At 31.0% G+C, this 57,671-nt stretch carries 48 protein-coding genes (1 of these 48 running past the window's edge); 29 read left to right on the forward strand and 19 right to left on the reverse strand.

Annotated elements, in window-relative coordinates; genetic code table 11:
- The 4 genes from Q0352_RS14140 to Q0352_RS14155 all read right to left on the reverse strand — a co-directional run.
- On the reverse strand, nucleotides 1-844 hold an 844-nt coding region (locus tag Q0352_RS14140), incomplete at its 3' end, for a magnesium chelatase domain-containing protein (protein WP_299528635.1).
- Between the two features lie 15 nt (nucleotides 845-859).
- Nucleotides 860-1,894: a LacI family DNA-binding transcriptional regulator gene (locus Q0352_RS14145; protein WP_299528639.1), complete on the reverse strand. Its 1,035-nt coding sequence runs from the start codon at nucleotides 1,892-1,894 to the stop codon at nucleotides 860-862.
- Entirely contained in the window at nucleotides 1,887-4,277 is a 2,391-nt protein-coding gene (locus tag Q0352_RS14150; protein WP_299528642.1) for a penicillin acylase family protein, read from the reverse strand. Before Q0352_RS14150 ends, Q0352_RS14145 begins: the two co-directional genes overlap by 8 nt.
- A gap of 138 nt (nucleotides 4,278-4,415) precedes the next feature.
- Nucleotides 4,416-5,087: an N-acetylmuramoyl-L-alanine amidase gene (locus Q0352_RS14155; RefSeq protein ID WP_299528645.1), complete on the reverse strand. Its 672-nt coding sequence runs from the start codon at nucleotides 5,085-5,087 to the stop codon at nucleotides 4,416-4,418.
- A 584-nt stretch (nucleotides 5,088-5,671) separates the two neighbouring features.
- On the opposite strand from Q0352_RS14155, the gene leuC reads away from it, so the two are divergent.
- The 4 genes from leuC (at nucleotide 5,672) to leuB (ending at nucleotide 10,599) form a co-directional block, all read left to right on the forward strand.
- Entirely contained in the window at nucleotides 5,672-7,066 is a 1,395-nt protein-coding gene (gene leuC / locus Q0352_RS14160) for a 3-isopropylmalate dehydratase large subunit (RefSeq protein WP_299528648.1), read from the forward strand.
- A 112-nt stretch (nucleotides 7,067-7,178) separates the two neighbouring features.
- Nucleotides 7,179-7,775, forward strand: coding sequence for a 3-isopropylmalate dehydratase small subunit (gene leuD, locus Q0352_RS14165; RefSeq protein WP_299528651.1), 597 nt, complete (start codon nucleotides 7,179-7,181; stop codon nucleotides 7,773-7,775).
- A 101-nt stretch (nucleotides 7,776-7,876) separates the two neighbouring features.
- Nucleotides 7,877-9,394 (forward strand): alpha-isopropylmalate synthase regulatory domain-containing protein, encoded by a 1,518-nt coding sequence (locus Q0352_RS14170; RefSeq protein WP_299528654.1) that lies wholly within the window; start codon nucleotides 7,877-7,879, stop codon nucleotides 9,392-9,394.
- A gap of 146 nt (nucleotides 9,395-9,540) precedes the next feature.
- Entirely contained in the window at nucleotides 9,541-10,599 is a 1,059-nt protein-coding gene (leuB, locus tag Q0352_RS14175; protein ID WP_299528657.1) for a 3-isopropylmalate dehydrogenase, read from the forward strand.
- Nucleotides 10,600-10,668: 69 nt separating this feature from the next.
- On the opposite strand, the gene Q0352_RS14180 is transcribed toward leuB, so the two are convergent.
- The 9 genes from Q0352_RS14180 to Q0352_RS14220 all read right to left on the reverse strand — a co-directional run bounded on the left by Q0352_RS14180 (nucleotide 10,669) and on the right by Q0352_RS14220 (nucleotide 23,036).
- The gene (locus tag Q0352_RS14180; protein WP_299528660.1) at nucleotides 10,669-11,187 is read right to left on the reverse strand and encodes a heavy metal-binding domain-containing protein; all 519 of its coding nucleotides are present in this window, start codon (nucleotides 11,185-11,187) and stop codon (nucleotides 10,669-10,671) included.
- 303 nt (nucleotides 11,188-11,490) lie between these two features.
- Nucleotides 11,491-12,003: a hypothetical protein gene (locus tag Q0352_RS14185; RefSeq protein WP_299528663.1), complete on the reverse strand. Its 513-nt coding sequence runs from the start codon at nucleotides 12,001-12,003 to the stop codon at nucleotides 11,491-11,493.
- A gap of 12 nt (nucleotides 12,004-12,015) precedes the next feature.
- Complete coding sequence (locus Q0352_RS14190) at nucleotides 12,016-14,505, reverse strand: heavy metal translocating P-type ATPase (protein ID WP_299528666.1); 2,490 nt, start codon at nucleotides 14,503-14,505, stop codon at nucleotides 12,016-12,018.
- 174 nt (nucleotides 14,506-14,679) lie between these two features.
- On the reverse strand, nucleotides 14,680-15,084 hold the full coding sequence (locus Q0352_RS14195) for a heavy metal-binding domain-containing protein (protein ID WP_299528669.1): 405 nt from the start codon (nucleotides 15,082-15,084) through the stop codon (nucleotides 14,680-14,682).
- A gap of 79 nt (nucleotides 15,085-15,163) precedes the next feature.
- Complete coding sequence (locus Q0352_RS14200; RefSeq protein ID WP_299528671.1) at nucleotides 15,164-15,736, reverse strand: AraC family transcriptional regulator; 573 nt, start codon at nucleotides 15,734-15,736, stop codon at nucleotides 15,164-15,166.
- Nucleotides 15,737-15,806: 70 nt separating this feature from the next.
- Nucleotides 15,807-17,603: an efflux RND transporter periplasmic adaptor subunit gene (locus Q0352_RS14205; protein WP_299528673.1), complete on the reverse strand. Its 1,797-nt coding sequence runs from the start codon at nucleotides 17,601-17,603 to the stop codon at nucleotides 15,807-15,809.
- 7 nt (nucleotides 17,604-17,610) lie between these two features.
- Nucleotides 17,611-18,834, reverse strand: a complete 1,224-nt coding sequence (locus tag Q0352_RS14210; protein WP_299528675.1) for a TolC family protein — start codon at nucleotides 18,832-18,834, stop codon at nucleotides 17,611-17,613.
- Nucleotides 18,824-22,513 carry an efflux RND transporter permease subunit gene (locus tag Q0352_RS14215; protein WP_299528677.1) on the reverse strand — a complete coding sequence of 1,230 codons (3,690 nt, stop codon included), beginning with the start codon at nucleotides 22,511-22,513 and terminating at the stop codon, nucleotides 18,824-18,826. The genes Q0352_RS14210 and Q0352_RS14215 overlap by 11 nt, the downstream gene beginning before the upstream one ends.
- A gap of 142 nt (nucleotides 22,514-22,655) precedes the next feature.
- Complete coding sequence (locus tag Q0352_RS14220) at nucleotides 22,656-23,036, reverse strand: hypothetical protein (protein ID WP_299528679.1); 381 nt, start codon at nucleotides 23,034-23,036, stop codon at nucleotides 22,656-22,658.
- Nucleotides 23,037-23,215: 179 nt separating this feature from the next.
- Here Q0352_RS14220 and Q0352_RS14225 point away from each other — a divergent pair, with 179 nt between their 5' ends.
- From Q0352_RS14225 to Q0352_RS14235, 3 genes are all read left to right on the forward strand, one after another.
- On the forward strand, nucleotides 23,216-23,485 hold the full coding sequence (locus tag Q0352_RS14225) for a hypothetical protein (protein WP_299528681.1): 270 nt from the start codon (nucleotides 23,216-23,218) through the stop codon (nucleotides 23,483-23,485).
- Between the two features lie 72 nt (nucleotides 23,486-23,557).
- Nucleotides 23,558-24,547 (forward strand): type IX secretion system membrane protein PorP/SprF, encoded by a 990-nt coding sequence (locus tag Q0352_RS14230; protein ID WP_299528683.1) that lies wholly within the window; start codon nucleotides 23,558-23,560, stop codon nucleotides 24,545-24,547.
- A gap of 15 nt (nucleotides 24,548-24,562) precedes the next feature.
- On the forward strand, nucleotides 24,563-25,072 hold the full coding sequence (locus Q0352_RS14235) for a gamma carbonic anhydrase family protein (protein WP_299528685.1): 510 nt from the start codon (nucleotides 24,563-24,565) through the stop codon (nucleotides 25,070-25,072).
- A 75-nt stretch (nucleotides 25,073-25,147) separates the two neighbouring features.
- On the opposite strand, the gene Q0352_RS14240 is transcribed toward Q0352_RS14235, so the two are convergent.
- Nucleotides 25,148-28,255, reverse strand: a complete 3,108-nt coding sequence (locus Q0352_RS14240; protein ID WP_299528687.1) for a glycosyl hydrolase — start codon at nucleotides 28,253-28,255, stop codon at nucleotides 25,148-25,150.
- Between the two features lie 88 nt (nucleotides 28,256-28,343).
- On the opposite strand from Q0352_RS14240, the gene Q0352_RS14245 reads away from it, so the two are divergent.
- Both Q0352_RS14245 and queA read left to right on the forward strand, forming a co-directional pair.
- Entirely contained in the window at nucleotides 28,344-29,555 is a 1,212-nt protein-coding gene (locus tag Q0352_RS14245) for a 3-phosphoshikimate 1-carboxyvinyltransferase (RefSeq protein ID WP_299528689.1), read from the forward strand.
- Between the two features lie 176 nt (nucleotides 29,556-29,731).
- Nucleotides 29,732-30,781, forward strand: a complete 1,050-nt coding sequence (gene queA / locus Q0352_RS14250) for a tRNA preQ1(34) S-adenosylmethionine ribosyltransferase-isomerase QueA (protein WP_299528691.1) — start codon at nucleotides 29,732-29,734, stop codon at nucleotides 30,779-30,781.
- A gap of 129 nt (nucleotides 30,782-30,910) precedes the next feature.
- Here the strand turns inward: queA and Q0352_RS14255 are convergent, their stop codons facing one another.
- Both Q0352_RS14255 and Q0352_RS14260 read right to left on the reverse strand, forming a co-directional pair.
- Entirely contained in the window at nucleotides 30,911-31,741 is an 831-nt protein-coding gene (locus tag Q0352_RS14255; RefSeq protein ID WP_299528693.1) for a TlpA disulfide reductase family protein, read from the reverse strand.
- 1 nt (nucleotide 31,742) lies between these two features.
- Complete coding sequence (locus tag Q0352_RS14260) at nucleotides 31,743-32,276, reverse strand: bacteriocin fulvocin C-related protein (RefSeq protein WP_299528696.1); 534 nt, start codon at nucleotides 32,274-32,276, stop codon at nucleotides 31,743-31,745.
- A 240-nt stretch (nucleotides 32,277-32,516) separates the two neighbouring features.
- Between Q0352_RS14260 and rlmN the strand changes: the two genes are divergently transcribed.
- On the forward strand, nucleotides 32,517-33,554 hold the full coding sequence (gene rlmN, locus Q0352_RS14265; protein WP_299528698.1) for a 23S rRNA (adenine(2503)-C(2))-methyltransferase RlmN: 1,038 nt from the start codon (nucleotides 32,517-32,519) through the stop codon (nucleotides 33,552-33,554).
- Between the two features lie 27 nt (nucleotides 33,555-33,581).
- Nucleotides 33,582-34,559: a polyprenyl synthetase family protein gene (locus Q0352_RS14270; RefSeq protein ID WP_299528700.1), complete on the forward strand. Its 978-nt coding sequence runs from the start codon at nucleotides 33,582-33,584 to the stop codon at nucleotides 34,557-34,559.
- Between the two features lie 11 nt (nucleotides 34,560-34,570).
- Here Q0352_RS14270 and Q0352_RS14275 read toward each other — a convergent pair whose 3' ends face one another.
- On the reverse strand, nucleotides 34,571-36,091 hold the full coding sequence (locus tag Q0352_RS14275) for a GH3 auxin-responsive promoter family protein (protein ID WP_299528702.1): 1,521 nt from the start codon (nucleotides 36,089-36,091) through the stop codon (nucleotides 34,571-34,573).
- 46 nt (nucleotides 36,092-36,137) lie between these two features.
- Here Q0352_RS14275 and Q0352_RS14280 point away from each other — a divergent pair, with 46 nt between their 5' ends.
- The gene (locus Q0352_RS14280) at nucleotides 36,138-36,935 is read left to right on the forward strand and encodes a DUF2797 domain-containing protein (protein ID WP_299528705.1); all 798 of its coding nucleotides are present in this window, start codon (nucleotides 36,138-36,140) and stop codon (nucleotides 36,933-36,935) included.
- Here Q0352_RS14280 and Q0352_RS14285 read toward each other — a convergent pair.
- The gene (locus tag Q0352_RS14285) at nucleotides 36,922-37,611 is read right to left on the reverse strand and encodes a queuosine precursor transporter (RefSeq protein WP_299528707.1); all 690 of its coding nucleotides are present in this window, start codon (nucleotides 37,609-37,611) and stop codon (nucleotides 36,922-36,924) included. The two genes, Q0352_RS14280 and Q0352_RS14285, sit on opposite strands and share 14 nt — an antisense overlap.
- Before the next feature lie 75 nt (nucleotides 37,612-37,686).
- Here Q0352_RS14285 and fabD point away from each other — a divergent pair, with 75 nt between their 5' ends.
- From fabD to argH, 17 genes are all read left to right on the forward strand, one after another.
- Nucleotides 37,687-38,565, forward strand: a complete 879-nt coding sequence (gene fabD / locus Q0352_RS14290) for an ACP S-malonyltransferase (RefSeq protein ID WP_299528709.1) — start codon at nucleotides 37,687-37,689, stop codon at nucleotides 38,563-38,565.
- 525 nt (nucleotides 38,566-39,090) lie between these two features.
- Nucleotides 39,091-40,773 carry a dihydroxy-acid dehydratase gene (gene ilvD, locus Q0352_RS14295; protein ID WP_299528711.1) on the forward strand — a complete coding sequence of 561 codons (1,683 nt, stop codon included), beginning with the start codon at nucleotides 39,091-39,093 and terminating at the stop codon, nucleotides 40,771-40,773.
- A gap of 4 nt (nucleotides 40,774-40,777) precedes the next feature.
- Nucleotides 40,778-42,511 (forward strand): biosynthetic-type acetolactate synthase large subunit, encoded by a 1,734-nt coding sequence (gene ilvB / locus Q0352_RS14300; protein WP_299528713.1) that lies wholly within the window; start codon nucleotides 40,778-40,780, stop codon nucleotides 42,509-42,511.
- Nucleotides 42,512-42,513: 2 nt separating this feature from the next.
- Nucleotides 42,514-43,035 (forward strand): acetolactate synthase small subunit, encoded by a 522-nt coding sequence (ilvN, locus tag Q0352_RS14305; RefSeq protein ID WP_299528715.1) that lies wholly within the window; start codon nucleotides 42,514-42,516, stop codon nucleotides 43,033-43,035.
- A 19-nt stretch (nucleotides 43,036-43,054) separates the two neighbouring features.
- Nucleotides 43,055-44,527 carry a ketol-acid reductoisomerase gene (gene ilvC, locus Q0352_RS14310; protein WP_299528717.1) on the forward strand — a complete coding sequence of 491 codons (1,473 nt, stop codon included), beginning with the start codon at nucleotides 43,055-43,057 and terminating at the stop codon, nucleotides 44,525-44,527.
- Nucleotides 44,528-44,551: 24 nt separating this feature from the next.
- Nucleotides 44,552-45,814 (forward strand): threonine ammonia-lyase, encoded by a 1,263-nt coding sequence (ilvA, locus tag Q0352_RS14315; RefSeq protein ID WP_299528719.1) that lies wholly within the window; start codon nucleotides 44,552-44,554, stop codon nucleotides 45,812-45,814.
- 384 nt (nucleotides 45,815-46,198) lie between these two features.
- On the forward strand, nucleotides 46,199-46,816 hold the full coding sequence (locus tag Q0352_RS14320; protein ID WP_299528721.1) for a GNAT family N-acetyltransferase: 618 nt from the start codon (nucleotides 46,199-46,201) through the stop codon (nucleotides 46,814-46,816).
- A 1-nt stretch (nucleotide 46,817) separates the two neighbouring features.
- A complete protein-coding gene (argG, locus tag Q0352_RS14325; RefSeq protein ID WP_299528724.1) occupies nucleotides 46,818-48,005 on the forward strand; it encodes an argininosuccinate synthase in 1,188 nt (395 codons plus the stop codon).
- Nucleotides 48,002-48,979: an N-acetyl-gamma-glutamyl-phosphate reductase gene (gene argC / locus Q0352_RS14330; RefSeq protein WP_299528726.1), complete on the forward strand. Its 978-nt coding sequence runs from the start codon at nucleotides 48,002-48,004 to the stop codon at nucleotides 48,977-48,979. Before argG ends, argC begins: the two co-directional genes overlap by 4 nt.
- A 10-nt stretch (nucleotides 48,980-48,989) precedes the next feature.
- The gene (proC, locus tag Q0352_RS14335) at nucleotides 48,990-49,784 is read left to right on the forward strand and encodes a pyrroline-5-carboxylate reductase (protein ID WP_299528728.1); all 795 of its coding nucleotides are present in this window, start codon (nucleotides 48,990-48,992) and stop codon (nucleotides 49,782-49,784) included.
- A 10-nt stretch (nucleotides 49,785-49,794) separates the two neighbouring features.
- Nucleotides 49,795-50,925 carry an aminotransferase class III-fold pyridoxal phosphate-dependent enzyme gene (locus tag Q0352_RS14340; protein ID WP_299528730.1) on the forward strand — a complete coding sequence of 377 codons (1,131 nt, stop codon included), beginning with the start codon at nucleotides 49,795-49,797 and terminating at the stop codon, nucleotides 50,923-50,925.
- The gene (locus Q0352_RS14345; RefSeq protein ID WP_299528732.1) at nucleotides 50,922-52,115 is read left to right on the forward strand and encodes a glutamate-5-semialdehyde dehydrogenase; all 1,194 of its coding nucleotides are present in this window, start codon (nucleotides 50,922-50,924) and stop codon (nucleotides 52,113-52,115) included. The genes Q0352_RS14340 and Q0352_RS14345 overlap by 4 nt, the downstream gene beginning before the upstream one ends.
- Nucleotides 52,099-52,875 (forward strand): glutamate 5-kinase, encoded by a 777-nt coding sequence (gene proB / locus Q0352_RS14350; protein ID WP_299528734.1) that lies wholly within the window; start codon nucleotides 52,099-52,101, stop codon nucleotides 52,873-52,875. The genes Q0352_RS14345 and proB overlap by 17 nt, the downstream gene beginning before the upstream one ends.
- 1 nt (nucleotide 52,876) lies before the next feature.
- Nucleotides 52,877-53,824, forward strand: a complete 948-nt coding sequence (locus Q0352_RS14355) for an N-acetylornithine carbamoyltransferase (protein ID WP_299528736.1) — start codon at nucleotides 52,877-52,879, stop codon at nucleotides 53,822-53,824.
- A 56-nt stretch (nucleotides 53,825-53,880) separates the two neighbouring features.
- Complete coding sequence (gene argB / locus Q0352_RS14360) at nucleotides 53,881-54,666, forward strand: acetylglutamate kinase (protein ID WP_299528738.1); 786 nt, start codon at nucleotides 53,881-53,883, stop codon at nucleotides 54,664-54,666.
- Complete coding sequence (locus Q0352_RS14365) at nucleotides 54,666-55,724, forward strand: M20 family metallo-hydrolase (RefSeq protein ID WP_299528740.1); 1,059 nt, start codon at nucleotides 54,666-54,668, stop codon at nucleotides 55,722-55,724. Before argB ends, Q0352_RS14365 begins: the two co-directional genes overlap by 1 nt.
- 12 nt (nucleotides 55,725-55,736) lie before the next feature.
- On the forward strand, nucleotides 55,737-57,017 hold the full coding sequence (argH, locus tag Q0352_RS14370; RefSeq protein ID WP_299528742.1) for an argininosuccinate lyase: 1,281 nt from the start codon (nucleotides 55,737-55,739) through the stop codon (nucleotides 57,015-57,017).
- Nucleotides 57,018-57,108: 91 nt separating this feature from the next.
- Here argH and Q0352_RS14375 read toward each other — a convergent pair whose 3' ends face one another.
- Nucleotides 57,109-57,671, reverse strand: the end of a protein-coding gene (locus Q0352_RS14375; protein ID WP_299528745.1) for a DUF3570 domain-containing protein. Its footprint extends 856 nt past the window's final position; 563 of the gene's 1,419 nt are visible here — the last part of the coding sequence; its start codon lies off the right edge, out of view; the stop codon is at nucleotides 57,109-57,111.

Below are 57,671 nucleotides of genomic sequence, written 5' to 3' on the forward strand. Positions count from 1 at the left end.
AAGCAACATCTGAAATGGTATGATGAGGAGCACGAAAAGGTCGTTGTCCCATTAATCCAGCATCTTTAACTTTTCCAACTACTGAATGTATTTTGGTGGTTTCTAATGCTTCTTGTAAAGTCATTGGTGGTAAAATAGAAGGCAACCGCTTGCTTAACATGGTTTTTCCACTTCCTGGAGGTCCAATTAATATAATATTATGACCGCCAGCGGCAGCAATTTCCATAGATCTTTTAACAGATTCTTGTCCTTTTACATCTGCAAAATCAAATTCCGGATTGTCTAATTCTTTATTAAACTCTGCTTGTGTATTTATAATAGTTCGTTCTAATTCAGCTTTTTCGTCAAAAAAATTAATTACTTCTAAAATATTTTCTATGCCATACACTTCTAAATCACTAACTATTGCAGCTTCTTTAGCATTCTGTTTGGGTAAAATAAACCCTTTATAACCTTCTTCCTTTGCTTTAATTGCAATTGGTAATGCTCCTTTTATAGGCTGTAAACTTCCATCTAAAGAAAGTTCTCCCATAATTAAATAATCACCTATTTTTTCTGATTTAATTTGATTTGAAGCTGCCAATATTCCAATGGCTAAAGTAAGATCGTAAGCAGAACCCTCTTTACGCATATCAGCAGGTGCCATGTTTATGGTGATTTTTTTGCCAGGAAGTTTGTAACCGTTATTGTTAAGTGCAGCTGAAATTCGGTAACTACTTTCTTTTATTGCATTGTCAGGTAAGCCAACTAGATGATATCCAATGCCTTTATCTATATTTACCTCTACAGTAATAGTAGTGGCTTCAACGCCAAAAACGGCGCTGCCAAAAATTTTCACTAGCATATTTTTTCTTTTTACTTAAAACTTAACAAACATCTTTTTTGTTGAATCTCTTTCAACTAATTCAGTCCTAATAATTTCAGTTTTAATATCGTCAAAATCAATTTTTTCTTCAAGTTTATCAATTAACCTTTTTGCTGCAACTTCACCTGTTGTATGTGCAAAACGATTTACACTAGTTAGTGGAGGTGAACTATATCTAGATAAAATACCGTTTGTAAATCCAACAATAGATATAACTTCAGGAATTTTAATGTTTCTTTTGTTTAAAACCTGTGTTGCTAAAGCGCCGGAGACTTCATCAATGGTAAAAATACCGTCAACTATATTATTATCTAACATTTCATGAATACGTTCAGTTAAACCAACTTCATTTTCTTGTCTTATAATAATACTTTCATTTGGTGTAATGCCGTATTTTGTAAGTGCTTTTAAATATCCTTTTACTCTAAACTTATTTATTTTTAAGCCTTCTGAAGTTGTTATTAGTGCAATATTTTTACATTCAGATCGCATTAAAAAACGGGTAGCTTTATAAGCGCTTTTTATATTATCAGTAACTACTTTATCACAGTTAATATTTTTATGAACTCGGTCATAAAGTACTATAGGTGTTCCTTCTTCCAAAATACTATAAAAATGGTCGAAGTTTTTCTTTTTTAAGGTCTCAATTGAAAGGCAGGCTATAAAACCATCTATGGTTCCGTTTGATAGCATTTCCATGGTGTCTACTTCTTTTTTATAAGATTCATTGGTTATGCATGTAATTATATTGTATCCTCTTTCTGTAGCGACCTTTTCTATACCTCGCAAAACTCTGGCAAAATAATAGGTAAGAATGTTTGGGATGATAATACCTATAGTTTTGGTTTTTTTATTTTGTAAGCTTAAAGCTAAAGTATTGGGTTTATATTTATGTAATTTAGCATATTCTTGAATCTTTTTTTTAGTTTCATCACTAATTTCATAACTATCATTTAAGGCTTTTGATACTGTAGAAATAGAAACAGATAATGCTTTTGCAATTTGCTTTATGGTTATTCTTTTATTCATTTTTTGGTTGGATAGTTAATTTAGTTGAAACATTAATTATTTCTTCTTTATTCATTTTCATTTTTCTGAATTCACCTTTATTATACATTTCAGCCTGATCTTTGTAATGTTTACTAAAAGGATTCCCTGATTGTCCAGTTGGTAAAATACTAATGCTATTTTCAACATCAGAAAAATCAATAATTCTTCTTGTAGAAGGACCTGCATTTACATTATATAAACCAGAATTATTATATTCATAACCTCTGTTGTTAATTACTTCACGAGCGCCATTTATTGGAAAAGGACCAACATTAAAGTAATTTTTTAAGTAAGCTATAGTTCCTAATGGATGAGGATGTTCTAAGGTATGAACTTTTTCCCAATTCCAAGCTGTTATATCATTTCCGAACTGATTTTCCAAAGAGGCAACGGCTTCAACCAAGGATTTTGATAAAATGTTTTTTTTAGTTTCAATTATATTTGTTGTTGAAATATTATCCCACCAAATAGATGTATTTTTTTTAATTTGATTGGCAATAACTCTTTTTGATAAATGTGTATCTAAAAATTGAGTAAATAATTCTTCTCCCATTTCATCTTCAAAAGTATTTTTTAAATATAAGTAAACCAGTTTATTATAGATAGTTGGTGCAACTGCGTCAATAGTATTTGAACCATCCCAAAGCTGTAAAATATCAATAGCTCTTTGTTCATTTTTATTGAAGGAAATATAATCGATATTAGATGCGAAATCTTTAATTACATTTGGTGAAACCGAAGAGGTGACATCATTAATCATGGCAGACATAGTTTTTCTATTCCAATTGTTTTTTGGTTCTAATAATTGTGTAATACGTTTGGCTCTGTCTTCAGGTACATAATAACCAGGGTATAATATATTAGCAATAGTATCAGGCTGATTGTTAGCTGAATATACGAAATTCCAAGATGGATTTTCTGCCATTGGATTTAAATTAAAATCTAAATACTCAACAGGATCATCTTCTCCCGAAGCTCCATCTAAAATAAATTTAGTATTCACATGTGGTTTGTGTTTATATAATTTACCTGCTGCCCACCAAGCTACATTTCCTTTAGCATCACCATACATAATATTTAATCCAGGTGCGTGAATCATGGAAGCTCCTTTTTTAACATCATTCATCTCAGTTGCTCTTGAAATAGCATGAAGTGCACTAAGCATTTTACCTTCAAACTTTGTAAATATCCAAGACATTGCGATAGGTTCGGTTTGTGAAATTGCATCAACTACATCATTCATAATTGGACCGTGACGAGTGCTTCTTATTTCAATAGTTACATCTTCGGCATCTTTTACTTTAATAATTTTGGTGACGGTTTTATAATTTTCGTAACCATCAGGAGTTTTGTATTTGTTGATATCTGTTGGGTGATTTTCTTCTTTGTAAAAATCAATATCATCATTTTCAAACATGGTTAAACCGTAGGCGTAATCTCTATTATGTCCTAATAAAGGAAAAGGAACACCTGCTAAATGATAGCCATACAACTCGTAATTAGGTGTTGAAATATGGGCCTCATACCAAACGGATGGCTGTGAATAACCAATATGTGGATCGTTGGCAAAAAGCACATTTCCCGTTGTTGTTTTTTTTGGAGAAACTACCCAACTATTACTTCCAATAAAAGGAGGTGTGGGGGTGTTTTTCATAATCTCGTTTACGCTTGTAACCATTCTTGAATAACTCTCAATTGTTGGATTAGCATTTTTTATAAGTACTGTATTTGGGCTAATATCTATACCCAATTCTTTTAGATAGTCATTTCCAAGTTTTTCATTTAATACACTTAATAATGGATCTGTTTTTTGAGCCATTGCAAAACTAAATGCCATATAGCCCATTATGTTATAGATATCATTTAATTGGTAGTGTTTTTTTTCAATACCAATTAAAGTGAATTCAATAGGAGTTGGTCCATTATCAATAAACTGATTTACGCCCTTTAAATAGGCTAAAGCCAATTTATAAATTTCATTATTTTTATCTAAATTTTCAATCGACTTTTTTGAAGCTTCTTCAATACCTAAACTCACAAAAAACTGATCGTTCTTAAGCATTTTTTCTCCAAAAATTTCAGATAGCTTGCCTGGTGCAATTCTTCTGATTAATTCCATTTGCCAAAGGCGGTCTTGTGCATGAACATAACCTAATGCTGTAACAGCATCTAATTCATTTTCAGCATAAATATGTGGAACCCCATAATCATCAAAATAAACGGTTGTCTCGTTTGAGATTCCTGACAAGGAAATATCACCTGAATATGTTGGTTTTAGGCTGTTATAATAAATAGTACCACTTATTATTGCAAATACAAGTATAACCGATATTAGGATTAAGAATTTTTTGAAAATTTGCATTAAAAGTAATGATTTTAGATAGTTACTTCAAAGATAGTATTTTATATTGTATATCAAATAGTTGTAAAAGCAATCATATAAAAATATAAACAATACATGAACTGTGAAAAATAAACTAACTGAAAACAGATGAGGTTTTTAATTATTAGAAACTTTGATTGGAGGTGTAGTTTTAAAATTTAGTTTTTTAGTGCCCATTTTTACATTTTCAAGAAAATCTTTACCTGGATCTGTTTTTTTTGTTCTGTAACTTGCGTCTTTTTCTAACCAAAGTTCATGACCTACAAAATTTGTGTATTCATAATGACCAATCAAATACTCAATATTGTATTTTGAAGCAAGATATTTTACCAGTTTCATATTCGATTTTAATTGAGCTTTAGTTAAAGGTTTGTCTTTGGTTCCTCCAACATTTTCTATTCCTATAGCGCAATGGTTAAGGCCAATAACATGTCTTGCCATAGTAGTTTCAGGCATTAATCTATAAATAGTACCATCTTGGTCAACTACAAACTGTGATGAAACGTTTAGTGCACTGGCATTTTTAACATCAGGTCTATGACTTGAAATTTTAGATTGTTCAAATGCTTCAAAAGTTTTTTGTAAAGTAGGAATTGATGTCCAATGCAGCACAATCATTTTAGGTTCAATTATTGATGATTTTTTTTCAATTCCATATCTTTCTTGCATATACTCCAAAGTTAATAACTCCCTTTCATCATCAAAAATGATTGGTTTATCAACTATTTTTGTATTTATTGAACAAGAAATAAATAAGAATGAACTGATAAGAATTATGAAATTTTTCATGTTTAAAATTGGAAAATTAAATTATAAAATAGGTGTATTTTAATAGTACTAAATTAAGGAATTGTTTTAAAAGAGATGCAAGGATAAAATAGATATTTTGAAACGGCAATTAGCTAAATATTTAAATGTTAATTTTTTGGATGTCGTAGAGTTTTATAAAGTAGGATTCGATAAATCTTAATAAAAAAAACACCTACTTTTTTATTAAGAAATCAAAAAATAGCTATTTGTTTAAAATTTTAAAAGAAAAACAATATTAATAATGCGCAAAACCTCATTTTCTATTGAAATATCATTAATAAAAGCAAATGTTATTGGTTAAAAAATATATAATATGTAAAAAATACAGATATTATTCATTTCAAAACTATAAATAATAGCAAAACAGATAAATTAAATAGAATAAATTAGTAGTGTAGCAATAAGCTAGAATTAATAAGAAGAGTATTGAATAAGTTATTTGGGTATCGTATAAAATGAATTATGAAATTGACAATTTTCTTTCTTTTTTTAAATTTGCATCCTTTAATTTGGTTAAAATTAGCTTTAAGCTGATTATATAAAAAATATTTAAAATAGAATAAATGAGTACAACATTATTTGATAAAGTGTGGGATTCACACGTGGTTCGTAAAATAAAAGATGGACCAGACGTATTTTTTATTGACAGACATTTAATTCATGAAGTTACAAGTCCGGTAGCGTTTTTGGGTTTAAAAAGTAGAAACAATACTGTAATATACCCTGAAAGAACTTTCGCTACTGCCGATCATAATACACCAACTATCAACCAACACTTGCCAGTTGAAGATCCTTTATCGGCTAATCAACTAAAAGCCTTAGAAGAAAATTCTGCCGAATGGGGAATTTCTCATTGGGGATTAGGCCATGAAAAGAATGGAATTGTTCACGTTGTAGGTCCAGAATATGGAATTACATTGCCAGGAGCAACAATTGTTTGTGGAGATTCACATACATCTACACACGGAGCATTTGGAGCAATTGCCTTTGGTATTGGTACTTCTGAAGTTGAAATGGTTTTAACTTCGCAATGTATTATGCAGCCAAAACCTAAAAAAATGAGAATTAACATTACTGGTGGTCTTGGAAAAGGTGTTACTCCAAAAGATGTTGCTTTATTCATAATTTCTAAATTAACTACTTCAGGAGCAACAGGATATTTTGTGGAATATTCAGGTGATGTATTTAAGCAAATGTCTATGGAAGGTCGTATGACAGTTTGTAATTTAAGTATTGAAATGGGTGCTCGTGGAGGTATTATTGCTCCAGATGAAAAGACTTTTGAATATGTAAAAGGACGTTTATTTGCTCCTAAAGGTGAAGCTTGGGATACAGCAATGACTTATTGGAAAACATTATCTACTGATGAAGATGCGGTTTTTGATAAAGAATTAACTTTTGATGGAAGTGAAATTGAACCAATGATTACTTATGGTACTAACCCAGGAATGGGAACGGGTATTTCACAAAATATTCCAAATGCTGAAGATGTTGAAGGTGGAGTTGCTACGTACAAAAAATCTTTGGGTTATATGGGTTTTGCTGAAGGTGAAGCAATGATTGGTAAGCATGTGGATTATGTGTTTATTGGGAGTTGTACCAACGGTAGAATTGAAGATTTTAGAGCTTTTGCATCTATTGTAAAAGGAAGAAAAAAAGCAGAAAATATAACAGCGTGGTTAGTTCCAGGTTCACATATTGTTGAAGCTGCAATTAAGGAAGAAGGTTTGTTAGATATTTTCCACGAAGCTGGATTTGTATTACGTGAGCCAGGTTGTTCTGCTTGTTTAGCAATGAACGATGATAAAGTTCCTGCAGGTAAAGTTGCAGTAAGTACTTCAAATAGAAACTTTGAAGGACGACAAGGGCCAGGATCAAAAACATTATTAGCAAGTCCATTGGTTGCTGCGGCTACAGCTGTAACTGGAGTTGTAACAGATCCAAGAACGTTATTATAATTGAAAGATAAAAAATTAAAAAATTCAAGATTTTATGTTGAAGGAGTTGAAAAACAGTCACCCTGAGCTTGTAAAAGGGATATCCTAAAACTAAGAACTTAAAACTACGAAAATGGCTTACGATAAATTCGAAATATTAAAAAGTACCGCAGTTCCATTACCAATTGAAAATGTGGATACAGATCAAATAATACCTGCTCGTTTCTTAAAAGCTACTGAGCGAAAGGGGTTTGGAGACAACCTTTTTAGAGATTGGAGATACAACCCAGACAATACAATAAAAGAAGAATTTGTATTGAATAATCCTGTTTATAAAGGGAAAATTTTAGTAGGAGGCCGGAACTTCGGATCTGGATCTTCAAGAGAACACGCCGCTTGGGCAGTTTATGATTATGGTTTTAGATGTGTAGTCTCTAGTTTTTTTGCTGATATTTTTAGAGGAAATTGTTTAAATATTGGTGTTTTACCTGTTCAGGTAAGTGCTGAGTTTTTAGATATAATTTATAAAGCAATTGAAGCAGATCCAACAACTGAATTGGAAATAAATTTAGGAAATCAGACAATTACAATATTAGAGAGTGGAGAGAAAGAGTCGTTTGATATTAATGACTACAAAAAGGAAAATATGTTAAATGGTTATGATGATATTGACTATTTAACTAAAATGAAAGAAGAAATTCAGGATTTTGCTTCAAAAAGGCCATTCTAATAAAAATTAAATTCAAATAGCTAAATTGTCACATGGAGTGCAGTCGAAATGTCTTGGGCTTCTCTATTAAACTCTAAATGAAAAAATCTTATTTATAAAAGATGAAAAAAAGAAAAATTGAAATAATGGATACTACACTTCGTGATGGAGAACAAACATCAGGAGTGTCTTTTTCTGCAGCTGAAAAATTAACAATTGCTAAGCTATTGGTTGAAGAGCTTCATGTAGATAGAATTGAAGTAGCATCTGCAAGAGTTTCAGAAGGTGAGTTTAATGCCGTGAAAGGTATTACGGAATGGGCAAGCGAGCATGGACATTTAGACAAAGTAGAAATACTAACTTTTGTTGATGGTGGACAATCTTTAGATTGGATGAAAAGGGCGGGAGCAAAAGTTCAAAATTTATTAACAAAAGGCTCTTTAAATCACTTAACTCATCAACTTAAGAAAACACCTGAACAACATTTTTCTGAAATAAAAACAGCTATTGAATCGGCCCAAAAAGAAGGAATAGCAACAAATGTATATTTAGAAGATTGGAGTAATGGAATGCGAAATTCTGAAGAATATGTATTTCAATATTTAGATTTTTTAACAAAACAACCAGTTGTTAGAATTTTATTACCAGATACTTTAGGTGTATTAACACCTTCAGAAACGTATCAATTTTTTTCAAAAATAACAACAAAATATCCGGATATACATTTTGATTTTCACGCTCATAACGATTATGATTTAGGTGTTGCAAATGTGATGGAAGCAATAAAGGCTGGCGCAAAAGGATTGCATTTAACGGTAAACGGAATGGGTGAACGAGCAGGAAATGCTCCTTTAGCTAGTGTTGTGGCTGTTATAAATGATTTTTTTAAGGATGAGGTTAAAATTTCAGTGAAAGAAAAATCATTGTATTCTGTTAGTAAATTAATTGAAGCTTTTTCAGGTTTTGGAGTTCCAGTAAACAAACCTATTGTTGGAGAAAATGTATTTACTCAAACAGCTGGGATTCATGCAGATGGTGATAATAAAAACAATTTATATTTCAATGATTTAATGCCAAAACGTTTTGGTAGAAAACGTCAATATGCATTAGGTAAAACTTCAGGGAAAGCAAATATTGAAAAGAATTTGCAAGAGCTTGGTTTAGAATTGAATAACGAAGATTTAAAAAGGGTGACTCAACGTATTATTGAATTGGGTGATAAAAAGGAATTGGTTACCAAAGAAGATTTACCCTATATTATTTCAGATGTATTGCATAGTAATTTATATGAAGAAAAAATTACAATAGAATCATATGTTCTAACACATTCAAAAGGGTTAAAACCTTCAACAACTGTTGCTGTAAAAATTGATGGTGAATTGTATGAAGAGCATGCACAAGGTGATGGACAGTTTGATGCTTTTATGAATGCACTTGGGAAATTGTATAAAAGAAAGAAAATGATATTGCCAAAATTAGTTGATTATGCCGTTAGAATTCCGCCTGGAAGTACTTCTGATGCTTTGTGTGAAACCATTATTACTTGGGAAACAAAAGATAAGAAATTTGTAACAAGAGGTTTAGATTCAGATCAAACAGTATCAGCAATTAAGGCAACAAAAAAAATGTTAAACATATAAAATAAGAATGAGGCTGTTTATAAGGTAAGATATGTGTGTCACATTGAGCTTGTCGAAATGTTTTAGATTTTTCGACTTTGTTTGAAATGACTTTTTTTACATTTTAGATATTTTCATAATTTTTAAAAAATATTAAAATTTAAAACATGAAATTAAATATAGCACTTTTAGCGGGAGATGGAATTGGGCCTGAGGTAATTAATGAAGCAGTAAAAGTTTGCGATGCTATTGCAACAAAATTTAACCATGAAATTAATTGGATGCCAGCATTAACAGGAGCAGCAGCTATTGATGCTGTTGGAGAACCGTACCCAGATGAAACTCATGAAATTTGTTTAAAAGCAGATGCCGTTTTGTTTGGAGCTATTGGACATCCAAAATATGATAATGATCCTTCGGCAAAAGTACGCCCGGAACAGGGGTTATTGAAAATGCGTAAAAAATTGGGCTTGTTTGCAAATGTTCGTCCAACATTTACATTTCCTTCATTAATTGATAATTCTCCATTAAAAAGAGAACGTATTGAAGGAACCGATTTAGTTTTTTTACGAGAATTAACTGGTGGAATTTACTTTGGAGAAAAAGGTAGAAGAGATGGTGGTGAAACAGCTTTTGACAATTGTGTTTACACTAGATTTGAAGTGCAACGTTTAGCTAAAAAGGGATTTGAATTAGCAATGACGCGTACAAAAAAATTATGTTGTGTTGATAAAGCCAATGTGTTGGAAACTTCAAGATTGTGGAGAGAAACCGTGCAAGCAATGGAAAAAGACTACCCAGAAGTAACTGTTTCGTATGAGTTTGTTGATGCTGTTGCCATGCGTTTAGTTCAATGGCCAAATTCATATGATGTTTTAATTACTGAAAATTTATTTGGAGATATTTTAACCGACGAAGCTTCAGTAATTTCAGGATCTATGGGCTTAATGCCAAGTGCATCGGTAGGAACAGAGAATCAATTATTTGAACCAATTCACGGATCATATCCACAAGCAACAGGGTTAGATATTGCAAATCCATTAGCAACAGTTTTATCTGCAGCGATGATGTTTGAAATGGCTTTTAACTTAAAAGAAGAAGCTGAAGCTATAAAAGCTGTTGTTAATAAATCGTTGGCGGAAGGTATTGTAACAGAAGATTTATCAGGAAAAAATAAAGCTTATAAAACAAGTGAAGTAGGAAATTGGCTGGTAGAAAATATTTAAATAAAATCACTTTTTGAGCAAAAAAAATCAGGGCATTGCCCTGATTTTTTTATTTAATATAATTAGATATTAATTATTAGTTGGCTTTAAATCCATTTTACATTTTGGGCAAGAACCTTCTTTTTCATACGTTTTATCACTTTCGCATTTCATTGGACAAGAAAATGCAACTTTTACTCCTTTTTCTTTTACATCTTTGTTAGCACAACAAGGTTTTGTACAATCTGCTGGGCACTCTTTAGATTCTTTTCCATGTGCGTGTTTATCACTTTTACATTCAGCATGTTTTTTTGCTTTTTTATCTGCGCAACAAGGTTTAGTGCAATCTGCTGAACATTCTTTTCCTTCTTTTTTACACTCAGCTTTTTTGTCGGCACAACAAGGTTTAGTACAATCTGCTGCACATTCTTTTCCTTCTTTTTTGCATTCCGCTTTTTTGTCAGCACAACAAGGTTTTGTACAATCGGCTGCACATTGTTTAACCTCTTTGGTTATTTCTTTAATTACAACTTTTTCTACGTTTTCCTGTGCTGTTGAAATGGCAACAAAACTGAAAACCACTACTAATGATACTATTAATTTTTTCATTTTTTTTTAAATTTTACTAATTAATGTTTATTTGAATTTATTGAACTTTTTTTTATTAATGAAGGTGTTTTTTTGCGAAACTTTTGCTAAAGTAACAAAAGTAACTTAAATATTTATAAATTATTTCATAATGCTGTTTTGAAGTTTAAAAGAGGTGCTCATTTTAAATAAAAAAAGCTCCCTTTTCAGGAAGCTTTTAAAAAAAAATACTATGAAAAGAGTTAAGGAACTTTCTTTCCTCAACGATAAGAATTATAATAAGTTGGACCTCATTCTTGCTATATAAACAGCATATTTTTTTGTTTATTTAATACCTCGAAAATGAAAGTCTCCAGTTTCCATTTTAAAAGTGTAGTCAAAAGAATTATTTAGCATATTAAAGCCTCCAAAATGTTCATCAGAGTTTTGATGTTCATTGTTTAAATGTTGCATCCACTCAGAACTCATATTTTGCATATTTCCATTCATATTAGATTGCCCCATCATATGACCATACATGTTTTCAAAATCAGTACCTGTTAAACAAGTATTTAACATATCGCCATCTTCATATAAATTTAGCATAATTGTAGTGTCAAAATCATCGTTGAAACAATGGACTTCAATTTCATCACCAACCATAGTTACTATCGCTGTTGCAGTACTATTGGATTTTGAGTTTATTGATTTATCTGCTACATCAGTTGTTAAAGTTCCTTCATAAACACCCACAACATCACTATATATTACATCGTCATTTTTAGTACACCCTATGAATAGTATGGTTAGTAGTAAAACTAAAATACTGGCTAATTGTTTGTTTTTTATTGTTTTCATATTTTATTTAATTTAAATGTTTGAATTTCTTAATCTTAATGAATTTACAATCACTGAAACAGAACTAAAACTCATTGCCAATGCCGCAATAATTGGAGATAGTAAAATCCCGAAAAACGGAAAAAACAATCCTGCTGCGATAGGCACTCCTAATACATTATAAGCAAAGGAGAAAAATAAATTTTGTTTGATATTTTTCATAACTGCGTGACTTAAATTTTTCACCTTAACAATGCCCTTTAAATCGCCTTTAACTAAAGTTATATTAGAACTTTCAATAGCAACACCTGTTCCAGTTCCCATAGCTATTCCTACATTAGCTTGCGCCAGAGCAGGAGCATCATTTATTCCATCGCCTGCCATTGCAACAATTTTACCTTCGGCTTGTAATTTTTTAATGAATTCTAATTTGTCTTTAGGCAAACAATTAGCTTTAAAGTTGCTCAAATGCAACTCATCAGCAACTGCCTTGGCTGTATTTTCATTATCACCAGTAAGCATAATCACTTCAATACCACTTGACATTAATTTTTCAATAGCTTCTTTACTTGTAGTTTTAATTGCATCGGAAATACTTACATAACCTACTGCAATATTATTCACAGCAATATAGGATACCGTTTTGCCTAATTTTTGTTCAATTATTGCTTCATTTTTTAATGCGTTGGAAACCTTTATATTTAATTGTATCAATAATTTTTCATTCCCTATAGCAACTTTATTATTATTAACAATACCTGTAATCCCTTTTCCTGCAATTGCTTCAAAATCTGTAGCTTTTACCAATGCAATCTCATTCTTTTTAGCATAATTTACAATAGCTAATGCTAACGGATGCTCACTATATTGATTTAATGATGCGACACTAGTTATTAAACTTTTAGTATTACTTTCAACAGAAAATACTTTTTCAACCGATGGTTTACCTTCTGTAAGTGTTCCTGTTTTATCAGTAATAAGAACAGTTACCTTATTCATTAACTCTAAGGCCTCTGCATTTTTAATTAAAACACCGTTTTGAGCTCCTTTACCAACTCCTACCATTACAGACATTGGAGTGGCTAAACCCAAGGCACAAGGGCAAGCAATAATTAATACTGCAACAGCATTTACAAAAGCATATACCAAAGCAGGATCAGGTCCAAAGTTTGCCCAAATAACAAATGTAATTATTGAAATAATAACAACAATTGGAACAAAGTATTTTGAAATTGTATCTGCAAGTTTTTGAATTGGAGCTTTAGACCGACTTGCATCGCTCACCATTTGAATGATTTGTGATAACAAGGTTTCAGAACCAACTTTTTCAGCCTTCATTATAAACGATTTTGCTCCATTGATGGTTCCTGAACTAACTGTATCAGCTACTTTTTTATCAATAGGAATAGGCTCTCCAGTTATCATAGATTCATCAATAGAACTATCCCCTTCCACAATAACACCATCAACAGGTATTTTTTCTCCGGGTTTCACACGTAATAAATCATCTTTTTTTATGGAATGAATTGACACTATTTTATCTTCACCATTTACCACAATTGTAGCTTCAGAAGGAGCTAGTTTTAATAACTCTTTAATGGCTCCACTAGTTTGGCTATGTGCTTTTGCTTCTAATAATTGACCTAGTAAAACCAAGGTTAAGATTACAGCTGTTGCTTCAAAATACAGTTCTACACCACCCATTTCACCTCTAAATTCTTGAGGAAAAACATTAGGGGAAAGTAATCCAACTATACTAAATATAAATGCTGCACCCGTGCCTATTCCTACTAAAGTAAACATATTTAAATTCCAAGTAATTATAGATTTCCAAGCACGTTCAAAAAACATCCAACAAGTATAAAATACGATAGGAATGGTTAAAAAAAGTTGCAACCAGTCCCAATATATTTGAGACATTAACTTTGGCAATGGATTTGTTGGGATATGCATTGACATTGAAATTAAAAAAACCGGTAATGCAAATACTAATGAAATTTTCATTTTCCAAAGTAAGGAATTGTAAGTTTTGCTTTCGGCAGTTTCTTCTGGCTCTAGAGGCACTAAATCCATTCCGCATTTTGGGCACGAACCAGGTGATTCTTGAATGACCTCAGGATGCATTGGACACGTATATTGAATGCTTTTAATTAATTTTGGTTGTTCCACCAAATCCATCCCACACACAGGGCAATCACCCATTTTATCGTATGTTTTATCTCCCTCACAATGCATTGGGCAATAAAAAGTTCCATTACCTTCTTTTACCTCTATATGTTTATGTTCTTTATTGCTATGGCTGCTTTTTTCATTAGGAATTTCCAGTGTATAATGTAAGCCAGCTTTTAACAAAGCTTCCTGTAGTTTTTCAAGTGAAATATGAGAATTCATTTCAATACCTACTTCATTATTTGCTAAATTGGCTGAAACTTTCTTGACTTCCTTTAGGTTATTTAACGTATTTTCAACATTAGTTTTGCAACCAACACATGTCATTCCAAGTATTTTATATGTATGTTTCATTTTTAATCTGAATTTTTAGTATAAGAAGCTTTTAAAATTCTGAACATAAAAGAGGAATATTTTTATAAAATATTTATTGTGCCTGTGTAAGAAAAGAGAATTAAAGTTCAAGAAAAACAATCAATCAAATTTTTTGCTGAATAACGCCTCTTTTCTTAACATCAGGACTTTTTATTAATGATTATGACCTTTATGAGCATCTTCTTTTTTAGGATCCATTTCTTTTATCTTCATTTTTTTCTCCATTAATTTCATTCCACACTTTGGACACTTACCCTCTTTATCTTTATTTACATCAGGATGCATGGAACAAGTATAAACTTTGGCCATTTTAGAATGATCCATTTTCATTTTTTTTAAATCCATTCCACATTTTGTGCATTCACCGGGCTTATCACTTTTTACATCGGCGTGCATTGGGCACGTGTACATTGCTTTCATTTCCATTTTAGAATGGTCCATTTCCATTTTTGTAGTGTCTTTTTTTATTTTAGAATGATCCATTTCTTGAGCATTCATTGCTGATAGGCTTACTAAAGCTATTACTAAAACAGCTATTAAATTTTTTGTTTTCATCATTTTTTGTTTTTTTAATTTCGTTATCTATTTATACTATAAAGGTCTGATTATTTGCATATAGTGTTGTGCATAATTATGTTTAAATTGTATCTAATTTCCCGCGAAACCCTATGTCTCTATGTTGTGTAGGTGTTATTCCGGTGATTTGTTTAAATTGGCGAGATAAATGTTGTGGACTGCTATAGTTTAGTTCGTATGAAATTTCACTTATCGTTAATTCATTGTAAAAAATCAATTCTTTAACACGTTCTATTTTTTGTTGAATGATATAATTTTCAATGGTGCGTCCTTCTAACTCAGAAAAAATTCTACTCAACTGTCCGTATTCAAGTTCTACATTTAATGCTAAATAGGTTGAATAATTTTGGTTAAATAATTTGTGTCTTCCGTGAAAAATGTTTTCAATAACTAACGTTTTAATTTGATTTACTACTTTGAATTCATACGACTCAACTATTTCAAATCCTTCTTTTTCCAGAATGTTTTTTAATGTATTCATTTCATCTATTGAAAGATTTTTATTGAAATATATTTTGCCCAATTCAACACACTCAAATTTAATTTCATTGATTAACAACTCCTCTTTAACAACTTTTATACAACGGTCGCAAACCATATTTTTCACTATTAATATTGAGTTATTATTTTGCATTTTAACTTTTATTTTTAGATAAACCATTTTAAGAACACTTTAGTAAATGAAAAGTGTTCTTAAAATAATGTTACTCAATTATTGACGTTGTACTTCCGCATTTAAGCATCGCTTCTCCAAAATATGGGTTCTTAATATTCTCATCAACACTTAACCAATAAGCACCTTTATCATTATTTGCCATTGGGCAAAATTGCTTATAAACCTTCTTATTCACACCAAAAGCCTCAACGGATTTTGAAATATCATTTGATAAAGAAATAAAGTATTCTCTTTGCTTTTTTATATCAGTTAGTTTTGAAATTTCATTAGATGAAGTATTCAAGTCCTTTAAAAGAGGCATCCATATAGTATGTGATTTATTATCTTTTAAAAGGCTCATATCGACTTTGTTCAAATTTTCATTAAATATAAATGCAGCATTTTGAGATGCTTTAACATTATCCTTTGTTAAAGCATCTTTTATTGCTAAATAATCTGTGAAAACTGTGCTTAATTGATTCTGAAATTTTGTAGCAACTTTTATTGTTTCTATCACTGCAACTTTTGCTGTTTTCTCTACTTCATTTTCTTCTTGGGTATTTTTAGAATCTTGCATGCCAATATGATTTTCATGTCCCGTAACAACTCTTCCTCCTTCTGGACTCATCATACTTTTTTTACCTTGTAATTGAGCAGCAGCATCAACAGTAAAAGTTCCATTGGTAACAATTTCTTCGTTGGAATTTAATCCCTCTAAAATTTCATAAGAGCTACCAATTTCATTTCCTAAGGTTACATCTCTCAATTCAAAAACAGGTTCTGTACCTGGTATTTTTACATATACAACTGATCTTTTTCCTGTCCATAAAACGGCAGTTTTAGGAACTGTTAATAGAGCTTCATGTTTTTTTGTTACATTTTTTGGTGTTAGAAGCCCTTGAATAAACATTCCAGGTTTTAATGCTCCTTCATTGTTTCTTAATTCAGTTCTTACAATAACAGTTCTAGTTGAAGTATTTAATACCGGATCAATAAATGAAATTTTAGCTTTAATTTCTTTGTTTGGTTCAGCATTGGTTCTAATACTTATTTCATCTCCTATTTTTATTGAAGAAAGTTGTTTTTCATACGCATCAAAATCTGCCCAAACGGTATTTAAATTTGAAATCATTAGTAAACTTTGACCTTCTTTTACATAATTACCTTCTTCAATCATTTTTTTTGTTACAATTCCACTAACATTAGCATATACAGGGAAGTTTGTAATAATACTTTTAGAAGCTTCAATTTTATCAATTTGTTTTTCAGAAAGTTTCCAAAGTTTCAACTTATTTCTAACAGCATTGTACAAGGTTAAATCTTTATTTTTAGATTCTGATGCAGTTAATAGTTCTTTTTGAGCAGTCACTAACTGAGGTGAATATATTAAAGCCAACTGTTGCCCTTGGTACACTTTTTCACCAGTAGAATTTACAAATAGCTTTTCTATTCTACCACCAAAATGAGCCGTTTGAATTGAATTCGTTTTTTCGTTTTCTTTAATTTTACCTGAAAGCATGAAACCACTTTCTTCATTTGTAATACTATTTATTACTGTGGTTTCAATATTTGCTAATGCCAATGCATTTTCAGTCATTTTGAATTGATTCGCTTCTAAACCTTCTGCTGAAGTTTCTGCAGGAATTAAATCCATACCACAAATTGGACAATCACCAGCATCTGGCTGCATAATTTGAGGGTGCATAGAGCAAGTCCATTGTTGATTTTTAGTTTCAGAAATTTCGTGATTGTGAGAATCATCTGGAGTTGAATTGCTTCCAAATAATACATAACCTAATAAGAGTCCACTTATTAGTATTCCGATGTATATTATATATTTTTTCATTGTACTTTTAATTATTTGTTGTTAAAAATTCTAATGTGGATTTTTGAATTGCATACTCCATTTCTGAAGTCACCATTTTAAATTGAAACTTCAACTTTAACTGTTGTACTTCCAATAGTTGTTCAAAATCCATTTTTGAAGTTTCATAGGCAGCCAATAATACTTTTCGCGCTTGATCAGCTTGCGCTAAATTATCTAATTGTGTTTGAATGGAAACTTCAGCATTTTTTAGGTTTGCCATCGTTTTTTCAAACAAAGTCACTAGCTGATTACGAGTTTCTACTTTGATTGTTTCAACTGCCTTTTGTTCAAGTTTTAATTGTTTTTGTTTAGAACTGTATTTTTTAGAAAATAACGGAATTGATACTGTTACCATAGGCATTATAATATCTTTTCCGTTTTCTAATAAATTCTCAACAGCTCTATTTTCTACAAAAACGTAATCTAATCCGATACCAATAGTTGGTAAACCCGCTTTTTTAGTTGCTAGTTCAGATTTTTCTAAAGCACTGTGCAAATTATCCAATTTTAATAGTTGCGGATTTTCTGAAATCATTTCTTTTTGAAATAAATTAACACCTTCTAAAATTTCAATATTCTTAGGAATGTTCACTGAAAGATGTTCTTCCTGATTCAAAATTAAATTAAAGGCAATTTGTTTGGCTTTAAAATTTTCTACAACGGTACTCAACTTATTAGAAAGCTCATTCTTTTCCATTCTAATTTTAAGCACATCAACCATTGTTGCTCTGTTGTTTTCCAATTCAATCAATGCTAAATCTTCAAAAGTTTTAAGAATTTCAATATTCTCTTTTATAATGCTCTCTTTTACATTTAATTCAAACAATTGATAGTAGTTAGTTTTAACATTGAGAAATAATTTTCTTTTAGTTAAATCAATTACATTTAATTGCGCATCAGCCTTAAAAGAAGCGCTTTCCTTTTTTGCTATCAACGTACCAAACCAAGGCATCATTTGTGATACTGTAAGTTTTGCCTTTTGAGCGCCAACTCTTGTTTCTGCTTCTTGAACAAAATACCCAGCAGCTATAGTTGTATTTGGTAAACTTCCTTCTTCGTTTACTTTCTCCAAAGCACTTTCATATGTATAGTGCATAGCTTGTAATTCTGGATTATTAGTTGCTGCAATAGTTAAGTATTCTTGCAAGGATTGACCATAACTAGAGATACTTATAAAAAGTACTATTATATATCCTATTTTAATTTTCATTGTTTAATTTTTTTAATGAAACTTCTTTTTTCAAACTGAACAAAACGGGTACCACAAATAGCGTTATTAAAGCGACTAACATCCCTCCAAAACTTGGTATTGCCATTGGAATCATAATATCTGAACCTCTACCTGTTGATGTTAGCACTGGCAATAATGCCAGCATTGTAGTAGCTGTTGTCATTAAACAAGGGCGGATTCTTTTTTCACCTGCTTCAACAATTGAAGCTCTTATTTCTTGTTTTGTTTTTGGTTCGTTTCTTTCAAATGTTTGTGTTAAATAGGTTGCCATTACAACACCATCATCAGTCGCAATACCGAACAAGGCTATAAATCCAACCCAAACGGCAACACTTAAATTAATGGGATGTATTTGAAATAAATCTCGAAGGTTTACACCAAAAACATCAAAGTTTAAAAACCAAGATTCTCCATACAACCATATCATCATAAAACCACCTGCAAAAGCAACGGCGATTCCTGTAAAAACCATTAATGATGTAGTTACTGAACGAAATTGGAAATACAGTATTAAAAAGATGATTGCCAATGCCAATGGAACGACAACTGAAAGTGTTTTTTCTGCTCGTAATTGATTTTCATAAGTTCCTGTAAACTGGTAATTAATCCCTTTAGGAACTACCAATTCTCCTCTATCTATTTGACCTTGGATGGCTGCTTGTGCTCTTTCAACAACTGTTACTTCAGCTTCACCATCTAACTTGTCAAATAAAACATAACCCACTAAAAAAGTGTCTTCACTTTTTATAACCTGTGGACCTTGTTCATATTTAATACTTACTAACTCAGATAGTGGAATTGGATTCCCACCTGGCGTTGGTACATAAATCTTTTTTAAATCTTCTGGGCTGGTACGTTTTTCTCTTGGATAACGCACTCTCACTCCATAACGTTCTCTTCCTTCTACGGTTTGAGTAATTAATTTACCACCAATTGCAACCTCTAAAATGCTTTGAACATTATTAATTGATAAACCATATCTTCCTAATTTTTCTCTATCTATATCTATCAATAAATAAGGTTTTCCAACAATTCTATCAGCAAAAACGGCTTCCTTTTTAACTCCTGGAACTTGTTTTAATACGTTTTCTAATTTTAAACCAAAAGCTTCAATTTGTGCTAAATCTTGCCCTTTTACTTTAATTCCCATTGGGGCACGCATACCAGTTTGTAACATTACCAAACGAGTTTCAATTGGTTGTAATTTTGGTGCTGAAGTTACTCCGGGTAATTTTGTTACTCGAACAATTTCATTCCAAATATCATCGGCAGATTTAATTTGCTTTCGCCAGTTTCTATAATATTCACCGGCTGAATCTTCAATTAATTTATTGGTTTCAATTTTTGTCCCTGATGCTATAAACTGACCTGAAGTTGTTTCAAACAAATTATCATCATTTACTTTAAATTTTATGCGTTTCCCATCTTCATTTAGTTTGTATTCTGGTTTGTAAATAATTACATTCTCATACATTGATAGTGGTGCAGGATCTAAAGCACTTTCAATTCTTCCAGATTTTCCAACCACTGTTTTAATTTCAGGGATGGTTGCAACTGCCATATCTAATTGTTGTAAAACACGTTTGTTTTCAGCAATTCCAGAATGTGGCATGGAAGTTGGCATCAATAAAAATGAACCTTCATTTAAGGCTGGCATAAATTCTTTTCCGGTGTTTTTCCAAACTCCAACACCTAGTATAACTATGATTGCGGGAATGCTTAAAAACAATAATTTATTGTTTAAAGCCCAGTTTAAAATTTGTACATAAGACTTTCTGAATAAAGTGAAAACTCCTAAAATTCCAAAGCAAATAACACTTACAAAAATAAGGTTCGTAAAAATTGAATTATCAACACCTAATGGTCTCCAATACACACTTAAAAATGCAACAATGGTAAATGACGAAATAATAATATTTACCAAATTTGCTTTTTCTTCAGTAAGAATACCTCTTAATTTTAAGATGCTTGAAATTCCAAAAGCTATTAGTAATAAAGCAGCATAATAACCTCCAAATAAACCTACTATACCTGCTATTATTAAACCAATACTACCTATGTATTTTCCTTTTTTTAAGGAAGGTTTAAATCCAAACAACCAAGCTGCAAAAGGTGGTATTAAAAATAAAGCTACAATTAAAGCAGAGGTTAAGGCCATAGTTTTTGTAAATGCTAGTGGTCTAAATAATTTACCTTCTGCACCAATCATTGTAAATACTGGAACAAAACTGATAATGGTTGTCATTACTGCTGTAATAATTGCTCCTGAAACTTCTGTAGTTGCTTGATAAACTAATTTATTAATAGGTGTTTTATTTCCATCTTCATCCATATGTCGAATGATGTTTTCCGATAGAATTACACCCACATCTACCATAGTACCAATAGCAATTGCAATACCGGATAGTGCTACAATATTGGCATCAACATTAAACAGTTTCATAGAAATAAATACCATTAAAACTGCAATTGGTAATAATCCGGAAATTAGGACTGATGCTCTTAAATTAAAAACCATCACAATAATTACTAAAATGGTAATTAGAATTTCTAAGGTTAATGCTTCATCAAGAGTATTTAATGTTTCTTTAATTAATTCTGTTCTGTCATAAAAAGGAACAATGGTTACTTGAGAGGTTCTACCATCTTTTAATACTTTTGAAGGCAAACCAGCGCTAATGTCGGCAATTTGATCTTTCACATTGGTGATAACTTCCATTGGATTTGCACCATAACGTGCAACCACAACACCACCTACAACTTCGGCTCCTTCTTTATCTAATATTCCTCTTCGTTCTGCAGGGCCTAAAGATACTTTTGCAATATCTTTAATTAATATGGAAGTGAAATCTTTGGAAGTAACTACTGCATTTTCAATATCTTCAACAGATTTTATATAACCCAATCCACGCACTAAATATTCAGCCTGATTGATTTCAATGGTTTTTGCTCCAATATCTTTATTGGTATTACGTGCAGCATTTACTACTTGCTCTAATGAAATGTTGTATTCCTTCAAAATATCAGGATCTACATCAATTTGATATTCTTGCACATAACCACCAATGGAGGCAACTTCTGAAACTCCTGAAGCAGAGGAAAGCGCATATTTCACATAATAATCTTGAATACTTCTAAGTTCATGTAAATCCCATCCACCAGTTACATTTCCTTCTTCATCTCGTCCTTCTAATGTATACCAGTAAATTTGACCTAATCCAGTTGCATCTGGACCCAATGCAGGTTGCACATCGTTTGGAAGTAATCCGCTTGGTAATGAATTTAGTTTTTCTAAAATCCGACTACGACTCCAGTAAAATTCTATATCTTCTTCAAAAATGATGTAGATACTTGAAAACCCAAACATTGATGAACTACGAATTGTTTTTACGCCTGGAATACCTAATAAGGATGTTGTTAACGGATAGGTAATTTGATCTTCAATATCTTGTGGAGAACGACCTCCCCATTTGGTAAAAACTATTTGTTGATTTTCTCCAATATCTGGAATGGCATCAACAGCAACGGGGTTTCTAGGAATGCCAACGGTATCCCAGTCAAATGGAGCTGTAGAAATTCCCCACCCAATGAATAGCGCTAGTAGTAATACCGCAACTAATTTATTTTCTATTAAAAAATGAATGCTTTTATTTAACATTTTTATAGGTATTGAGATGTTTAAATTAGTATTTAGATTTAAATAAATCTTAAATACAAGTTAACATGGCCTAAAACATTTATGGTTTAAGCACAACTATGCTTTAACAAATTTTACATTGTTAAAACTCAATACAATAAAATCAAATTAAAAATACTTGATCAAGAACATGAATGTCCGTGACAATAAGTGGAGGTGAATAATATTTAAAAGGAATGATATTTTCTTCTAACCCTTCAAATAAATTAATGTAAGAATAAACAAAAGATGCTACAAAAACTTGTTGTTCTAAATTCAAATTAGAAAGGTCTGTTTTTAATTCATTTTGACCTTCAATATGCTTAACAACATCATTACAACAATCTTCTTTATCAATGCTACAATCATTAGTAGGAGATGATTTTTCCATTTCCATACCACACGATTCAGCTTTTGAAAACAAGGCGCTATCTACTAAGAAATCACCACAATAGTGTTCACTAATAGAAAATGACATTGTAGAAAAAACAACTACTAATGACATTAAAATTGCCGATATTTTTATAAATACTTGCTTCATAAGCCACTACAAAGGTAATTATTTTAATTTAGAGTGTATTAATAGTGTGTTAAAATTGTTTTTTTAGTTCGTTATAAAAGGTTTTTTATTAAAAATCAGTAACTTAGAGGAGTCGATAGTTTAAAAGCGTAAGTTCAATTGTTATGGTATCAATCAATTTAACAGAAGTAAATAGTAAAGTTCAAATTGCTAAAATTATTAGAACTATTATGGAAAATAATAGCATTAAAAAAAGTGAATTAATTTTAGGAACTAATCTTAGTAAAACAACCATAAATAATGTGTTAAATATAAATGATTCAGAAAGTGATTATATGTTTAATTCTTTACTAAAAGTATTGAATTTTTTAAAAATTAAAATATTTGTGGGGACTAATGAAGATGCTAAAAATAAAGTATTGTCTCTCTTTTAATACTAAAAAATAATAGAGAAGTAAAGCAATAATTAAGAGATATATTATTTATATTTGGCCTTATTCTTGAAAATGAAATTTACAAAATACTTTTTTATAGTTGTCTTCTTATTACTTCCTTTTTTAGTGAAAGCTCAAGAAACATTGCCTATTTATTCAGATTATTTATCGGATAATGTATATTTAGTTCATCCATCAGCAGCAGGATTAACAGATTGTAGCAAGATTCGGTTAACAGCTAGAAGCCAATGGAATGGAATTTCGGATGCCCCTTCATTACAAACATTAAGTTATAATTCTCAAATTGGAGAAAAAGGTGGGCTTGGTTTTATTCTTTTTAATGATAAAAATGGGTATCATAGCCAGCAAGGAATACAAGGTACGTATGCTTACCACATAGATCTTGGTCATATTAGAGATTATAGTAAATTATCATTTGGTCTTTCTTTTATGGTAGTTAATAATAGCGTTGATGAATCTTCTTTTGAAATACCTGATCCGGTAATTTCACAAATAGTTCAAAGTGAAAGTTATTTCAATGCAGATGTGAGTATGTCTTATCATAATGTAGATTTTTTTGGATATTTTACTGTAAAAAACCTACTATTAAGTGCTCGAAATTTATATGATAAAGACTATGAATCTTTGAATTTGAGGAGATATTTAGTGTCATTTGGGCATTATTTTGACAATTTTGCAAATAAAGGTTCAATGGAATTCGAACCTTCTGTAATGATACAATATATTGAACGTACCAATGAAAAATTTGTTGATCTGAATATGAAAGTATATTCAGAATTAAGAAATGCAAAAGTTTGGGCAGCCTTATCATATAGAAGAGGGTTTGATAATAATAGCACAAACCAATTGAGTTATTTAACACCAATTGTTGGAGTTAATTTTAAAAAATATATGATTTCTTATACATACACAAAACAAACGGGTGAGATTTTATTCGATGATGCAGGATATCATCAAATAACACTTGGTTTCAATTTTGGGTGTGAAACCCCTCGTAGGTTTTGGAATGAAAGAAGTGGTAAAACTAATAGAATGTTTTAATAGGTTATTTAAATTATGATTATTAAAGAATTAAACGGAAACAAACCTCAATTTGGGAGTGATTGTTTTATTGCTGAAAACGCTGTAATTATTGGTGAAGTAGCGATGGGAGACCAATGCAGTATTTGGTACAATGCAGTAATTAGAGGAGATGTACATTATATTAAATTAGGGAATAAAGTAAACGTACAAGATGGTGCTGTAATCCATGCAACTTACATAAAACACCCAACAAACATTGGAAATAACGTCTCTATTGGCCATAATGCCATGGTTCATGGTTGCACAATTCATGACAACGTATTAATTGGTATGGGAGCCATTGTAATGGATGATTGCATTGTAGAAAGTAACTCAATTATTGCGGCTGGAGCTGTTGTTACAAAGGGAACCCACGTAAAATCAGGATGCATATTTGCAGGTGTGCCAGCAAAAAAAGTAAAAGATATTAGCGAAGAGTTAATTTCAGGTGAAATTAATAGAATAGCCGATAATTATATAGAATACGCAAGTTGGTATAAATAAAAGTTGGATACTTAATAAGAAATAGAGGCTGAAATAAACTCAAGTTGATGTATTTATTTCAGCCTCTGCTATTTCTTAATTTAAATTGATCAAATTTATATCGCTTTGTTTTACTTTTTTATTCAGGGTTTTTACATCATTTTCAAAAACGAAATAAATTTTAGCCAATTCATCATCAATTAGTTTTACAACTTCATTTTTAAAAGCCACAGATTGATTGGTAGGTTTAAAATCTCCAATGGAACTTAAGGAGTTTAAATGCGCTAATTTGTTATTCAATCTTATTGGAAAGTTTAATGGATCTTGATTACTCTTACTTTTTGTTTGATACAGTACGTTTTCATATTCAGTTAAATCTTTTACAATTTTATCGGCCAACTCAATAATTTCTTTATTTTTTTCTTTATCGGTTATTGAAGATTTTAATTGTTTTACTTGCGCTTTAATTTTTGTAATATTTTTTAACGTTTTATGAATTTCGGTTAACTTCTCCTGAATTTCAATAATAAAAGTAAATTGTTCTTGTAAATCTTCAGGTGAAGCACTACTTCTAGGATCTAATTTTAGCGTGAATGTTTCTTTAAAAACTTCTTTACCATTTTTGCTTAAAACTACTTTATAATCGCCAGGAAGTGCTTTTGGACCATTTAATGACGCCCACCATAAAATCATTCCTTCAACTTTTTCAGCATCAGGATATTGCATATCCCAATTAAAAGTATTTGCTCCTTTTTTAACTGTTAATTTTTCTTCATTTTGATCTTTATCTGGATTGTTTGAGAATGTTTTAATATGTTGCTCAGAATTATCAAAAAAGGACAAACTTAAAGTGTCAGTTTCTTCAAGAGTTTTTATAAAATAATTTATCATAACCCCACCTGGGTGGTTTTGGCCAGCAGTTTTAGATTTCTTGTTACTTCCGCCCATTCTGTAGCTATCCATAGGTTTGTATAAGAAAGCATCTTTAGAAGTTAATTCATTATTTAATTGATGTAGCGGAGTTAAATCGTCAATAAGCCAAAAAGAACGGCCTTGCGTTGCTGCAATTAAATTATCATTTTTAATAGCTAAATCTGTAATTGGTACAATTGGTAAATTTAACTGAAATGGATTCCAATTAACACCATCATCAAAACTAACATACATTCCTTTTTCAGTTCCTGTATATAGTAACCCTTTTCTTTTTGGGTCAGCACGCAAAGCTCTTGTAAAATGTTCTGAAGCTATTCCGTTGGTTATTAATTTCCAACTTTTTCCATAATCTTCAGTTTTGTAAATATATGGTGTGTAATCTCCGAGTTTGTATCGTGTTCCTATAATATATGCTCCTCCAGGAGTAAACGGATCAACTTCAATACAGTTAATTAACATCCATTCTGGCATTTTTTTAGGAGTTACATTTGCCCAGTTTTTACCACCGTCTTGTGTAATATGAACCAAACCATCATCTGATCCTGTCCAAATTAAATTTTCTTCAAAAGGAGATTCTACAGCGGCAAAAATAGTTCCGTAATATTCTACTCCAGTATTATCTTGTGTAATAGGACCTCCAGATGATTTTAAAGTTGAAGGATCATTTCTTGTTAAATCTGGACTAATTATTTCAAAAGATTGTCCTTCATTATAAGTTACATGTACAAAGTTTGAGGTTGTGTACATTTTTTGCTGGTTATGTGGCGAAAAGAAAATTGGGTAATTCCACTGAAAACGATATTTCATGGCTTCAGCACCGTGTCCCATTGGGTCGTCTGGCCAAACATTAATAGCTCTTCTTTCACCAGTTTTGTGGTTAATACGTGTTAATAAACCTCCGTAGCTTCCACCATACACAATATCATTATTTAAAGGATCAACAGCAATATGCGCGCTTTCGCCTCCAGCAGTGCTTTCCCAATCACTTTCGCTAATTGAACCTCTGTTAGTTCTATGTGCAATTCTTATGGTTGAATTGTCTTGTTGTGCTCCATAAATTCTATACGGAAAATGGTTGTCGGTTACTACTCTATAAAATTGTGAAGTAGGTTGATTCATATATGTACTCCAATTTTCACCAGCATCAAAACTAACTTGTGCTCCACCATCATCAGCAATAATCATTCGTTGGTTGTCTTCAGGCGAAATCCATAAATCGTGATGATCTCCGTGAGGAGCATTAAATGTTTTAAACGTTTTCCCTCCGTCTTTAGATTGATGATACTGAACGTTCAATACATATACAATATTTTCGTCTTGAGTATCGGCATAAATACGTGTATAATACCAAGCACGTTGACGTAATTTACGTTCACTATTAATTAATTTCCAGGTTTTACCTGCATCTGTAGATTTGTAAATTCCGCCTTTTTCATTTTCAATTAAAGCCCAAACAATATCTGAATTTAATGGAGAAACAGTTACGCCACTAATTCCCCAAATTCCTTTTGGTAACCCTTCATTACTGGAAATATCTGTCCAAGTTTCACCTTCATCAGTACTTTTCCAAAGCGCAGAACCTTCACCACCACTTGATAAACTGTAAGGTGTTCTTCTTACATTCCAGGTTGAAGCATATAAAATTCGAGGATTTGTTGGGTCAATAATTAAATCAACTGCACCAGCATTTTCATTTGTAAATAATACTTTTCTCCAATTTGTACCACCATCGGTTGATTTATAAACACCTCTTTCTGAAGTAGGTTTGTATAAATCTCCTAAAACAGCCGCAAAAACAATGTCAGAATTTTTTGGATGAATTCGTACTCTTGGAATATGTCTAGAATTATTCAATCCAATAGCTTCCCAAGTTTTTCCAGCATTAACAGATTTCCACATTCCATCACCTGAAGAAACATTACCACGAACAGTTACTTCTCCATTTCCAACATAAATTACATTATTATCAGACTCACTAACAGCTACAGCTCCTACTGAACCTCCAAAAAAACCATCAGAGATATTAGACCATGAATTTCCTGCATCTGTTGTTTTCCATACTCCTCCGCCTGTTGCACCAAAATAAAATAAGTTTGCTTTGTTTGCTACTCCAGTTACCGCAGCACTTCGCCCTCCTCTATACGGGCCAATATTTCGCCATTCCATAGCGTTATAATATTCTTCACTAAATTTGGATTCTATTTTTTGAGCGTTAACTTTGTGTGCTGAAATTAAGAATAGACAGCTAACCAATAAGAAATATTTTTTCATGGAGGTGTTGTTAAAAAGATTTATAAAAAAATGGAATAGTAAATCTAATAAAAATTAACTTATTTTAAGGTTTCAAAATATATAACGAATGGATTTGTTGAAAATTGACAAAATTAATAGTACTGTAAATGGAAGTGTTCAAATTACAGGTTCTAAAAGTGAAACAAATAGGTTGTTAGTTTTACAACAATTTTATCCGAATTTAAAAATTGAAAACGTTTCAAATTCTGATGATTCTAAACTAATGCAAAAAGCATTGGAAAGTACTTCAAACGAAATAAATATTGGACACGCAGGTACGGCAATGCGTTTTTTAACGGCGTACTTTTCAGTAAAAGAAAATTCAGAAATTATTTTAACAGGTTCTCATAGAATGAAAGATAGACCTATTAAAATTTTAGTGGATGCACTAACTTCACTAGGTGCAGATATTCAATATTTAGAAAAAGAAGGTTTTCCTCCATTGAAAATTTCAGGCAAAAAATTAGAAAAAGGTATTGTTGAAATTGATGGAAATATAAGCAGTCAGTATATTTCGGCTTTATTATTAATTGCACCAACGTTAAAAAATGGATTGCAATTAATATTCAAAGGAGAAGTTACTTCGGTTCCATATATTAAAATGACCTTGAAATTACTAGATTCTGTTGGAATAACACATAGATGGGTTGGTAAAACAATTACTGTTTCACCCAAAAGAAAAATTAGTAATAAAATAATTGAAGTAGAATCTGATTGGAGTTCAGCTTCATATTATTATAGTTTGTGTGCATTGAGCCCTAATTCTGAAATAACACTATCAAACTATAGAAAAAACAGTTTACAAGGCGATTCAATTTTGGTAACTTTGTATGATAGGTTAGGGGTTGAAACGATATTTGAGGATAATAAAATTCTATTAAAAAACAAAAATATCCAAATTAATAGGGGTCTAAATTTGAACTTGAAATCCGCACCAGATATTGCTCAAACTATTGTAGTAACTTGTTTTGGATTAGGAGTAGAATGCAATATAAAAGGGTTGCACACCTTAAAAATTAAAGAAACAGATCGATTAGTTGCTTTAAAAAACGAATTGGAAAAATTAGGAGGTGAGATTGAAATTACAAATGAATCCTTGCATTTAAAACGAAGCGGTATTATTAATGAAAATGTGAGCGTTTCAACCTATGATGATCATAGAATGGCAATGGCATTTGCACCACTTGCTTTAAAGGTTCCAATTCAAATTGAAGATGCAAATGTGGTATCTAAATCATACCCAACTTTTTGGGAAGATTTCAAAAAAATCACTCATTAAAATACTCTAAAACAAAGTTTTATTGCGAAACACTTGACAACGCCTATGCCGATGTTGTATATTTGCACTCATTCCATAAAAAATTGATGAAATAAGAATTGTAAATATTGTTTTTTCTAAGAAAATATTAAATAACTTGTTTCAAGTATCCACCAAAAATTAATAAAAATAAACACATGAAGTTATCAAAGTTTAAATTTGACTTGCCAGATGAATTACTTGCTGAATACCCAGCGGAACATAGAGATGAATCTCGTTTAATGGTTTTAAATAGGAAAGAAAAAACGATTGAACATAAAATGTTTAAAGATTTAATTAACTATTTTGATGAAGGTGATTTATTTATATTGAATAATACCAAAGTTTTTCCAGCTCGTATGTATGGTGAAAAGGAAAAAACTGGAGCAAGAATTGAAGTTTTCTTATTAAGAGAATTAAATGCAGAAAGTAGATTGTGGGATGTTTTAGTAGATCCAGCTAGAAAAATTAGAATAGGAAACAAATTATTTTTTGGTGATGATGAAAGTTTAGTTGCTGAAGTTATTGATAATACAACTTCAAGAGGAAGAACTTTACGTTTTTTATATGATGGCTCTTATGAAGAGTTTAGAAAAAAATTACAAGAATTAGGTGAAACACCATTACCAAAATATATTCAAAGAGAAGTTGAAGCTAGTGATGCAGAGCGTTACCAAACAATTTATGCAAAACATGAAGGTGCTGTAGCTGCTCCAACGGCAGGATTGCATTTTTCTAAACATTTAATGAAACGTTTAGAAATTAAAGGGATAGATTTTGCTGAAGTTACTTTACATGTTGGTTTAGGAACTTTTAGTGCTGTTGAAGTTGAAGATTTATCGAAGCATAAAATGGATTCTGAGAAAGCAATTGTAACTGCAGAAACTATTAAAATTGTAAATAAAGCAATTAATAGCAAAAAAAGAGTGTGTGCAGTTGGTACCACTTCAATGAGAGCTATTGAAAGTTCAGTTTCTTCAAATGGTCGTTTAAATGAATTTGAAGGTTGGACAAATAAATTTATTTTTCCACCTCACGATTTTAGTATTGCTAATTGTATGATTACAAATTTTCATACACCAAAATCAACTTTAATGATGATGGTTGCTGCCTTTGCAGGTTATGATTTTTTAATGGAAGCTTACGAAGAAGCAGTAAAAGAAAAATATAAATTCTACTCGTACGGTGATGCGATGTTGATTATATAAAAATAATATTTTTTAATAAAGTAAATTGAGGTTTTCTGAAATTTGACTTTTGTGTCATATTGAGCTTGTCGAAATATGACACAAAATAAGTTTTATTTTTTTTAGAAAACCTCAATTTTTTTATAAACATCATTCATTTAGCAAACGTTCTATTTCAATTCTAAGATTGTTAATTTTAACGTTTTCAGCAATTTCTAAACGACCATTATATCTAACTCTACCATTTTTTAGAATGGTTAAATGCGGGTATAAATTAAAACTTAAACTTTGTGAGATTTCATTGGAACTAGCATATAAGGTCGGAAATTTATAACCTAATTCTTTGACTAATTCTTTTGTTTTTATTAAGGTATCTCTTTTTATAGGTACATTAACACTGAAAATAGCAACATTTGGATTGTTTTCGTATTCTAAATATACCTTTTCATAATCAGGAAATTTTTTAAAACAAACCCCACAACTTGTTGTCCAAAAATCCAATACAATAACTTTATTTTTAATTGTATCAAGTTTAATTAATTTATCACTATTACTTAATAACTCAATTTTAGGAGATTTATCATTTACTCTCACATTATAATTCCTTATAAATGAATTCAAATTATCAAATCCATAATAAAATATAAATACAATAAAAAGTATAAAAAGTAAAGAAAATGTTTTTGATTTTTTTTGTGTTAAATAACCGAATAAAATACTTGTTGGAATAATTATCAGATAAAATAAAATAATACTAGTTAATGCATTTTTTAAAAATAATGTTGAAGTCATTAATAGTAAAAAAGGAATGCTAAAAATAAAAACTTGCTTTTTAGTTCTAGAATAAAAACCAATTATAAAATAAAAAATTGACATTAAAAGCAATAACCACTTATGATTGCCATTTAGGGCAATTAGCCCAATTATTAAGTAAAAAATAATTGGGCTAACAGCAGTAAAAATGATTTTTAAAATTTTCATATTAACCAGTACAATCTCCAGTGCAACTCTGCATACCTAACCATCCACAACCAAAAGTTGTATCTTCACAACTATTATCACTGCAATCTCCTAATTGAGCAAGTTGACAAGTAATATCCCATCTGCAATCACAATTATCTGTACCACCACCTCCAAGACCATCATCCGGGTCCGTTTCTACGTCTATAACTCTTGAGGAAAATTGAAATTCACTTTTGTCTTTAACCGCATCAACATTTAACATACCAAAACCACTTACTAAAAAGTAAGGAGTCCATTTAAAATTTAATTTTCCTTCTTCAAACCAAGAATTTAAAAATAATAATTGCTCTTCGGATAATTCTTTTGAAAAATCATATTTATTGAGAAGTTTTTCAAAAGTCTTTAAATGATTAATTTCTTCTTCTGAAAAATTTAAGGATTTAATTTGTTTAAATTTGTCAACCCAAAGTTGTTTTCTTTTTTTAGGTGAAAAAGTTCTAAAAGCAGCTTTTTGTTTTTCGACTGTTAAAACAACTAATTCATTTCTATTCATAGTTTTTAAAGATTCAAGGTTTTCTTTAGCCCAAGAATCAATTTCTTTGTCACAACTGTAACAAGTGTCATCTTGACAACCTATATTTGCAAAAGAAATTAAAAATAAAAAGATTAAAAGTTTGAAGTTTGGTGTTCGGTGTTCGGTGTTCGGTGTTCGGTGTTCGGTGTTTTCATAGTATAGCTTTTTTAAATTATTAAACTTAAAGATAATACTTTCTATTTTATAAAAAAAACTAAAATGAACAATAAAAAAGACATACGCGCCCTAACTAAAGACGAACTACGAGATTTTTTTGTAGAACATGGAGATAAAGCATTTAGAGGAAATCAGGTTTATGAATGGCTATGGAGTAAAAGTGCGCATACTTTTGAAGATATGACCAATATTTCATTGGAAACTCGCGAAATGTTGCAAAACAATTTTGTGATTAATCATATTGAAGTTGATAACATGCAACGAAGTTCAGATGGAACTGTAAAAAATGCTGTTAGATTGCACGATGGATTAATTGTTGAATCGGTGTTAATTCCAACAGGCACAAGAACAACGGCCTGTGTATCAAGTCAGGTTGGTTGTAGTTTAGATTGTTTATTTTGTGCTACTGCGCGTTTAAAGAAAATGCGAAACTTAAATCCTGATGAAATTTACGATCAGGTTGCAGCAATTAACAAAGAAAGTTTATTGTATTACAACCATAAATTATCTAACATTGTTTTTATGGGAATGGGAGAACCATTGATGAACTATAACAATGTATTAAAGTCAATAGAAAAGATTACTTCACCAGAAGGTTTGGGGATGTCGCCAAAACGAATTACTGTTTCAACTTCGGGAGTTCCAAAAATGATTAAAAAACTAGCTGATGACGATGTTAAATTTAATTTAGCAGTTTCTCTACATTCAGCAATAGATGAAGTTAGATCAAAAATAATGCCTTTTAGTGCTGCTTTTCCGTTGAAGGATTTAAAAGAATCACTAGAGTATTGGTATGAAAAAACAGGTAGTAGAGTTAGCTATGAATATGTTGTTTGGAATGGGATTAACGATAATAGAGAAGCAATAATGGCGCTGGTTGATTTCTGTAAACATATACCGTGTAAAGTAAATTTAATTGAATACAATCCAATTGATGACGGTGATTTTCAGCAAGCAAAACCTCAAGTAATTACCGATTATATTAGTATTTTAGAAATGAACGATATTATTGTAAATGTTAGAAGAAGTAGAGGAAAAGATATTGATGCAGCTTGTGGACAATTAGCTAACAAAAGTTAAACTATTTTCCTTACTTTTGATTCCTTAATGAAGCTAGTAGAACAAATAAAACAACCCATTCTTGAAGAAATGGAACTCTTTGAAAGTAAGTTCAGAGAATCCATGGCTACAAAGGTTCCATTACTTAATAGAATTACACATTACATTATTAGAAGAAAAGGAAAACAAATGCGTCCAATGTTTGTTTTTTTGGTTGCGAAAATGGTTTCCAACGGTAAATTTGAAGAACGAACTTACAGAGGAGCTTCTATTATTGAGTTAATTCATACGGCTACTTTAGTTCACGATGATGTTGTGGATGATAGCAATAGAAGAAGAGGTTTCTTTTCAATAAATGCTTTGTGGAAAAATAAAATAGCAGTACTTGTTGGCGATTTTTTATTATCAAAAGGTTTGTTGCTTTCTATAGATAATAACGATTTTGATATTTTAAAGTTGATTTCTGTTGCGGTTCGTGAGATGAGTGAAGGTGAATTACTTCAAATTGAAAAAGCACGTAAATTAGACATTACCGAAGATATATATTTTGAAATTATACGACAAAAAACGGCAACGCTAATTGCTGCTTGCTGTGGTATTGGAGCAGCATCTGTAGGAAGTCCAGTTGAAGAGGTTGAAAAAATGCGTCTATTTGGTGAGTTAATTGGAATTGCTTTTCAAATAAAAGATGATTTGTTTGATTATACCGATGCAAAAATTGGGAAACCAACGGGTATAGATATTAAAGAGCAAAAAATGACACTTCCTTTAATTTATGCTTTAAATAATTGTTCTGATAAAGACAAGAAGTGGCTGATAAACTCAGTTAAAAATCACAATAAAAATAAGCAACGTGTTAAGGAAGTTATTGCCTTTGTGAAAGAAAAAGGAGGTATTGAATACACTACCATAAGAATGAAAGAATACCAATCTAAAGCATTAGAAATTTTAGAAATCTATCCAAGTTCACCATACAAAGATTCTCTATTAAATATGGTTAACTATGTAATTGAACGAAAAATTTAAGTTTTAAAATTTTATTTAACCAATTCTAATTCCAACAATTCTTCTAAATGTTTTCTTGAATTAGACAACCTTGGTACTTTGTGTTGCCCACCTAATTTACCATTTTGTTTTAGCCAATCGTAAAATAACCCATTTTTAGCCACATTAATTTTAGGGATTGCCAATGTTAAATTATTATAACGTTTTGCTTCATAATCCGAATTTATTGCTTTTAAAGAATTGTCTAAAATTTCAGTAAAATAATTAATGCATTTTGGGTGTTTTCTAAATTCAATCAACCATTCATGCCCACCACTTTTATTTCTATTCATAAAAATAGGCGCTACAGTATATTCAGAAATTTCACAAGCTGTTTTTAAACAAGCTTGTTTCAATGCATTTTCAGCATTTTCAATAATTAATTCCTCACCAAAAACATTGATAAAATGTTTCGTTCTTCCTGTTATTCTAATCCTATAAGGTTTTAAGGACGTAAATTTTACGGTATCACCAATTAAATATCGCCACAATCCGCCATTTGTAGTAATTACTAACGCATAATTTACATTTAATTTTACTTGAGAAAGCGAAATAGCTTTTGAATTCTCACCATCAAATTTATCCATAGGAATGAACTCGTAAAAAATACCATAATCAAGCATTAGCAGCATATCAAACGAATCATTAACATCTTGAATGGCAAAAAAACCTTCAGAAGCGTTGTAAGTTTCGTAATATTTAAATTCCTTTTTAGGAATTATTTTTTTGAATTGTTCTCTATATGGATTGAAGTTTACACCACCATGAAAGTAAACTTCAAGATTCGGCCAAACTTCTAAAATATTATTTTTTCCAGTTCTTTCTAATACTTTATTTAACAATACCAACATCCAAGAAGGAACACCAACCAAACTGGTAATGTCTTCTTCAATAGTTTCATTTATAATAGCCTCTATTTTACTTTCCCATTCACTCATCAAAGCAGTTTCTTGCTTGGGTGCACTGCTATAATCAGCCCAAAACGGTAAATTTTCAATAATAATAGCTGATAAATCACCAAAAAACGAATTGTTATCCTCATAAACAGCACTACTTCCTCCCAGTCGCAAACCTTTTCCAATGAAAAGTTGTGACTCTGGGTTATTGTTAAAATACAAACAGAGCATATCTTTTCCTGCTTTAAAATGGCAATCTTCTAAAGCTTCTTCACTCACAGGGATAAATTTGCTTTTTGCATTAGTAGTTCCGCTCGATTTCGCAAACCATTTTATAGGAGTTGGCCAAAAAATATTTTGTTCACCTTTTCTGGCCCGTTCAATCATTGGTTCAATAGATTCATATTGTTGAATGGGAACTTTTTCAGTAAACTCTTTGTAAGATTTAATAGATGAAAAATCTAATTTATTTCCAAGTTCGGTATATTGTGCTTTATATAATAATTTGAAGAGTAATTCTTTTTGAACATCAATAGGGTATTTTAAAAACAGCTCCATTTGGTGCTTCCTCTTTTTCAAAAACCAAGAAATTATTGAATTAACTATTGGATATGGCATTTTATTATAAGTATCTTTATCGAGTTAAATTTACTAAAAACTTTCTATGCAATACCAAACTGTTTTAAAAAAAATGATGACTGAGTTAAATGATGTGGTTCATTATTATTTAGATGTTGAAAATGATGTTCTAAATTTAAACCAGTTGTTAGGACGAGAAATTGAAATTAGTTTTGAAGGTTACCAATGTTTAAGTTGTGGAAAAGAAAAGAAAATTTTTAGACAAGGGTTTTGTTACGACTGTTTTTATGACAGTGCAGCAGTAGGTGATTGGATTATGAAACCCGAATTAAGTACTGCACATTTAAATATTGAAGATCGTGATTTAGAATATGAAAAGCAAGTTCAATTGAAACCTCACGTGGTGTATTTGGCTTTATCAAGCAACGTAAAAGTTGGTGTTACCCGTAAAACTCAGGTGCCAACTAGATGGATTGATCAGGGAGCTACAAAAGCCATTGAAATTGTAGAAGTTCCAAACAGGTACTTGGCAGGGATTACAGAAGTTGCTTTAAAAGATTATGTAGCTGATAAAACTAGTTGGCAAAAAATGTTAAAAAATGATGTTTTAGATGCTGACTTAATTGAAGAAAGAGAAAAGTTAAAACAGTATATTCCAGCTGAAGCTTTGGACTATTTTTTACCGAATAATGGTAAAATCACCGAGATAAATTATCCAGTAATTAAATATCCATCAAAAATTAAAACGTTAAACTTAGAGAAAACTCCAGTTTATTCAGGTAAATTAATGGGTATTAAAGGTCAATATTTACTATTTGAAGATACTACGGTTTTTAATGTTAGAAATAGTGAAGGATATAGGGTGCTAATTAATATAAGTTAATTTCTTCACCAACCTTCAAATTAAACCTTCTTCTAAATAGATAAACTATAAAGTATAATATTGGTGTATCTAAAAGTGCAATAATTATTTTAAATAAAAATCCGCTAATAAGTAATGTTGAAAACAAGTTCCAAGGCAATACGCCAAAACTGCATAGTAAAGTAACTACCGTTAATGTATCTATGAATTGAGATGAAAATGTTGAAAAATTATTCCGTAACCAAAGGTGTTTTCCTTTGGTTTTTCTTTTCCAAAAATGAAAGATTCTGATATCAATAAACTGAGCAAATAAATATGCTAACATTGATGCTAAAACGGCAATAGGTGATAACCCGAAAACTTTAGTGAACAGCTCATTATTAATAGGAGAATTGTCAATAGCATTGGTGTAATTAGCTATTAAAATAATTACCATAGAGAAAAATGAAGCAAAAATACCAGCTATTACAACTTGATTGGCTTTCTTTTTACCATACATTTCTGAAATAATATCAGTAATTAAAAAGGTAATAGGATAGGGTAATATTCCAACTGAAAGTTCAAAGCGAAACCAACCAAATGGATTCCAATAAAAGAATTTTTGAAAAATTAAATTTGAAGCTACCAATGCAGCAATAAACATGGATGCAAGAATAAGATAGATTGTAAAGGCTTCAGATTTGTGTTTTGGATTCATAGTTTTTGGATTGTAACGAATATAATAAATAATTCCTACTTTTGCATTTTGAATAAATAACGAAATAGAATTAAGATGAAAGCATATATTTTTCCAGGTCAAGGAGCGCAATTTACAGGAATGGGTTTAGATTTATACAACAACTCTCCTTTAGCAAAAGAACTTTTTGATCAAGCAAATGAAATTTTAGGATTCAATATTACAGCTATTATGTTTGAAGGAACTGCTGAAGAATTGAAACAGACAAAAGTAACACAGCCAGCTATATTTTTACATTCAGTAATTTTAGCAAAAACATTAGGTGAAGATTTTAAGCCAGAAATGGTAGCGGGGCATTCTTTAGGTGAACTATCAGCTTTGGTAGCAAATGGGGTTTTAACTTTTGAAGATGGACTTAGGTTGGTTTCAAAAAGAGCTTTAGCGATGCAAAAAGCCTGTGAAGCACAAGAATCTACAATGGCTGCAGTTTTAGGATTGGATGATGCTATTGTTGAAGAAATTTGCGCAAGTATTGATGGAATTGTGGTGGCTGCAAATTACAATTGTCCAGGACAATTGGTTATTTCAGGAGAAATTTCAGCAATTGATAAAGCGTGTGAATTATTGATTGAAAAAGGAGCAAAACGTGCCATAAAATTACCTGTAGGTGGTGCTTTTCATTCACCATTAATGGAGCCAGCAAGAGAAGAATTAGCAGCAGCAATAAAGAACACAACATTTAGTAAGCCAATATGCCCAGTATATCAAAATGTTGTTGCAAAAGCAGTAACTAATTCTGATGAAATAAAAGAAAATTTAATAGCACAACTAACCGCGCCAGTTCGATGGACACAATCTGTTCAGCAAATGATTACTGATGGTGGTACTGAATTTTTTGAAGTTGGGCCTGGGAAAGTTTTACAAGGACTAATTAGAAAAATAGATAGAAGTGTTGCGGCAAGTAGCGTAGCATAAGTCTTATTTAATAAAAAATAGTGTAAAATATTTTTTTATTAAATAAATAATTTCATATTTGTCAAACATAAATGAAAAACATAATTATCAATATTATTTCTATTAATGTCTCTGTGATTATTTCACAAGGAGGTTAGGAATGTTATTGTAGTTTATAAAAATTATAAAACCTTCCTGTTTAATTTCAGGGAGGTTTTTTTATTAGGTAAATATGAAATACAACAATAAAAATATTTTAATTCAAATTATAATTGTCAACTTAAAAAGTTGATGCAAATTTTTAATGAGAAAAATTAAAGACCTGCATCATAAAAAATGTAGGTTTTTTTTATTGTGTAATCATTGTAGAAATAAATATGTAATTACCATATTATCAATCATATAGAACTATTTAATGAATATTGGCTATTGTAAAATAAAACATAGGAAACCTTGCAAAAGAATTGACTCAATTAAATTTGTATTTTCCTGTTAATTAAGTATTAGAGCAAGTTGTTTAAAATTATAAAAAAAGTACTAAAATAAATGCAATTAAATAAATATAGTAAAAGAGTAACTCAAGACCCAACTCAACCAGCTTCACAAGCAATGTTATATGCAGTTGGTCTATCTGATAATGATATGAAAAAGCCACAAGTGGGTATTGCAAGTACTGGTTTTGATGGAAACCCTTGTAATATGCATTTGAACGGAATAGCATCAAAAATTAAAGCAGAGGTAAATAAATTAGATCAAGTTGGATTAATATTTAATACTATTGGTGTAAGTGATGGTATTTCTATGGGAACTTCAGGAATGAATTATTCTTTACCCTCTCGTGATGTGATTGCAGATTCTATTGAAATAGTAATGAATGCTCAAAGTTACGACGGTTTGGTAACGGTTGTTGGTTGTGATAAAAATATGCCAGGAGCTATTATGGCAATGTTGCGTTTAAACAGGCCTTCATTAATGGTATATGGAGGAACTATTGCTTCAGGAAACTATAAAGGTCAAAAATTAAATATTGTTTCTGCTTTTGAAGCTTTAGGTCAAAAATTATCAGGTGATATTTCAGAAGAAGATTATAAAGAAATTATAAAAAATGCCATTCCAGGTGCAGGTGCCTGTGGTGGAATGTATACTGCAAATACCATGGCTTCATCTATAGAAGCTTTAGGGTTTGCATTGCCTTACAATTCATCTATCCCTGCTGAAAACCCTTATAAAGGAGATGAAAGTGAACGAATTGCGGCTGCTATTAAAAACTTATTGGAACTAGATTTAAAACCTTTAGATATTATTACTAAAAAGTCGTTGGAAAATGCGGTTGCTTTGGTAAATGCTCTAGGAGGTTCAACAAATGCAGTTTTACATTATTTAGCTATTGCACATGCTGCTGGAATTGAATTTACATTAGATGATTTTCAGCGTGTAAGCGATAGAACTCCGTTAATTGCCGATTTAAAACCTAGCGGTGAATATTTAATGGAAGATGTTCATGGTGTTGGAGGAACTCCAGCTGTGATGAAGTATTTGTTAGAAAAAGGGTATTTACATGGTGATTGTATGACCGTTACAGGTAAAACGCTAGCTGAAAATTTAGCCAATGTAAAAGCATTAAGTTTTGAAGATGATCAGCAAGTAATTCACCCAACAGAAAGAGCCTTAAAATCTTCCGGAAACCTTCAAATTTTATTTGGAAACCTTGCTTTAGAAGGTTCTGTCGCTAAAATTAGTGGTAAAGAAGGAAATTTATTTGAAGGGAAAGCAGTTGTTTTTGATGGTGAAGATAATGCAAATGCAGGAATTGGTGCAGGAAAAGTATCAAGAGGTGATGTAGTTGTAATAAGATATGTTGGACCAAGAGGTGGACCAGGAATGCCAGAAATGTTAAAACCTACTTCTATGATTATGGGAGCTGGATTAGGGAAATCAGTAGCATTAATTACTGACGGTCGTTTTTCAGGAGGAACACATGGTTTTGTAGTTGGTCATATAACACCAGAAGCCCAATCAGGAGGTGCAATTGCTCTGATAAAAGATGGGGACATTATTGTTATTGATGCTACAACTAAAACCATCAACGTACAATTAACAGATGCTGAATTAGCTGAAAGAAAATCAAAATGGACTGCACCAGCATTAAAACATACAAAAGGAATATTATATAAATATGCTAAAACCGTTTCTTCAGCTTCTGAAGGCTGTGTAACGGATAAATTTTAAATATATGGAGACTTTGAATACAAAAGTTAATGAGGTGAAAACTTCAAAAACTGTAAAAATAACAGGAGCTGAAGCAGTAATTAAATGTTTATTGGCTGAAGGAGTAGATTTGGCTTATGGTTACCCTGGTGGTGCTATTATGCCTGTGTACGATGAAATTTACAAATATCAGGATCAATTTCATCATGTGTTAACACGTCATGAACAAGGTGCAATACACGCAGCACAAGGTTTTGCACGTGTAACAGGAAAAGTAGGGATGGTTTTTGCAACTTCTGGCCCTGGAGCAACTAATTTAGTAACGGGTATTGCTGATGCTCAAATAGATTCAACTCCGTTGGTTTGTATAACTGGCCAAGTTGGATCACATTTATTGGGTTCTGATGCTTTTCAAGAAACAGATATTATTGGTATCTCAACTCCAGTTACTAAATGGAATTATCAAGTTACCAAAGCTTCAGAAATTCCTGAAATAATTGCCAAAGCGTTTTATATTGCAAAATCGGGTCGTCCAGGTCCAGTTTTAATTGATATCACAAAAGATGCGCAGTTTGGAGAATTAGATTATTCATATAAAAAATGTGAGAAAGTTAGAAGTTATAAAGCTGTTCCAAAATTAAATATTGAAAAGGTTAAAGAAGCTGCGGAGTTAATTAATAGCGCAAAAAAACCATTTATAGTTTGGGGACAAGGTGTTATTCTTGGTGGAGCAGAGCAAGAGTTCAAAAAATTTATTGAAAAAACTAATATACCGTCGGCTTGTACAGGTTTAGGTCTTTCAGCATTGGAAACGGCACATCCGTTACATGTTGGAATGGTTGGGATGCACGGAAATTATGCACCAAATGTTTTAACTAATTCGTGTGATGTTTTGATTGCTATTGGAATGCGTTTTGACGATAGGGTTACTGGAAATTTAGCAACCTACGCAAAACAAGCCAAAGTTATTCATTTTGAAATTGACCCTGCTGAAGTTGATAAAAATGTAAAAACTGATATTGCTGTTATAGCGGATGTTAAAGAAACATTGACTAAAATTATGCAGTTTGTAGATAAAGGTGAGCATAAAGAATGGATGACAGCGTTTGATAAGTTATATCAAATTGAAGTAAATGAAGTAATTAACGATCAGTTAAATCCTACAAAACAAGGATTAACTATGGGTGAAGTTTTAGGAGGAATCAACAAAGAAACGAATGGAGATGCCATTATAGTTTCAGATGTTGGTCAGCATCAAATGTTTGCTTGGCGTTATGCTAATTTTGTAAAAACAAGAAGCAATGTAACTTCAGGAGGTTTAGGAACTATGGGATTTGCATTACCAGCAGCTATCGGTGCAAAAATGGGAGCGCCAGATCGTGAAGTGGTTGCTATTATTGGTGATGGAGGTTATCAAATGACGTGTAATGAATTGGGGACTATTCTTCAAACAAAAGCCGCAGTTAAAATTGTGGTTTTAAATAATAGTTATTTAGGAATGGTACGTCAATGGCAAGAGTTATTTTTTGACAAGCGGTATGCTTCAACAGAAATGGTAAGTCCAAATTTTGTGAAACTAGCAGAAGCTTATGATATTGAAGCTGTTAAGGTTTCAAAAAGAGAAGATTTAGCAGGCGCTATAAAAACAATGATGGCATCAAAAGAAGCCTATTTTTTGGAAGTTGTTATAGAACAAGAAGATAATATATTTCCAATGATACCAACAGGAGCAAGTGTTTCAGATATAAGATTAAGTTAATTATGGAAGAGAATAAAAATTTTACAGTTTCAGTTTACACTGAAAATAATATAGGAATATTAAATCGCCTTTCGGCAATATTTTTAAAACGTCATATTAATATTGAAAGTATGACTGTTTCTAAATCTGAAATAGAGCATGTTCATAGATTTACATTTGTAGTAATTGTGCCAGAAACGTTGATTAGAAAAGTGGTTCTTCAGTTAGAAAAACAAATTGAAGTTATTGGCGCTTATTATCACACTGAAGATGAAATTATTTATCATGAAACAGCCTTATTTAAAATTTCTTCAGAACATTTATACGATGATAAAATTCAAGATAAAATGAAATTTAGAAGAGCGCACATTATTTCTATTACAGAACGATGGTTTGTAATAGAAGCAAGTGGTTTAAAAGAAGACATAGATAATATGTATGAAAAATTAAAACCATTTGGCTTATTACAATTTGTGCGATCAGGACGAATTGCAATTACAAAGCCTAAAATGGCAATATCAGAAATATTAGCAGAGATTAATTAAAAGAATAAAAAATATAAAAATGGCAAATTATTTTAACACACTTTCTTTAAGAGATAAATTAGATCAATTAGGAAAATGTAGATTTATGGAATCTTCAGAATTTAGTGAAGGTGTTGAAGCATTAAAAGGTAAAAAAATTGTGATTGTTGGTTGTGGAGCTCAAGGTTTAAACCAAGGTTTAAATATGAGAGATTCAGGATTGGACGTTTCTTATACATTAAGACCAGCAGCAATTTCAGAAAAAAGACAATCGTTTTTAAATGCATCTCAAAACAATTTTAGTGTTGGTACGTATGAAGAAATGATTCCAACGGCTGATTTGTTAATTAACTTAACGCCTGATAAACAACATACTGCTGTAGTTTCTGCTGTAATGCCTTTAATGAAAAAAGGTGCTACGTTATCATATTCTCACGGTTTTAATATAGTTGAAGAAGGAATGCAAGTTCGTAAAGATATAACGGTTATTATGGTTGCTCCAAAATCACCAGGTTCTGAAGTTCGTGAAGAATTTAAGAGAGGTTTTGGTGTGCCAACATTAATTGCTGTGCATCCTGAAAATGATCCAGAAGGAAAAGGATGGGATTATGCAAAAGCATACGCTGTAGGAACTGGAGGTCATACTGCAGGAGTTTTAGAATCATCTTTTGTTGCTGAAGTAAAATCAGATTTAATGGGTGAACAAACAATTCTTTGTGGTTTGTTACAAACAGGTTCTATTTTATGTTTCGATAAAATGGTTGCTGAAGGGATTGATAAAGGTTATGCTTCAAAATTAATTCAATACGGTTGGGAAACAGTTACAGAAGCCTTAAAATATGGTGGAATTACAAATATGATGGATCGTTTATCTAATCCTGCAAAAGTTGCCGCATTTGAAGTTTCAGAAGAATTAAAAGATATAATGCGTCCTCTTTTTCAAAAACATATGGATGATATTATGTCTGGTCATTTTTCAAAAACAATGATGGAAGATTGGGCAAATGACGATGTCAATTTGTTAACTTGGAGAGCCGCAACTGGTGAAACTGCCTTTGAAAAAACACCTGCTTCCGCTGTTGATATTTCAGAACAAGAATATTTTGATAATGGTGTGTTAATGGTTGCAATGGTTAAAGCTGGTGTAGAATTAGCTTTTGAAGCAATGACAGAATCAGGAATTATTGAAGAATCTGCATATTATGAATCGTTACACGAAACACCTTTAATTGCAAATACAATTGCAAGAAAAAAATTATTTGAAATGAATCGTGTAATTTCTGATACTGCGGAGTACGGTTGTTATTTATTTGACCACGCTTGTAAGCCTTTAATTGCTGATTATGTGAAAAATGCACCTAGTAATTTAATTGGAAGATCTTTTAATGATGGCTCAAATAGTGTTGATAATAAAGAATTAATTGAGGTAAACTCAGCAATTAGAAATCACCCAGTAGAAGATATTGGAGCATATTTACGAGAGTCTATGACTGCGATGATAAAAATAGTTTAATTTAAATTTTGTAATAACCTTTTATTGGAAACAACTATCAAAAATAGCATTTCATTAGAAAAAATATATAAAGCTCAACATAATATCAAAGGAGTTGTAGAACAAACTCCTTTGGTTTTTATGAAGAATTTTTCTGAGCGTTATCAAGCTAAAATCTACTTTAAAAGAGAAGATTTACAAGTAGTTCGTTCTTATAAAATTAGAGGTGCTTATAATAAAATTCAAGGTTTATCAAAAGATGAATTAGAAAACGGAATTGTTTGCGCAAGTGCTGGTAATCATGCGCAAGGAGTTGCTTATGCTTGTCAGAAATTAAAAGTTCAAGGAACTATTTTTATGCCTGTAACAACATCGCATCAAAAAATTGATCAGGTAAAAATGTTTGGTAGGGAGTTCGTTTCAATTCAACTTTTTGGAGATAGTTTTGATGATAGTCAGAAAGCAGCAGCAGAATTTTGTGAAACAACTAAGAGTACATTTGTACATCCTTTTGATGATTTAGATGTAATTGCTGGACAAGGAACTGTTGGTTTAGAAATATTAAATGATAGTAAATCTCAAATAGATTATCTATTTCTTCCAGTTGGTGGTGGAGGTTTAGCTTCAGGTGTTGGTAGTGTTTTTAAAGCGTTAAGTCCGTTAACAAAAATTATTGGTGTTGAACCAGCTGGTGCACCTTCTTTAACTAACTCTTTAAAAAAAGGCGTAAATACTACGTTAAATGAGATAGATAATTTTGTAGATGGAGCTGCGGTAAAAAGAATTGGTGAATTAAATTTTGAAATTTGTAAAAATTTATTGGATAGTACAGATTTAATTTGCGAAGGACTTATTTGTTCAACAATTTTAAAAGTATATAATGAAAATGCGATGGTTGTTGAGCCTGCTGGAGCATTATCTATAGCTGCTCTTGAAGATTATAAAGAAGAAATAAAAGGAAAAACAATTGTTTGTGTTGTGAGCGGTGGTAATAATGATATTACCCGAATGGAAGAAATGAAAGAACGAGCGTTATTTTATGAAGGATTAAAGCATTATTTTATCATTAAATTTCCACAGAGAGCAGGAGCTTTAAAAGAATTTGTGGTTGATGTTTTAGGCCCGAATGATGATATTGCCTATTTTGAATATACAAAAAAGCATAACAGAGATAAAGGTCCGGCTGTGGTTGGAATTGAATTGGATTCAAAAGAAGATTTTGAACCACTTTTGTCAAGAATGAAACAAAAAGGATTTTTAGGTGAATATTTGAATGAGAAACCTGAGTTGTTTCAGTTTTTAGTTTAAATAACAAAAAATAGACAATTTGTTAAATAATTAACAAACTTAATAGCGTCTAAAATATTTTATGTACTATTGTACCAATGAAAATAAATAATTTAAATACAACTGTAAATTTCCCCCGCTGCTTTGCTGACGTTTATCGCTGTGCGCGCTAATTATTCCTTATAAAAACAGTTTATTAATTTTCATTTATCACTAAATTATTTTGCAATCACTTTCTAACATCATATTTATTTCAGCTTTAACACTAATTGTTTTAGAAGTATTAGTGCTACGCTTTTCCATTCGCCGCCGTCCCTTGAGGGCGTAATCTTATTTTGAAAACGATGCGTTCGTTTTCCCTCTCAAACAACATCAATTAATTTTTTAACATTTAAAAAGTAAACAATGGAAATTGTTATTGCTAACACATCACATTTAAAATTTGCCGACATCATTTGTGAAACTATAAAAGAATCTGCAAAAGTTAGAGGTACAGGTATTGCTGAAAGAACTCCTGAATATATTTCAAAAAAAATTAGTGAAGGAGATGCTGTGGTTGCCATTGATGACGATAAATTCGCGGGTTTTTGTTATATAGAAACGTGGGACAATAATTCGTTTGTAGTAAATTCAGGGTTAATTGTACATCCAGATTATAGAAATCAAGGATTGGCAAAAAAAATTAAAAAGAAAATTTTAGAATATTCTCAGGAAAAATATCCTGATGCAAAAATATTTGGAATTACTACAGGATTAGCAGTTTTAAAAATTAATTATGAATTAGGTTATCAGCCAGTTACATTCTCTGAGTTAACAACTAATGAGGCCTTTTGGAATGGCTGTAAAACGTGTAAAAATTTTGATGTTTTAATGCGGACAGATAAAAAAATGTGTCTATGTACGGGAATGTTATATGATCCAAAACATGAAAAAAACATAAAAACACACAAATACAACTCAAAAGTATTAAGTAGATTAAAAAGTATTAAACAAGCATTATTTCTTAAAAAAAATAAAAAATAAAATGGAAAAAGTAGTATTGGCATATAGCGGGGGTTTAGACACTTCGTATTGCGTTAAATATTTAATAAACGAATTAAAATTAGAGGTTCATAGTGCACTTGTAAACACTGGTGGATTTTCAGCTAAAGAATTAGAAATTGTTGAAAAGAAAGCTTATGAAATGGGTGTTACTTCTCACATAAATAAAAATATATTAGAAGAGTATTATTCAAAAGCTATAAAATATATGGTTTTTGGTAATGTTTTAAAAAATAACACATATCCACTTTCGGTTAGTGCTGAACGTGTATTTCAGGCTATTGAAGTAGTTGAATATGCAAAACAAATTGGCGCAAAATACATTGCCCACGGAAGTACTGGAGCAGGAAATGATCAAGTGAGGTTCGATATGATTTTTCAAACCTTGGCTCCTGAAATTGAAATTATTACGCCAATTAGAGATTTAAAATTATCTAGACAAGAAGAAATTGCCTACTTAAAAGAAAATGGAGTAGATTATCCTTGGGAGAAAGCAAAATACTCAATTAATAAAGGAATTTGGGGAACAAGTGTTGGAGGTGTAGAAACCTTAACTTCACACCAAGCTTTACCAGAAGAAGCTTACCCAAGTCAGTTAGAAAAAACAACTCCAACAGATGTTAAACTTCATTTTAAAAAAGGAGAGCTGGTTGGCTTAAATGATGAATTTGATACTTCTGTTAATACCATTTTAAAGTTAGAAGAAATTGCTTCAAAATATGCAATTGGTAGAGATATTCATGTAGGAGATACCATTGTTGGAATTAAAGGAAGAGTTGGTTTTGAAGCTGCTGCTGCAGTTGTAACTATTAAAGCGCATCATACGTTAGAAAAGCATGTATTATCCAAATGGCAACAAAATTTAAAAGAGCAATTAGGTAGTTGGTACGGAATGTTATTACACGACGGTCAATATTTTGAGCCTGTGATGAGAAATATTGAAGCCTTTTTAGAAGATTCTCAAAAAACAGTGACGGGAGAAGTTTTTGTAACCTTAAAACCTTACCATTTTAGTATAAACGGAATTGAATCTAAACACGATTTAATGAAATCTAAATTTGGTGAGTATGGAGAAACAAATAAGGCGTGGTCAGCAGATGATGCAAAAGGGTTTATTAAAATTTTAGGAACGCCAAATAAAATATATCACAGCGTAAATTCAGAATTATGATAAAAGTAGGAATTATTGGTGGAGCAGGGTATACAGCAGGAGAATTAATTCGTTTATTAATTCATCATTCTCATGTAGAAATAGATTTTGTGTACAGTACTTCAAATGCGGGAAATTATATTTATAATGTGCATCAAGATTTGTTGGGAGCATTAGATTTAAAATTTACGGATACTGTAAATGGCAATGTGGATGTATTGTTTTTGTGTTTAGGACACGGAAATTCAAAAAAGTTTTTAAAACAATATCAATTTTCTGGAGGTACTAAAATTATAGATTTAAGTAACGATTTTAGACTGAATATAGATGCTATTTTTCAAGGAAATGAATATGTGTATGGTTTACCAGAATTACAACAACAAAAAATTGAAAAAGCGAATTATATTGCAAATCCTGGTTGTTTTGCAACAGCGATTCAATTGGCTTTGTTACCATTAGCAAAAGCGAATTTATTAAATAATTCAGTACATATAAATGCCACTACGGGCTCAACAGGCGCTGGCGTTTCACCAAGTGAAACCACTCATTTTAGTTGGAGAGATAATAATTTTTCAGTGTATAAAGCATTTACGCATCAACATTTAGATGAAATTTCTGAAAGTTTAGGCTTGTTACAACCAGATTTTTCTGAAGAGCTATTTTTTATTCCAAATAGAGGGAACTTTAGCAGAGGAATTTTTGCATCGATCTATTTAAATTTTGATGAAAGTATAGAAAAAGCGTACGAATTATTTGAAGATTTTTATGCAGATGCAGTTTTTACAAAAGTGTCAAAAAATCCAATTCATTTAAAGCAAGTAGTGAATACAAACAATTGCTTTATTCATTTAGAAAAGTATAAAAACACCTTATTAATTACTTCGGCAATTGATAATTTATTAAAAGGAGCATCTGGGCAAGCCATTCAAAATATGAATTTAATGTTTAAATTAAATCAAACTGAAGGATTGCAGTTAAAAGCTAATTTATTTTAAAAAAAACAACATGAAAATAGCAATTATTGGCTTAGGAAATTTAGGGTATTCAATAGCAATTGGTATTTTAACACAAGAAAATTTTAAATTCAAAAATCTATATTTAACAAAACGAGATATAGATTCTTTAAGTTCTTGGGAGAAATTACCCAATGTTAAAATTTCAACCGATAATAAGAAGGCTGTTCGCTATTCGGATGTTGTTATAATTGCTGTACAACCTAAACAATTACATACAGTTTTAGAAGAAATAAAAGAGGTGGTTAATCCTAAAACACACACAATTATTTCAGTGGTTACCGGTAGAAAAACGGATGAAATTGAAAGTGTTTTAGGTGCTGATGTTCCAATTATTAGAAGTATGCCAAATACGGCCATTTCTGTTGGACAATCAATGACATGTTTAAGTTCTAATGAAAAAGGAAAAGAGAATATAGAATGTGCAAAAACCATTTTTAATTCTTTAGGAAAAACCATGTGTATTGAAGAAAATCTAATGCAGGCAGCAACCGTAATATGCGCAAGTGGTATTGCATTTTGGATGCGTTTAATTAGAGCGACTACACAAGGTGCTGTACAATTGGGATTTGATTCTAAAGAAGCACAAGAATTATCGGTTCAAACGTGTTTGGGTGCTGCCAGTTTATTAATCCATTCAGGAAGTCATCCTGAGCAAGAAATTGATAAAGTTACAACCCCAAGTGGTTGTACAATTGAGGGTTTAAACGAAATGGAGCATCAAGGATTGAGTTCATCCTTAATTAAAGGTTTGGTAACTTCTTTCGAAAAAATTAATCAGATTTAACTTTTTTATTATGAAATTATTTGATGTTTATCCGCTATACAATGTAACTCCAGTGAAAGCTGAAGGTTGTTATGTTTGGGATGAGAATAACACTAAATATTTAGATTTATACGGTGGTCACGGAGTAATTTCTGTGGGACATACCCATCCAAAATATGTAGCTTCTTTAACTAATCAATTACATAAAATTGGATTTTATTCCAATTCAGTTCAAATGCCTTTACAGGTTGAATTGGCTCAAAAATTAGGAAAGTTGTCAGGTTGTGAAAATTACAATTTGTTTTTATGTAATTCTGGAGCTGAAGCCAATGAAAATGCGCTGAAATTAGCGTCTTTTATCACTGGAAAAAGTAGAATTATTTCTTTTACAAATTCCTTTCATGGAAGAACATCTGCTGCTGTTGCGGTTACGGATAATAAAAGTATTAATGCACCAATCAATCTTCAACAAGAAGTTACGTTTTTACCGTTGAATGATATTGAATTAGTTATTCACGAAATTGGAAAAGGAGATGTTGCCGCAGTAATTATTGAAGGAATTCAGGGTGTTGGAGGTTTGGATGAGGGAACTACTGAATTTTTTCAGGAAGTTCAAAAAGTGTGCAATAGAAATTGCGTGTTGTTAATTTTAGATGAAATTCAATCTGGTTATGGAAGAAGTGGAAAATTCTTTGCATTTCAATACCATAATATTCAGCCAGACATAATAACAACAGCCAAAGGAATGGCAAATGGATTTCCAATGGGTGGTGTTTTAATTTTAGATGTTTTTAAAGCCAAATACGGTAGTTTAGGTACAACTTTTGGTGGAAATCATTTAGCGTGTACTGCTGCTATTGCTGTATTAGATATTATTGAAAATGAAAATTTAATTGCCAATGTTAATGAAGTTTCAAATTATTTTATGGAAGAAATTAAACAGATTTCTGAAATAAAAAAAGTAAAAGGAAGAGGTTTAATGTTGGGTGTAGAATTTGATTTTGAAGTAGGAGATCTTCGAAAAAAATTAATTACCGATAAACATATTTTTACTGGAGGTTCTAACAATAAAAATCTGTTAAGAATTTTACCTCCTTTAACAATTACCAAAGCTCAAATAAATGAATATATAAAAGCTTTAAAAGAAGTATTGGCATCATGAAAGCATTAACTTCAAATCAAAAAAACAGTGTTTTAGCATCTATGGCTCAATTAATAGATTCAGAAAGAACTGCTATTATAAATGCCAATAACATAGATGTTGAAAATTATTCTGGCGAAGATATTGCAATGTATGATCGACTTAAAGTTGATGATACGAAGATTGATGGAATGATTGTTTCATTACAACAATTAATTGCAGATATTGATCCAGTAGGAAAAGAACTATATAATTTTACCCACGAAAACGGGTTGAAAATGACCAATAAAACGGCACCTTTCGGAACTGTTTTAATCATTTATGAATCTAGACCAGATGTTACAGTTGAAGCTGGAGGAATTGCATTTAAATCTGGAAATAAAATCTTATTAAAGGGCGGAAAAGAGTCACTAAATTCTAATTTAATAATTGTTGAATTGTGGCATAAAGCATTGGCTGAAAATAATATTTCAACAAATTGGGTGGAATATTTAAATTATAACAGAACTGAAACACTAGAGTTTTTAGAACATCCAACTCAAAAAGTAGATTTAATTGTACCGCGCGGTGGAGATAAATTAATTGCTTTTGTAAAACAACACGCAAAATGTCCCGTAATTGTAAGTGGTAGAGGAAATAATTTTGTGTATGTAGATACTGAAGCTGATTTAGATATGGCTTTATCAGTAATTATAAATGCGAAAGCTTCAAAAATATCAGCCTGTAATGCGTTGGATAAAGTATTGATAAATACAAATTTAATAAATAAAGAATCCTTTATTAAATCGTTGATTCATAAATTGGTAGAACATAAAGTTGAAATTTTAGGGGATGCTGAAATCTCTAAATTTGAAAATGTTTCAGCTTTTGACGATGAAGCCATTTGGTTTGAAGAATTTTTAGATTATAAAATAGTTTTAGGAGCGGTGAATTCTTTAGATGAAGCCATTTCAAAAATAAATACCTACGGAGGAGGACATTCGGCGGTCATAATTACAAACAATACAGAAACTGCTCAAAATTTTATGGAATCTGTGGATTCAGCTGCTGTATACCAAAATGCATCAACTCGTTTTACAGATGGTGGTCAGTTTGGTTTGGGTGGTGAATTGGCAATAAGTACAGATAAATTGCATCATAGAGGTCCAATGGGATTACAACATTTAGTTACTAACAAATGGTACGTGTACGGAAATGGACAAATTAGGTAAAAAAAGAATTTTATTAAAAATTGGTTCCAATGTGTTAACAAAGGAAACCAATCATATTTCTCGTGGAAAAATCGAAGATATTGCTTGCCAAATTGCAGATTTAAGAGACGAATATGAGTTTGTAATTGTAACTTCAGGCGCTATTGCAGTGGCAAAACAATTTGTACAGTTAGAGAGTAATGGAAAGGAAATTAACGTAAAACAAGCGTTAGCTTCCATTGGTCAACCACATTTAATGCGTATTTATCAGGAAAGTTTTAGAGAACTTGGTTTGCTAACTTCGCAGTGTTTATTGTCGTATTCCGATTTCAAAAAAGTAGAATCAAGAACCAATATTAAAAACACCATAAATGTGTTGGTTGAAAATAGTTACATTCCAATTATTAATGAAAATGATACCGTAGCAACAGATGAAATTAAGTTTGGTGACAACGATAAATTATCAGCATTAGCAGCAGAGCTTTTAAATGTTGATTTGTTAATTATTGCAACCAATACTAATGGAATTTATATGAAAGAATCTATTAATTCAGAAAAAGTAAAAACCATTAGAGAAACTTCTGATATTCAATTGTTAAGAGATCAAATTCAAACATCGGTTTCGTTGCACGGAACAGGTGGAATGTCAGCAAAAATTGAAGCTTCAGAAATTGCACAAAATGCAACTATTGAAACGTGGATAGTAAATGGATTAAAAGATAATTTTGTTGTGAATGCAATGAAAAATAAAAGTGAGTTCACAAAAATAACAGTTAAATAAAATGCAACATTATACCAATATAAACGAGTTAGATAGCTTACAAAATACAGTGAAAGAAGCTATTAGTTTGAAGAAAAATGAATTAAAATTTAAATTTCTTGGTGAAGGAAAAACCATTTGCTTATTATTTTTCAATAATAGTTTGCGTACGCGTTTAAGCACACAAAAAGCTGCTCAAAATTTAGGGATGAATACTGTTGTTATGAATTTTGGAAGTGAAGGTTGGCAGCTAGAGTTTGAGGATGGTGTAGTAATGGATGAAGATAAATCTGAACACGTTATTGAAGCTGCGCAGGTAGTCGCGCAATATTGTGATATTGTTGCTATTAGAGCATTTGCTTCTTTAACAGATAAAGAAAAAGACAGAGCAGAAATTGTGATTGAAAGCTTTAAAAAATATGCTGGAATTCCAGTGGTAAATATGGAAAGCGCTACTGGGCATCCGTTACAAGCTTTGGCAGATGCAATTACAATGGAAGAGTTTAAAGTTTTGCATAAACCAAAAGTGGTGTTGTCTTGGGCGCCACATCCAAAAGCGTTGCCGCATGCAGTTGCCAATTCTTTTGTTGAAATGATGCAATTACAAGATGCAGATTTTGTAATTACGCATCCTGAAGGGTATGAATTAGATCCTGAAATAACAAAGAATTCAAAAATTGAATACAATCAGAATAAAGCTTTTGAAAATGCAGATTTTGTGTATGTTAAAAACTGGAGTTCTTTTAAAGACTACGGAAAAGTAGTAAATAAAGATGCCAATTGGATGGTGACAGCTGAGAAAATGAAATTAACTAATAATGGTAAATTTATGCATTGTTTACCTGTTAGAAGAAACGTAATTGTTGCCGATGAAGTAATTGATTCTGAAAATTCAATTGTAATTCAACAAGCAAATAATAGAACCTATTCAGCACAAATTGTGTTAAAAAAAATATTAGAAAACCTATAGTATTCAATATTGTCACACTAAGCCTGTCGAAGTATTCTCACAAATAGTAAAAAACAATGAAAAAACAACTTTTAAAAATAGTAAAAATTGGCGGAAATGTAATTAATGATGAAATTGCATTGAGTTTATTTTTAAAAGATTTTGCCACTATTGAAGGACCAAAAATATTGGTGCACGGAGGCGGAAGGAGAGCGACTGAAATTGCTTCAGAAATGGGTTTAAAGCCAAAAATGATAAACGGTAGAAGAGTAACTGATGAAGCTAATTTAGAAGTTGTAACAATGGTTTATGCTGGTTTGTTGAATAAAAAAATAGTAGCTCAATTGCAACAATTTAGTTGCAACGCCTTAGGATTATCTGGTGCTGATGCCAATTGTATTTTAGCGCATAAACGAATAGTAAAAGATATTGATTATGGTTTTGCAGGTGATGTTGATGCTGTAAATTCTGAGATTATTGATATACTTCTTCAAAATAATGTAACACCTGTTTTTTGTGCGATAACTCATGATAAAAATGGACAATTGTTAAATACAAATGCAGATACCATTGCTTCTGAGGTTGCAATTGCATTGAGTGATTTGTATGAAACGGAATTAAATTTTGTGTTTGAATTGAAAGGAGTTTTACAAAGTATTGACGATAAAAATTCTGTAATTACACAAATTAATTTGAATAAATACGAGCAATTAGTTGAACAAGGTGTTATTTCAGAAGGTATGATTCCAAAACTTTATAATTGTTTTAATGCATTAGAGAAAGGTGTTGGAATAGTGAAAATTGGAGACGCTACTTTAGTGCAAAATGAGACTAAATTTTATACAACATTAAGTTTAAAATAATGAAAAATAAATTAACGATAGAAGCCATAGAGTTGCTTAAAAATTTAATTTCAAAGCAATCATTCTCAGGTGAAGAAAACGAAACAGCATTGTTAATAATGCAATGGTTTTCTAGTCACGATATCAAATTTGAAAGTGATAAACACAATGTTTGGGCAAAAAACAAGCATTTTGATGCTTCCAAAAAAACAATACTTTTAAACTCTCATCATGATACCGTAAAACCTAATAAAGGATATACTCGAAATCCGTTAAGTGCAGATGTTGAAGATGGAAAATTATTTGGTTTAGGAAGTAACGATGCTGGTGGTTGTTTAGTCTCTTTATTGGCAACTTTTACATACTTCTATACTAGAGAAGATTTAAAATACAATTTTGTAATTGTAGCTTCTGCCGAAGAAGAAAATTCAGGTCCAAATGGATTAAATTCTATGTTGAAAATTATTCCTGAAATAGATTTTGCAATTGTAGGTGAGCCAACCTTAATGCAATTAGCTATTGCTGAAAAAGGGTTGATGGTAATGAACTGTGAGGCAAAAGGAACTTCTGGTCATGCAGCACATGGAATTGCAGATAATGCCATTTATAATGCTATTGAAGATATTCATTGGTTTCAAACTTTTGAGTTTCCGGAAGTTTCTGAAACTCTTGGAAAAGTTAAAATGACAGTTACACAAATTGAAGCAGGTTCTCAACATAACGTAATTCCTGCAAGTTGCAAATATGTTGTAGATGTGAGAGTTACAGATGCTTATAGCAATCAAGAGGTTTTTGATATTATAAATTCAAATGTAAAATCTGATGTGAGCCCAAGATCACTTCGTTTAAATTCATCTTCAATTCCGAAAGAACATGCAATTGTGCAAGCAGGAATTAAATTAGGGAGAGAAACATATGGTTCACCAACATTATCGGATCAAGCAGTGTTAAGTTGTCCTTCTTTAAAGTTAGGACCAGGACAAAGTTTGCGCTCCCATACTGCCGATGAATTTATTTATGTAAATGAAATTGAAGAAGGGATTGATTTGTATATTAAAATTTTAAATGAAATAATATAAAACCACACCAATATGAAACTTTGGGATAAAGGATTTTCAACCGATAAAAAAATAGATTTATTTACGGTTGGTAACGACAGAGAGTTAGATTTAATTTTAGCAAAATACGATGTAATAGGAAATATTGCACACGCAAAAATGTTGCATAGCATAGGCCTGCTAACTGCTGAAGAATTAAATTTATTAGAAGTAGAACTAGGAGCCATTTTAGCAGAGATAGAAAATGGAAATTTTATTATTGAAGATTCATTTGAAGATGTTCATTCTAAAATCGAGTTTTTATTGACTGAAGAGTTAGGTGATACGGGAAAAAAAATTCATACTGCAAGATCAAGAAATGATCAAGTTTTAGTGGATGTGCATTTGTATATAAAAGACGCATTAAATGATATTAATGAAGAAGTTGACGATCTTTTTGATTTGCTTATAAAACTAGCTGAACAATATAAAGATGTTCTATTACCAGGGTATACGCATTTACAAGTTGCAATGCCATCTTCTTTCGGTTTATGGTTTTCAGCATATGCAGAAACCTTAATTGATGATATTTATTTTTTAAAAGCTGCATATAAGGTTGCTGATCAAAACCCATTAGGTTCAGCTGCGGGTTATGGAAGTTCATTTCCTATTGATAGAGATTTTACGACTAAAGAATTAAAATTTGAAACCTTAAAATTTAATTCTGTTGCTGCTCAAATGGGTAGAGGGAAATTAGAAAAATCGGTCGCATTTGCAATCAGTTCAGTGGCAAGTACATTGTCTAAAATGAGTATGGATATTTGCTTGTATATGAGTCAGAATTTTAGTTTTATTTCATTTCCAGATGAATTAACAACAGGTTCAAGTATTATGCCTCATAAAAAAAACCCAGATGTTTTTGAATTAATTAGAGGAAAATGTAATAAATTACAAGCACTTCCTTATGAGTTTACCTTAATTACAAATAATCTTCCAAGCGGTTATCACAGAGATTTACAGTTGTTAAAAGAAGGATTAATTCCATCTTTTTCAACGTTAAAATCTTGTTTAGAAATGTTGACATATTCATTAAAAAATATTCAAGTAAAAAAGAATATTGTTGAAGATGAAAAGTATTTCTATTTATTTAGTGTTGAAGAAGTTAATAAGCTAGTTCAAAATGGAACTCCCTTTAGAGATGCATATAAAATTGTTGGTAAAAACATAAATGAAGGGAATTTTAACCCAGATAAAACAGTAAATCACACTCACAAAGGAAGTTTAGGGAACTTATGTTTAGATGAAATTGTAGCGAAGAAAAATAGGATTAACTAAAAGAACAAACTAATGTTATACTGAACTTGTCGAAATATATGAACGAAATATTCAATTTAAACTTCGACAAGTTCAGTTTGACAATGTTACCTTAATCCATTACAAATTTAAATCCAGCAGAAATTATTCCTGAAGTTAAACCTGTATTTCTTTTATAATTGCTGTATTTTAAATCCACACTTTTTAAACCTAGTTTCCAAATTCTACGTTTAGTAAAAATATCAGTATAAGAAACTCCAAATCCAAATTGATTTGAATTAAATTCTGATAAATCATTATCTGAAGTGTAAAATTCATCAGTAGAAACTAATTGTTCATAAGGAGCAAAATAATCTGCTGCTGTCTGATTGTAATATCTATAAGAAGGATATAACGTAAATTTATCACTAATTTTTATGGGTAATTCAATATCTGCTGTATGCGAAGTAACTCCCCAATCGTCATAATAATAACGGTAATAAGTTCTTAGAGAAACTACTTCATTTATATAATAATTTAAACGAGCACCAATAGGAATTTTAAACCTAGTATTTGGTAAACGTTCAATATCATCAGCTAGTTGAAAAACATCTATGTTTGTTGGTGAAGTATAATTAGAAATGCTTGAAGAATTTCCAATATAATAATTATCTCTATCGGCAAAATAAACACGTT

The sequence above is a fragment of the uncultured Lutibacter sp. genome, assembly GCF_937891065.1.
In the GTDB taxonomy this organism is placed as follows: Bacteria; Bacteroidota; Bacteroidia; order Flavobacteriales; family Flavobacteriaceae; genus Lutibacter.

Bases quoted from the DNA above. Each gene is read 5' to 3' on its own strand.
- Q0352_RS14240 (WP_299528687.1), bottom strand. From the start codon at position 28,255: ATGAAAAAATATTTCTTATTGGTTAGCTGTCTATTCTTAATTTCAGCA.
- argB (WP_299528738.1), top strand. From the start codon at position 53,881: ATGAAAAAACAACTTTTAAAAATAGTAAAAATTGGCGGAAATGTAATT.
- Q0352_RS14220 (WP_299528679.1), bottom strand. From the start codon at position 23,036: ATGTCATTAGTAGTTGTTTTTTCTACAATGTCATTTTCTATTAGTGAA.
- Q0352_RS14145 (WP_299528639.1), bottom strand. From the start codon at position 1,894: ATGAATAAAAGAATAACCATAAAGCAAATTGCAAAAGCATTATCTGTT.
- proB (WP_299528734.1), top strand. From the start codon at position 52,099: ATGGACAAATTAGGTAAAAAAAGAATTTTATTAAAAATTGGTTCCAAT.
- Q0352_RS14170 (WP_299528654.1), top strand. From the start codon at position 7,877: ATGAAAAAAAGAAAAATTGAAATAATGGATACTACACTTCGTGATGGA.
- ilvN (WP_299528715.1), top strand. From the start codon at position 42,514: ATGGAAGAGAATAAAAATTTTACAGTTTCAGTTTACACTGAAAATAAT.
- Q0352_RS14245 (WP_299528689.1), top strand. From the start codon at position 28,344: ATGGATTTGTTGAAAATTGACAAAATTAATAGTACTGTAAATGGAAGT.
- Q0352_RS14355 (WP_299528736.1), top strand. From the start codon at position 52,877: ATGCAACATTATACCAATATAAACGAGTTAGATAGCTTACAAAATACA.
- Q0352_RS14255 (WP_299528693.1), bottom strand. From the start codon at position 31,741: ATGAAAATTTTAAAAATCATTTTTACTGCTGTTAGCCCAATTATTTTT.
- Q0352_RS14320 (WP_299528721.1), top strand. From the start codon at position 46,199: ATGGAAATTGTTATTGCTAACACATCACATTTAAAATTTGCCGACATC.
- Q0352_RS14150 (WP_299528642.1), bottom strand. From the start codon at position 4,277: ATGCAAATTTTCAAAAAATTCTTAATCCTAATATCGGTTATACTTGTA.
- Q0352_RS14270 (WP_299528700.1), top strand. From the start codon at position 33,582: ATGAAGCTAGTAGAACAAATAAAACAACCCATTCTTGAAGAAATGGAA.
- Q0352_RS14225 (WP_299528681.1), top strand. From the start codon at position 23,216: ATGGTATCAATCAATTTAACAGAAGTAAATAGTAAAGTTCAAATTGCT.
- Q0352_RS14340 (WP_299528730.1), top strand. From the start codon at position 49,795: ATGAAATTATTTGATGTTTATCCGCTATACAATGTAACTCCAGTGAAA.
- ilvB (WP_299528713.1), top strand. From the start codon at position 40,778: ATGGAGACTTTGAATACAAAAGTTAATGAGGTGAAAACTTCAAAAACT.
- leuC (WP_299528648.1), top strand. From the start codon at position 5,672: ATGAGTACAACATTATTTGATAAAGTGTGGGATTCACACGTGGTTCGT.
- Q0352_RS14235 (WP_299528685.1), top strand. From the start codon at position 24,563: ATGATTATTAAAGAATTAAACGGAAACAAACCTCAATTTGGGAGTGAT.
- queA (WP_299528691.1), top strand. From the start codon at position 29,732: ATGAAGTTATCAAAGTTTAAATTTGACTTGCCAGATGAATTACTTGCT.
- Q0352_RS14345 (WP_299528732.1), top strand. From the start codon at position 50,922: ATGAAAGCATTAACTTCAAATCAAAAAAACAGTGTTTTAGCATCTATG.
- argC (WP_299528726.1), top strand. From the start codon at position 48,002: ATGATAAAAGTAGGAATTATTGGTGGAGCAGGGTATACAGCAGGAGAA.
- Q0352_RS14190 (WP_299528666.1), bottom strand. From the start codon at position 14,505: ATGAAACATACATATAAAATACTTGGAATGACATGTGTTGGTTGCAAA.
- ilvC (WP_299528717.1), top strand. From the start codon at position 43,055: ATGGCAAATTATTTTAACACACTTTCTTTAAGAGATAAATTAGATCAA.
- Q0352_RS14205 (WP_299528673.1), bottom strand. From the start codon at position 17,603: ATGAAAAAATATATAATATACATCGGAATACTAATAAGTGGACTCTTA.
- ilvD (WP_299528711.1), top strand. From the start codon at position 39,091: ATGCAATTAAATAAATATAGTAAAAGAGTAACTCAAGACCCAACTCAA.
- rlmN (WP_299528698.1), top strand. From the start codon at position 32,517: ATGAACAATAAAAAAGACATACGCGCCCTAACTAAAGACGAACTACGA.
- fabD (WP_299528709.1), top strand. From the start codon at position 37,687: ATGAAAGCATATATTTTTCCAGGTCAAGGAGCGCAATTTACAGGAATG.
- Q0352_RS14275 (WP_299528702.1), bottom strand. From the start codon at position 36,091: ATGCCATATCCAATAGTTAATTCAATAATTTCTTGGTTTTTGAAAAAG.
- Q0352_RS14260 (WP_299528696.1), bottom strand. From the start codon at position 32,276: ATGAATAGAAATGAATTAGTTGTTTTAACAGTCGAAAAACAAAAAGCT.
- Q0352_RS14210 (WP_299528675.1), bottom strand. From the start codon at position 18,834: ATGAAAATTAAAATAGGATATATAATAGTACTTTTTATAAGTATCTCT.
- Q0352_RS14285 (WP_299528707.1), bottom strand. From the start codon at position 37,611: ATGAATCCAAAACACAAATCTGAAGCCTTTACAATCTATCTTATTCTT.
- leuB (WP_299528657.1), top strand. From the start codon at position 9,541: ATGAAATTAAATATAGCACTTTTAGCGGGAGATGGAATTGGGCCTGAG.
- leuD (WP_299528651.1), top strand. From the start codon at position 7,179: ATGGCTTACGATAAATTCGAAATATTAAAAAGTACCGCAGTTCCATTA.
- Q0352_RS14195 (WP_299528669.1), bottom strand. From the start codon at position 15,084: ATGATGAAAACAAAAAATTTAATAGCTGTTTTAGTAATAGCTTTAGTA.
- Q0352_RS14215 (WP_299528677.1), bottom strand. From the start codon at position 22,513: ATGTTAAATAAAAGCATTCATTTTTTAATAGAAAATAAATTAGTTGCG.
- Q0352_RS14230 (WP_299528683.1), top strand. From the start codon at position 23,558: ATGAAATTTACAAAATACTTTTTTATAGTTGTCTTCTTATTACTTCCT.
- Q0352_RS14280 (WP_299528705.1), top strand. From the start codon at position 36,138: ATGCAATACCAAACTGTTTTAAAAAAAATGATGACTGAGTTAAATGAT.
- argG (WP_299528724.1), top strand. From the start codon at position 46,818: ATGGAAAAAGTAGTATTGGCATATAGCGGGGGTTTAGACACTTCGTAT.
- Q0352_RS14365 (WP_299528740.1), top strand. From the start codon at position 54,666: ATGAAAAATAAATTAACGATAGAAGCCATAGAGTTGCTTAAAAATTTA.
- Q0352_RS14155 (WP_299528645.1), bottom strand. From the start codon at position 5,087: ATGAAAAATTTCATAATTCTTATCAGTTCATTCTTATTTATTTCTTGT.
- proC (WP_299528728.1), top strand. From the start codon at position 48,990: ATGAAAATAGCAATTATTGGCTTAGGAAATTTAGGGTATTCAATAGCA.
- Q0352_RS14180 (WP_299528660.1), bottom strand. From the start codon at position 11,187: ATGAAAAAATTAATAGTATCATTAGTAGTGGTTTTCAGTTTTGTTGCC.
- Q0352_RS14185 (WP_299528663.1), bottom strand. From the start codon at position 12,003: ATGAAAACAATAAAAAACAAACAATTAGCCAGTATTTTAGTTTTACTA.
- Q0352_RS14200 (WP_299528671.1), bottom strand. From the start codon at position 15,736: ATGCAAAATAATAACTCAATATTAATAGTGAAAAATATGGTTTGCGAC.
- argH (WP_299528742.1), top strand. From the start codon at position 55,737: ATGAAACTTTGGGATAAAGGATTTTCAACCGATAAAAAAATAGATTTA.